We start from the raw sequence: 57,671 nt of genomic DNA, 5'->3' as shown, positions 1-57,671 counted from the left end.
CATGGACCGTTCACCATCGGCAAGGACGCCCGCGCGGCGGTGAAGGCCGCGGTCATGTGTGAGGAAGTGGCCCGGACCGTCCATATTTCCCGCCAGCTTGGTGAGCCCCTGCCGATCGACCCGGCCCAGATCGACTCCCTGTACGACCGCTACCAGAACGTCTACGGCCGCTAGGCCCACTACCCGGCCCGCCAGGCCGAACAACTGCCCGCCAGGCCACCCACCGCCGTCGCCCTTTTACTTCAGCTGGAGAAAACATGCCCAACGCCACCAACACATCCGCCAACACAACGTCGCTCGGCCAGTACGAGGTCTGGTTCCTCACCGGCAGCCAGCACCTCTACGGCGAAGATGTCCTGAAACAGGTGGCCGCGCAGTCCCAGGAGATTGCCGCCGCCCTCAACGAATCCTCGGATGTTCCGGTCAAGATCGTCTGGAAGCCCGTGCTCACCGACTCGGACGCCATCCGCCGCACCGCCCTGGAGGCGAACTCGGACGATTCCGTGATCGGTGTGACAGCCTGGATGCACACCTTCTCCCCGGCCAAGATGTGGATCCAGGGCCTGGACCTGCTCCGCAAGCCGCTGCTGCACCTGCACACCCAGGCCAACCGGGACCTGCCGTGGGCGGACATTGACTTCGATTTTATGAACCTGAACCAGGCCGCGCACGGCGACCGGGAGTTCGGCTACATCCAGTCGCGGCTCGGCATTCCGCGAAAGACAGTGGTGGGGCACGTGTCCAACCCCGAGGTCTCCCGTCAGGTGGGATCCTGGCAGCGCGCCTCGGCCGGCTGGGCTGCCGTCCGGAGCCTGAAGCTCACCCGCTTCGGTGACAACATGCGCAACGTCGCCGTCACCGAGGGCGACAAGACCGAGGCGGAGCTGCGCTTCGGCGTCTCGGTCAACACCTGGTCCGTCAATGAACTCGCCGATGCGGTGCACGGCGCTGCAGAGTCCGACGTCGACGCCCTGGTTGCAGAGTACGAGCGCCTCTACGAGGTGGTCCCCGAGCTCCAAAAGGGCGGTGCCCGCCACGAGTCGCTGCGCTACAGCGCCAGCATTGAGCTGGGACTGCGCAGCTTCCTGGAGGCCAACGGCTCCGCGGCCTTCACCACTTCCTTCGAGGACCTGGGCGAACTGCGGCAGCTGCCCGGCATGGCAGTCCAGCGGCTCATGGCCGACGGCTACGGCTTCGGCGCCGAGGGCGACTGGAAGACCGCCATCCTGGTCCGCGCCGCCAAGGTCATGGGTGCGGGACTGCCCGGCGGTGCCTCGCTGATGGAGGACTACACGTACCACCTGGAGCCGGGCGCCGAGAAGATCCTGGGCGCCCACATGCTCGAGGTCTGCCCCTCCCTGACCGCCAGGAAGCCGCGCGTCGAAATCCACCCGCTGGGCATCGGCGGCAAGGAAGACCCCGTGCGGATGGTCTTCGACACCGACGCCGGCCCGGGTGTTGTAGTTGCCTTGTCCGACATGCGCGACCGCTTCCGCCTGGTGGCCAACGCCGTCGACGTCGTTGACCTGGACGAGCCGCTGCCCAACCTGCCGGTGGCCCGTGCCCTGTGGGCCCCGAAGCCGGACTTCGCGACGTCCGCCGCGGCCTGGCTGACGGCCGGCGCGGCTCACCACACCGTCCTGAGCACCGCCGTCGGGATGGACGTGTTCGAGGATTTCGCCGAGATCGCCCAAACTGAACTGCTCACCATCGACGAGGGCACCACCATCCGGGGCTTCAAGAAGGAACTCGCCTGGAACGCCGCCTACTACAAGCTGGCCGGCGGCCTGTGACCGAATACGGGCTCCGGCATGGGGACTACACCGCGCTGATCACCGCGCGGGGAGCGGCCGTGCGGGTGCTGCGGCACCGGGGGCGGGACCTCGTGGTCCCGTTCCCTGCCAGCGGGCCCAACCCGGAGTTCCGCGGCGTCATCGTGGGGCCCTGGCCGAACCGGATCCCCGACGGGAAGTACACGTTCGACGGCATCGACTACCAGGTGCCGGTCAACGAGCCGGACAGGCAGTGCGCCCTGCACGGCTTCACGCCAGAGCTCGACTGGACGCTGGAGACCCGGACCGAATCTGCTCTCACGCTCTCCTGTAGCATCGGGCCGACGCCGGGCTACCCGTTCGCGTTGACCATCACCGCCCAGTACCGGCTGGACGGCGACGGCCTGCACACCACGGTGACCGCCGCCAACGTGGGGGAGCGGGCCGCACCGTACGGGGTGTGCCCGCACCCCTATCTGCTGGCGGGGCCGGCACCACTGGACGAATGGAGCCTGGAGATTCCCGCAGGCACGTTCCTTGAGGTGACGGCCGACAGGCTGCTGCCGCTCGCCACCCGCCCGGTCGCGGGGCACGACTACGACTTCCGCGCCGCCCGCCCCATCGGCCCCACGGCGATCGACCACGCCTTCACCGATATAGCGTTCGACGGCGAGGGGCAGGCGTGCGTGATGGTCCGGGACCCGGGCGGCACCGGCGTGGGGATGGCCTGGGACCGCAGCTGCACCTGGATTCAGCTCTACACCGGGGACACGGAACCGCCGCTGCCCACGCGGCTGGGGCTCGCCGTCGAACCGATGACCTGCCCGCCGGACGCGTTCAACAGCGGCACGGACCTGCTGCGGCTTGAACGCGGAGCCTCGCACCACGCGGATTGGCGCGTTTTTGCCACTTGACGTGTCCGCCGCGCGCGGGGGCGTGCTGCGGATCGGTCTAAGATAAACGCCGAATGTGCGTTGACTCACATGCACTGAGAAGCTATGTTTGACCCTGTTGTTAGCGATAACAATTTGCCGGCGTTGGTTAGCCGGCTCAACTCCGTTCCATCCAGACCTACGCATTCCTCCCGCTGTTACCCGCCCCGCAGGGGGCACAACGACGTGCAGGGCTGCGATCAGCAACTTCGCGGACCACGGGCCCGCGGAAGGAGAAAATTGTGAAGATCAGGAAACTCCTGGGCACCGTTGCGGTTGTCCTCGCTGTGACCGTCGGGGCCACCGGCTGCGGCAGCCGCGGTGGCACGGCAGCCGAGCCCGCTGCCTCCGGCGATGCTGCCGGCTCCCTGGTGGGAATCTCGATGCCGACGCAGACGTCGGAGCGGTGGATCGCGGACGGCAAGAACGTCTCCGACTCCGTTGCCAAGCTCGGCTACAAGGCCGATCTGCAGTACGCCAACGATGACATCCCCACGCAGGTGGCGCAGATCGAGAACATGCTCACCAAGGGCGCCAAAGCCCTGATCGTGGCGGCCATTGACGGCACCACGCTCACCGACGTCCTCGCCAAGGCGAAGGAACAGAACGTCAAGGTCATCGCCTACGACCGGCTCATCAACGGCACACCGAACGTGGACTTCTACACCACCTTCGATAACTACACCGTGGGCGTGCAGCAGGCCACGTCGCTGCTGACCGGCCTGGGCCTGGTTGATGCCGCCGGCAAGAAGGTGGACGGCAAGGGTCCCTTCAACGTGGAGCTCTTCGCCGGCAGCCCGGATGACAACAACGCCAACTTCTTCTGGACCGGTGCCATGGATACCCTCCAGCCGTACCTTGATGCCGGCACCCTGAAGGTCCCCAGCGGACAGACCAAGTTCGAGCAGGCAGCCATCCTGCGCTGGCAGGCCCCCGTGGCCCAGAAGCGCATGGAAGACATCCTCACGGCCGCTTACAGCTCCGGCACCAAGCTCAACGGCGTCCTCTCACCGTATGACGGCCTCTCCATCGGCATCATCTCCGCCCTGACCAGCACCGGCGGCTACGCCAAGGGAAGCCTGCCGATCGTCACCGGCCAGGATGCTGAAAAGGGTTCCGTCAAGTCCATCACCGCCGGCGAGCAGTACTCCACGATCTTCAAGGACACCCGCCAGCTGGGCGCCCAGGCCGTCAAGATGGTGGACGCCCTCCTGAAGGGCCAGGCGCCCGAGGTCAACGACACCAAGACCTACAACAACAAGGTCAAGGTGGTCCCGGCCTACCTGCTCAAGTCCGTGATCATCACGGCAGATAACTACAAAAAGGAACTCATCGACTCCGGCTACTACACCGAGGCCGACGTCAAGTAGCCCGTCGAAGGGCGGCGGCCCGCCGTCGGGTCCTGGCCGCCGCCCTTCCCGTAGACCCCCTGCAGCCGCAGGCGGTCCCAGGTACTACCAGTCAGTGAGAATTGGCGATGAACACACCCATTCTTCAAATGCGAGGAATCACCAAGACCTTCCCGGGCGTGAAGGCACTCCAGGACGTCACCCTGCAGGTAAACCGTGGCGAGGTCCACGCCATCTGCGGCGAGAACGGTGCCGGAAAATCCACCTTGATGAAGGTGCTGTCCGGTGTCTACCCCCACAGCTCCTTCGACGGCGACATCCTGTTCGAAAACGAAACCTGCAACTTCGCCAGCATCAGCGACAGCGAGAAGCGCGGCATCGTGATCATCCACCAGGAACTGGCCCTGAGCCCCTACCTGTCGATCGCGGAGAACATCTACCTCGGCAACGAGCAGGCCAACCGCGGCTGGGTGGACTGGCGCAAGACCAACCTGGAGGCCGCTAAACTCCTGGCCCGGGTGGGGCTGAGCGAAAACCCTGTCACCCCCGTGCAGCAGATCAGCGTGGGCAAGCAGCAGCTCGTGGAGATCGCCAAGGCGCTGTCGAAGGAGGTCAAGCTCCTCATCCTCGACGAACCCACGGCGGCCCTCAACGATGAGGACTCGGGCCACCTGCTGGACCTGATTCTGCACCTCAAAGGCCAGGGCGTCACATCCATCATCATCAGCCATAAGCTCAACGAGATCCGCAAGGTGGCTGACGCCGTCACCATCATCCGTGACGGCAAGACCATCGAAACCCTCCGCCTGGGCGACGGCGGGATCACGCAGGAACGCATCATCCGCGGAATGGTTGGCCGCGACCTTGAGAGCCTCTACCCGGACCGCACTCCCCGGATCGGCGAGGAAGTCCTGCGGATCGAGGACTGGTCCGTCCGGCACCCGCAGGACCACAGCAGGATGGTGGTCACCAACGCCAGCCTCAACGTCCGCAAGGGCGAAGTGGTTGGCCTTGCCGGGCTGATGGGCGCCGGCAGGACAGAGCTGGCCATGAGCGTGTTCGGCCGCAGCTACGGCACCGCAACGTCCGGCAAAGTCTTCAAGCACGGCATCGAAATCAACACCGGCACCGTTTCCGCCGCCATCAAGCATGGGATCGCCTACGCCACCGAGGACCGCAAACGCTATGGCCTGAACCTCATCGAGGACATCAAGCGGAACGTGTCCATGGCCGCCCTTCCCAAGCTGGTCAAGCGTGGCTGGGTGGACAAGAACCAGGAAACCGTCGTAGCCAACGGCTACCGGAAGAGCATGAACATCAAGGCGCCGTCGGTGGCGGCCATCACGGGCAAACTGTCCGGCGGCAACCAGCAGAAAGTGGTGCTGAGCAAGTGGATGTTCTCCGATCCGGACGTGCTGATCCTCGATGAACCCACGCGCGGGATCGACGTCGGCGCGAAGTTTGAAATCTACACGATCATCGCCAAGCTGGCCGCGGAAGGAAAGGCAGTCATCGTGATTTCCTCCGAACTGCCCGAGCTGCTGGGTATCTGCGACAGGATCTACACCCTGTCCGCCGGGCACATCACCGGCGAGGTTCCCATCGCCGAAGCATCGCAGGAAACCCTCATGCATTTCATGACCAAAGAGAAGGAATAGCGAACATGTCCGCCCTCCGAGAATCCCTGGGCTTCCTCACAAGCCGCCTCCGCCAGGTTGGCATCTTTGTCGCCCTGATCCTGATCGTCCTGCTGTTCCAGGTCCTGACTGACGGGATCCTGCTGGAGCCGCAGAACGTCACCAACCTGGTGGTCCAGAACAGCTACATCCTGATTCTGGCCATCGGCATGGTGATGGTCATCATCGCCGGCCACATCGACCTTTCGGTGGGATCAATTGCTGGTTTCATCGGCGCGGTGGCCGGTGTCATGATCGTGCACTGGGGCTGGGCCTGGTGGATTGCCATCCCCGCCTGTTTGCTGGTCGGCGCACTGGTTGGTGCGTGGCAGGGCTACTGGATTGCCTACGTTGGGATTCCCGCCTTCATCGTCACCCTCGCCGGGATGCTCATCTTCCGCGGCCTGACCCTGATCACCCTCAAGAACCAGCAGATCACGCCCTTCCCGGCCGAGCTGCGGGCCCTGGGCGGCGGCTTCCTGCCGGACATTTCCGGCGGCACGTCAGTGCTGGAGTGGCTCACGGTCATCCTGGGCGTGGGCGCCACCCTGGCCCTGGTGATCCAGGCGGTCAAGGAACGCCGGATCCGGAAGAAGTTCGATCTTGAGAATGAACCAATGACCTGGTTCGTCATCAAGACCGCGTTCATTGCCTTGCTGATGCTGATCATCACCTTCCTGCTTGCCAGCTACCGCGGCACCCCGATCGTCCTGATTGTGCTTGCGGTCCTGGTGATCGTCTACACGGCACTGATGAACAACAGCGTCTTTGGCCGGCACACCTACGCCATCGGTGGGAACCTGCACGCGGCGGAGCTGTCCGGCATCAAGACCAAAGCAGTCACGTTCCGCCTCTTTGTGAACATGGGCGTGCTGGCCGCACTCGCCGGCCTGGTGTTCACCGCCCGGCTCAACTCCGCGCAACCGGCCGGCGGCACCGGTTTCGAGCTCGACTCCATCGCCGCGGCGTTCATCGGCGGCGCGGCGGTCCAGGGCGGCGTCGGCACCGTGGCCGGAGCCATGATCGGCGGCCTGATCATGGGAGTCCTGAACAACGGCATGTCCATCCTGGGCCTCGGCACGGACTACCAACAGCTGATCAAGGGCTTGGTGCTGCTCCTCGCCGTCGGCTTCGACATCTTCAACAAGAACCGCAGCGGCAAGGGCGGCGGAGCGGCCATCGGCAAGCGCCTTAAGGTCAAACCCGCCCCCGGTGCAGCAGCGGACGCCGGCCCGGCCACAGATCAGGTTGCCGCCCCGGTGCCCGCGTCGAAGTAGCGCCCCCGTGCCATCAGCGAAGTAGCTTGCTGCAAAGCGGCCGACGGTTTAGCCAGCGTCGGCCGCTTCCGCGTGCACGTCGGCCAGGTTCTCCTCGGAGCGGTCCAGGTATGCCAGCAGGAGGTCTGCGGCACGGTCCAGTTCGCCTGCCTCCAGCGCCTCGCAGATCGCCTCGTTGTCCGGCAGGTAACGCTGGTAAAACAGCGCGTCGGCGGTGGCCTTGTGGAAAAACAGGCGCATCTCGGCCAGCACCTGGGCCATGATGGTGTTCAGCCGCGGGCTCCCGGCCAGGGCAACGATTGCACCGTGGAAATGCTGGTTGGCCGTGCCGCCGGCGTCATCGTCGCCGTCTGCCGCAGCGCGTTTGCCTTCCTCCACGGCTGCCCGGACCGCGGCCACAACCTCGGGGCTGCCGCCGCCGCGGAGCGAGCTTACTTCGATGGCACGCCGGACCGTATAGACGTCATGGATATCGCCAGCTCCGAGGCTCGCCACAAAGACACCCCGGTTGGGGTGCCGGACCACCAACCGTTCGCTCGCCAGCTCGGCAAATGCCTCCCGGACAGTGTTCCGCGAGACCCCGAGGTCCTCGGCGATGGTGGACTCGGTGAGGCGCGCCCCGGGAATCAGGGCCCCTTCTGCCAGCTGCAGGCGAAGTTCAGACGCTACCCGCTCCGCCACTGACGGTACGGCAACACGAAGGCGCCCAGCTGCGCTGCGGACGGTCGGATGTGAAGTGGCCATACCCGAGAATTTACACGATCGTCACATCGTTGAATCGAAGGATTGTTGAACAATCGCTGAATTTAGTGCATCCTAGTAGAACCACTCAATGAGACGGGGATCACAAATGACAACCATCGACCTGAACAGCGACGTCGGCGAGTCCTTCGGACGCTGGACCTTGGGCGATGACGCGGCGATGTTCGCCTCCGTCTCCAGCGCCAACGTGGCCTGCGGATTCCACGCCGGTGATCCCAGCGTCATCCGCCGCACCTGCCGCGACGCGGCCGCCGCCGGCGTCACCATCGGCGCCCACGTCGGGTACCGCGATCTCGCCGGCTTCGGCCGCCGTTTCCTGGACATCAGTCCGAGTGAACTGGCCGCCGACGTTGTGTACCAGATCGGCGCGCTGCAGGCTCTCGCAGCAGTCGAGGGAGCCCGGGTCCGGTACGTGAAGCCGCACGGCGGCCTGTACAACGCCATCGTGACGCACACTGCCCAGGCGCAGGCCGTCGTCGACGCCGTCAAGTCGGTGGACCCCAGCCTCCCGATCATGGGCCTGCCGGGCTCGGAAGTCCTGCGGCTCGCAGAAAAAGCCGGCCTGAGGGCGGTGAGCGAAGCCTTCGCGGACCGTGCCTATAACACCGACGGAACGCTCGTCTCCCGCTCAATTCCGGGCGCGGTCCTTCACGACACCGCCGAAGTGGCGGAGCATGTATTAAGGATGGCAACCGAGGGCTCTGTCAGGACCATTGACGGTTCCATCCTTAAAATCCGCGCGGAAAGCATCTGCGTGCATGGTGACTCACCCGGGGCCGTAGCCATGGCCACTGCAGTGAAGTCCGCTCTCGGCGACGCCGGTATCGGCATCAGCTCGTTCGCCTAGCCCGTACTGCCCAGCCCCCTTCCACGGCCGCACCGGCCCGCCGCACCCGGCCCCCGCACCACCCGAACCCCGCACCACCCTCACCCCCGGAGGAACCCATGACCAGCATGAACAAGGCAGCGAAGCCCGCAGCCAGGAAGCCGCCGCGCGGTGCCCTCAAGGCGTACGTCGCCAGCCTCACCGGCACCTCGCTCGAATACTACGACTTCGCCATCTACTCGGTGGCTTCGGCCCTGGTGTTCCCCAAGATCTTCTTCCCCTCCAACGATGAATTCGTGGGGCTCCTCCTCTCCTTCTCCGCCTTCGCGGTGGGCTACCTGGCCCGCCCGATCGGCGGCGTGATCTTCGGCCGCCTGGGCGACAAGGTGGGCCGCAAATACGTCCTGGTGTTCACCCTGGTGCTGATCGGCGTCGCAACCGTGCTCATCGGTGCGCTGCCGGACTACTCCGTCATCGGCGTCGCGGCCCCCGTCATCCTGGTGCTGCTGCGCCTGGCCCAGGGCATCGGCGTCGGCGGCGAATGGGGCGGTGCGGTGCTGCTGTCCAGCGAATTCGGCGATCCCAACAAGCGCGGCTTCTGGTCCTCCGCTGCTCAGATCGGTCCGCCCGCCGGAAACCTGATGGCCAACGGCGTCCTGGCCATCCTTGCCGCTACCCTCAGCACCGAAGCCTTCCTGTCTTGGGGATGGCGCGTGGCCTTCCTCGCCTCGGCAATCCTGGTGGTCTTTGGCCTGCTGATCCGCCTCAGGCTTGAGGAAACCCCGGTTTTCAAGGCCATCCAGGCGCACGGCGACCGTCCCAAGGCACCGATCAAGGAAGTCTTCACCACCGAACCCAGGGCCCTGATTTCCGCAGCCCTGTCCCGTCTCTGCCCCGACGTCCTTTACGCGCTGTTCACCGTTTTTGTGGCCGTCTACGCCACCAAGGAGCTGGGCATGACCACAGGCAACGTGCTGGCCGCCATCCTCATCGGCTCAGCGTTCCAGCTCTTCCTGATCCCGGCAGCCGGCGCCCTCACGGACCGCTTCAACCGGCGCTGGGTCTACGGCATTGCCGCGGCGGCAACCGCCCTCTACATTCCGCTGTTCTTCCTGATGATCGCGGGCAAATCCGTGGTGATGCTGACCATCGGCGTGGTGATCGGCCTGGCCCTGCACGCCTTTATGTACGGCCCGCAGGCCGCCTTCATCACCGAGCAGTTCCCGGCCCGCCTCCGCTATGCCGGCAGCTCGCTGGCCTACACCCTGGCCGGCGTTGTTGGCGGCGCCGTGGCCCCGCTGATCTTCACAGCCCTCTACGGTGCGGCGTCCGGCGGCTGGTACTTGATCGCCATTTACATCGCGCTGACGGCCGTCATTACCATCGTGGGCATGCGCCTGGGCCGCGATCCGCAGCCGGAAGCGGACCTCCGCCTGCTCCACGACAACGTCCAGGGCAGCCCCGCCTGAGCGGCGCGGCCTGATCCCCATGGAAACAGTCAGTAACCCCGCCACGGCTGCCCGGGTGCTCGCCGCCCGCGTTTTGTCCGTAAGGACGGTAGGTACGACGGCGGTGCTCGCCGAACTCTCCGGGCTCCACGATGTCCTGGCCCTGCAGGCCCTCCTGCTTGAGCAGCCGCTGCCCGGCCAGATTGACGTCCTGGCCGCCGCCGAAACGGTGATGGTCAGGGCCGATTCGCCCTCCTCCGCGCGCCGGATGGCTTCGCTGCTGCTGGCGCTGGACCTGACGGTCCAGTCGCATGCGGAGGGGAAGCTGGTCACCATCGATACCGTGTACGACGGCGAGGACCTCGCTGAGGTGGGGCGGCTCACCGGCCTGGGGACTGAGGGAGTGGTGGCCGCCCATACCGGGCAGGTCTGGACTGTTGCCTTCGGCGGCTTCGCCCCCGGCTTCGGCTACATGGTGGGGGAAAACCAGGTGCTGGAAGTCCCGCGCCGGAGCTCACCCCGGACCGCCGTCCCCGCCGGTTCCGTGGCGCTGGCCGGCAACTATGCGGCAGTGTATCCACGGAAGTCGCCGGGCGGCTGGCAGCTGATCGGCCGCACCGCCGCACACATGTGGGACCTCGGCCGGGAGCAGCCTGCCCTGGCCGCCCCCGGAGACCGGGTGCAGTTCCGGGCCGTGCGGGAGCTCGTGGAAGTTGCGGCGACCCAGTCCGAGACGGCTGGCTCCCAAGTGCGGGCTGCTGCCGATGCTGACAATAAGTCCGGCCTGCGGATCCTGTCGCCCGGCCTGCAGAGCCTGATCCAGGACCTGGGGCGGCCAGGCCACGCCGGGCTGGGTGTGTCCTCAGCCGGTGCACTGGACCGTGGCTCCCTGCGCCGCGCGAACCGGATTGTGGGCAACCAGCCGTCAGCCGCCGTCGTCGAATCAGTTGCCGGCGGGCTGCGTGTGCAGGCCGTGGGGGACCAGGTTCTGGCGGTGGCCGGGGCGCCGTCGGCACTGACTGTTGGGACGCCCTCGGACGTTCCCGACTCCGACGCGTCCGAAGACGAAGAAACTGACCAGTCCGAACAGGTGCGTGAGGTGCCCATGGCCACAGCGTTCGCATTGCTCGACGGCGAAATCCTGACCATCGGCGCGCCCGAGCGCGGCTTCCGCACGTACCTGGCCATCCGCGGCGGTGCGGCGGCCGAAGCGGTGCTGGGCAGCAGGTCCACAGACACCATGTCCGGAATCGGGCCTGCACCACTGGCCGCCGGGCAACTTCTGGCCGCGGGCGCGGCCACGTCCTCCAACGTGGTGGGCAATCCCGAGCTGCAGCCGGACTTCCCGGATGCCGGTGTGACGGTCCTGGACATTGTGCCCGGACCCCGCGGCGACTGGTTCGACGCCGCCGCACTGGAATCACTGTGCAGCCAGGACTGGGCGGTGACGCCACGCTCGAACCGGGTGGGTATGCGCCTGGACGGGGAGCCGCTGACCCGGAGCCGGGACGGGGAACTGGCCAGTGAGGGKACCATGGCCGGAGCGCTCCAGATCCCGCCGGAAGGCCAGCCCGTGCTGTTCCTTGCCGACCACCCCATCACCGGCGGCTACCCCGTGATCGGCGTGGTGGTGGACCACCAGCTGGACCTTGCCGCGCAGATCCCCATCGGCGGTTCCATCCGGTTCCGGTGGGCGCCCGGGTATGGGCTGCCCGCCGACTCTTCCGCCGACATTTCCCGGACAAAAGACGTCCAGACCAACGATTCCCAGACAAAGTGAGCAACTGATGCGCAAGGTCCTGATCGCCAACCGCGGAGAAATCGCCGTCCGCATCGCCCGCGCCTGCGAGGACGCCGGGCTCGAATCCGTGGCCGTCTACGCGGACGTGGATGCCGACGCACTGCACGTCTCCGCCGCCAGCGAGGCCTACAGCCTGGGCGGCAACGCGCCATCGGAAACGTACCTGGATATTGCCAACCTGTTGCGCGTGGCCGCGAAATCCGGGGCGGACGCGGTGCACCCCGGCTACGGCTTCCTGTCCGAGAACGCGGAGTTCGCCCAGGCCGTCCTCGACGCCGGCCTCACCTGGATCGGGCCGAGCCCGGAGGCCATCCGGCAGCTCGGCAACAAGATCACAGCCCGCGAAATCGCCGTCCGCGCCGGCGCCCCGCTGGTGGCCGGCAGCGAAGGCCCGGTGGCTTCGCCTGCCGAGGCGCGCGCGTTTGCCGAAGAGCACGGCCTGCCCATCGCCATCAAGGCGGCCTTCGGCGGAGGCGGGCGCGGGCTGAAGGTGGTCCGCGAGATGGACCAGATCGAGGAGTCCTTCGATTCGGCGGTCCGCGAAGCGGTGGTAGCTTTCGGCCGAGGCGAGTGCTTTGTGGAGCGGTACCTGGACCGGCCCCGGCACGTCGAGGCGCAGGTCCTGGCGGACCAGCACGGCAACGTGGTGGTGGTGGGAACGCGCGACTGCTCGCTGCAGCGCCGGCACCAGAAGCTGGTGGAGGAGGCGCCCGCCCCCTTCCTGACCGAAGAGCAGACCCGGCAGATTTACGACGCCGCCAAGGCAGTGTGCCGCGAGGCCTCCTACGCGGGGGCCGGGACGGTGGAATTCCTGGTGGCGGCCGACGGCACCGTCGCGTTCCTGGAGGTGAACACCCGCCTGCAGGTGGAGCATCCCATCACCGAGGAGACCACCGGTGTGGACCTGGTCCAGGAGCAGTTCCACATTGCCGCGGGCGAGCCGCTGCGCTTCACCGCTGATCCCAAACCGCGCGGCCATTCGTTCGAATTCCGGCTCAACGCGGAGGATGTGGGCCGCGGCTTCCTGCCCTCGCCCGGGACCATCGCCACGTTCAGCGGGCCCACCGGCCCGGGCATCCGGTTGGACTCCGGGGTCCGCTCCGGCTCCATCGTGGCGCCGCAGTTCGATTCCCTGTTGGCCAAGCTGATCGTGACCGGCGCCGACCGGCAGCAGGCTCTTCGCCGTGCCCGCCGGGCCCTCGCAGAAATGGAGATCACCGGCGTGGCCACCGTCCTGCCGTTCCACCGCGCCGTGGTTGAGGCACCGGACTTCACGTCCGAAACGGCTTTCGGGATCCACACGCGCTGGATTGAGACTGACTTCGCGGATTCCATCGCGGCGGATCCGGAGTTCGGCACGTCCGTTCCGGACGGTGCGCGGCGCACCATCACCGTTGACGTCGATGGCCGGCGCCTCGCCGTCGGGCTTCCCGCTTCCTTGTTGGATGGCTGGGCGCGCTCCGGTGCCGGCGTTGCGGCGGGCGTTCAGCTGGCAGGGGACTACGACGGCGGCGTTGCCGCCGGGTCCGCCGATCCCGGCGAGCTGCGGGCGGACATGGCGGGCACCGTAGTTAAGTGGCTGGTGGAGCCGGGTGCCGAGGTCTCCGCGGGGGACCCCGTCGTGGTGCTTGAGGCGATGAAGATGGAAACCCAGATTGCCGCTCACCGCGGCGGGACCATCACCGACATGCGGGCAGAGGCAGGCGGCGTTGTGGGCGCGGGAGCCGTGCTGGCGCTGATCGGCTAAAGCCGATGGGGGCAGCTCCGCCCATAGGAAGGTCCGGCCGGAAAACCTGATCCGGCCGGACTTCTGCTGGTTGTTTGAAGGAGTTAGCCAGTGTGGTTGGACAGGGCCACCAAGACGCCTGCCACCGCAAAGTACTTGTTGCTGCCGAGGTCGCGGACGGTCTTGATGCCCATTCCGGCGAGAATTTCGTCGTGCTTCTCTGTCAGGCCAGCCAGCGCGGACGGCGGGGCGTCAAGAATTTCTGTCAGGCTTTTGTTCTCGTAGTCCTTGTCGAGTTTCTTGCCAAGCTCAATTGAAACGGCCATGATCATCCTTTGCTCGAACGAACCTTACAGTCGACAACCCGTGGGCTACATTGCTGCGGATTGCTATGGTGCCCAGGGTGTCCTGGCGCCATAGTGGCTACGCTATATCAGGCGTAGGCGCGCGTGGAGTCTTTTGGAGCGATTTTTTGTGACTGGTCCGCTGCGGGCGGACCTGACCGGGCATTTAAGTGGCGTCGGGGAACCTTGTCGTGTTGCTTGAGGCGATGACGTACTACACCGGACCTCCATGCGGCTTCCGCTGAGTGGGAGCTTTGGTTGCCACCGCACCCCTCGACGGAACAGGGTTGCAGCATGACCAAGTTGCACGCAACGGCCAACCACTTTGGACAGGATGTCTCGGCGAGTATCGAGGCGGAGCCTGACGGTGTGATTGCCCTGGACCCCCATCTCGCTGCCCTGTGGGAATTCGCTGCCCCTTTGCTCCGTGTGCGGAACAATGATGCCCACACCCTCTACGCCTTCGGACTGGCCAGCGCTCTGCTGGCCGCGCATCCGGAAGCGGATGCCGGCGTCGCGCTTCCAGCGATCATGCTGCACGACATCGGCTGGTCCCAGGTGCCGCCGTCGGAGGTCCTGCAGGCGATCGCGCCCGGCGGCGGCAGGCCGGACCTCGTCCTGCTGCATGAGAAGGAGGGTGCCCGGCTGGCGGCTGAAATCCTCGCGGAATGCAACTACGACGTAGTGAAGATCCCCCCAATTCTGGGGATCATCGACGGCCATGACTCCCGCCGCGAGGCGCTCTCCATCGAGGACGCGATCGTCAAGGACGCGGACAAGACCTGGCGGCTCAGCCCGCACGGCATCGACACGGTGATGGACTGGTTCGGCCTGGACCGGGGGCAGGCGCTGCGGCTGTGCAGCCAACGTGTGCACGGCCATCTGTTCACCGACGAGGCAAAGGCCATGGCGCGGGCGCTGTCCGCCTTGGAATCCGTCACGGAGTGGCCGCAGCGCCAGCGGCTTCTCAGCGCGGGCGGGACGACAGCCTGACACCCATCTAGACTCGAATCCGGACACTGACAGGCGCGTCCGGAAACGAGGAGGTCACCATGGCCGGCGGCAGCCGTGAGCCGGGACGCACCGTGACGTCTAAGGTGCTCGCCATTTTGGAGGCTTTTGAGAGTTCGCGCGGCGCACTGAGCCTGACGGACATTGCCGAGAAATCCGGGTTGCCGCTCAGCACCACGCACCGCCTGGTGAACGAACTGGCGGACTGGGGCTTCCTTTCGCGCGAACCCAACGGGCGCTACCAGCTGGGCATCCGGCTGTGGGAACTCGCCCAGAACACCGGCCGCCAACTGCGCGACGCTGCCCAGCCGTACGTGCAGGACCTGTTCTCCCTAACCGGTGAGACCGCGCACCTGGCGGTCCGTGCCGGGCACGAAGTCCTCTACATTGACCGGGTTTACGGCTCCAAACGCGTTCCCCGGGCCTCCCGCGTAGGCGGCCGGCTGCCGATGCACGCCACCGCCGTCGGGAAAGTCATCCTCGCGTTCGAAGACGACTGGGTCCGCGACGCCTACCTGAACCGGGACCTCGAACGGCCCACCGCGCACACCCACATCGACCCCCGGAAGTTCGCCGAGGAGCTGGCCCAGATCCGGGCGCAGGGTTACGCCACCACCCTGGAGGAAGTGCGGCTGGGCTCGTGTTCCATCGCCGTCCCGGTGTTCCATACAGGCAGGATCGGCGCTGGCCTCGGGCTGGTGCTGCCGACGTCCCACGCCTCCACCATGACCCGGCACCTCCCCGTCCTCAAGGGCATCTCGGCCCAGATCGAGCGGGCCACCGCCCGGATTCCGCTGGAAACGCTGATCGGCGTGCACCGGAAGGGCAAGGACTGACAGTGGGTGCCGTTCCCGGAATGGCGGCCTGAAGCCATGCGCAGCTATTCCGGTCCGGCTCATTGCTGAATAGGGATGAACAGGACGGTGACGATTCCCAAACCGGCTAGGACGATCACGCTGGCCGCGACGGCGGCGACCGACGCAATGTCGGGCGTAATTGCTTCTTGGTTGATGCCCTCGATAGCGCGGTGAAATCTCCGCTTGCGGGTGACGTTGATGGCCAGGGCCGTAAAGGTGGAGGCCGCTACGAGGGTGCCGGCGAACCAGCCATGGTGCGGCATCCATCGCAGGAAGATGGCGGATGCGACCGTCAGGGACAGGGTGGTGCGTCCCCAGGCCAAGTCTGTGCGTTCCGGCTGGAGCCCGGGGTCGCCATGGATTGGCGTTTCAGACGGTGAAGGCATGGATTAGACGGGGCGGACGAGGACGAAGACCGTCATGATGGCGGCGACAAGGCCCCCGCCGGTTGCCAGGACCGGGGCAATCCACGGCAGTGGAAGCGGGGCATTGCGGCGCATGCATCGTTCGATATTCAGCCATCGAAAGAATGAGCCCCCGCCGATGAGGAGCGCAAGAACGAGGAGCAGGACGGCGACCGTTTTGCGCATTTCAGGGCCGAATAAATCGGCCATGAAGGCCTCCACGGCGACACCGCCGGCGAGTAAAGCCAAGGATGTCCGGATCCACGCAAGGAACGTACGTTCATTTGCCAGAGTGAACCTGGGGTCCGGTTCGGTGCCGCCGCCCAGGATCCGGCCGGACATGCCGGCTCTTCCACCGCCGCTGCGGGCGTCGAAATTTTCCATGGGTGGTTCCTTCGGTGTCCTTGTTTGTTCTTCAGCTCAGGCGGCTAGCGGAGGCCGGGTTTGCGCCTCCGCCAGCTGCCTTCCAGGAGTGTTGTCTCAGGCCTTAGTGACTTCCGCTAATGGAACTGCCTCGGCTCCGGCGGCAGGGGCGGCCGCCTCGAGTGAGAAGCCGGCGGCTACGTCAAGGCCGAGCCGGCGGCGGTCGCGCTGCTGGTTGACGAACACGAGGGCCAGGACGCTGAACGTCAGCATGAGACCTCCGGCCAGGGCGAACGCCGCACGGTAACCATCTGCCGGGGTGGCTGCGCCGCCGATCAGGAATCCGGACACCGCCGGTGCGAACACGCCGCCTGTGGTGAGGACGGCGTTGGCAATGGAAAGGTTCGCGCCGCGCTGGCCGATGGTGGTTAGTTCTGCCACCACCAGGTAAGTGATGGCGAAGAGTGCAGGCGCGGTGCCGAAGCCGAAGACCATGAGGGCGACTGACAGGATGGGGGAGGTTGTCATCGTTGCCCCTACAAGGCAGGCGCCGGCGAAGGTCCCGGCGGCGCCGAGTACCCAGCCGCGGGCTTTTCTGGTGGGAACGCCCTTCAGGTGCAGTCGCTGGGTCAGGGCGCTCAGGCCCACAGTGGCAATAGTGCCCCAGGCTGCGGGCAGGGCGATCATGGTGCCGGCCTGCTGACCGCTGAAGCCGAGGACGTTCTGGAAGTATGCCGGGCCCCAGGACATGGCCAGGGTGAAGGTCCAGTAGCCGAAGAAGGATGCCAGGACTGCGAAGATCCAACTCGGAGAAAGAATGGTGCGCCAGTAACGGACCTTGGCTTCGGCCACTACAGGTGTCTCTTCCGGGGCGACGCCGTCAAGTTCCTGTTCAGCCTTCCGGCTCGTGTAGGGGCCTTCTTTGCCCACGATGAACCAGAAGATGGACCAGACGAGTCCCACACTGGCCAGCACGGCGAAGGCGGTCTGCCACCCGAATTGTCCGATGACCCAAGCCAGCACCGGGGCGAACGCCACAATGCCCAACGTCACGCCCGAAGATGCCAGCGCCGCGGGGGTGGCGCCCTTCTTCTCGGGGAACCACTTGTAAATGCCGTGCATCAGAACGGGTGCCAGTGGGCCCTCGCCGGCGCCGAGCAGTAGACGGCTTGCCCAGAGCGCGGGCAGCGAGGCGAACAGCAGGATGGGAACCTGCGCCACGGACCACAGCAGGCACAGGACCAGCAGGATCCACTTGCTGGATACCTTGTTTGCGATAGGGGCGGCAACGATCTGGGCCACGCCGAAGGTCAGGAACATGGCGCTGCCCACCAGGCCAAACTGTTCGGGCGTGATGCCCAGCTGTTTCATCAGGGGGACGGCCGCGATGCCCAGGACTGCTTTGTCCGCCCAGCTGAGCATCATCAGGAAAAGCAGGCTGAACGTCATGAACCAGCCGTAGCGGTTGCGTTTGGCCCGGGACCAGGTCCGGGGATCGCGGGAGGTTGCGGAGCCCGGCGTCATGTGGCGAGTTTCAGACACGGTTTGCCCAATCGTTGAAGGGGAGTCTTTGCCGGTTTCGCCGGCGTTTCCTCGACTTTATGCTCGTGTGACGGGCCTTACATTTGAGCTTTCCGTTGGGTGGAAAGCCACTTTTCGGAGCGTCGCGCACCGGCGAGGCTAACGCCGTCGGCCCGTCCCAGGAACACCAGCAGAACCATTCCCAGAGTGCTCAGGCCGCACGTCAGCCACCACGTGGTGCCCCAGCCGCCGGTGGTGGTGGCCAGCAGGGCGAAGAGCATGGGCCCCAGAAAGTTTCCCACGTTGAAGATCTGCTGCGTCAGCCCCAGCACGGCGGCTACAGAACCGTCCGCGGGCGCTATGCGCACCGAGTAGCTCGTCACTGCGGCAGGGATGAGGCCCCCGACGGCGGAAAACAGCGCGATGAGGACAACCTGGACGATGATGCCATTCCCGATGCTCTCCCAGCCGACGGCGAACGTGGCCACGGATGCGGCGGCCATCGACAGGAAGGTCCAACAGATAATCTTCCGCTCGGACAGGCCGCGCTGGATCAGTGGTCCGGCGCTGAGGGCCCCGATCGCGTTCACCCCTCCGACCATGGCGCTGAGAATGCCCGGCCACGGACCGTCGAGCCCGGCTGACCGGTAAATTGACGGTAAGAACCCGAGGACCGCCATCCACTGCGCCGTGTAGCAGGCGAACACCACCCCAACGATCCAGGGCCTGCGCGTGGCGATGGTGCGGCCCACCCTGCGGAGTGCCGGGCGGAGCCCTGCCTCGGCGGGGGCCACGTCCTTGGGCACCCGGCGGAGCAGCAGCGGCACCGGGAGCAGCGTCAGGACAGCCATCACCAGCCACCATTCGCGCCAGCCCGCGGCCTGCAGGAACAGGGCACCTGCGGACAGGCCGAGCAGCGTGGCCGTTCCCTGAAACGTGGCCCAGCTGGCCAGTGCAACATTGAGACGCCGCGGCGAGGTCACCTTGCGGATCAGGGCAGGGGCGACCACAACGGCCAGCAGAAAGCCGATGCCCTCCAGTGTGCGGGCTGCCATTAGCCATCCGGTGCTCGGGGCGGCAGCACCCAGGGCGGAGGCGGCGCTGAGCAGCACGAGTCCGGAGATGAGTAGCCGGCGCAGGCCGGCCATCTCACCGCCCACTGCCGTGGCCAGGCCGCCGACCACGCTGGCCAGCTGGATGATCCCGAGCAGCAGCCCGGCCTGTACCAGTGAGGTGCCGAGATCCGCCTGGATGCCCGCCAGCGCGGCCGGAAGTTTCCAAATGTGCATGGCCGCCGCGATGCCCGCAATAAGGACGGCTGGCCAGGCCCCGTCCGCCGTCGCCTTTGTGTCATCCATTGCTGTAGTGTGCGACGGCAATGCCAAAACTGATCCTTGCTTCAGGTGAGGGGCGGTTCCTTTGGGTCGGTTTCGTCTTAGGCGGGGGCCAGGACGGGGCTGTCGATGCGGAAGCGCTGGCCGCTGACGGCTACGTGGACCGGGCCGTCGAAGGTTGAGGAGGCACGGCCGCTCCACCACTGCGGCTCGGCGCGCCCGGCAAGGTGGGAGAGGACCAGGCGGCCCACGCCAGCGGCGGCGGCAACCCGGCCGGCCCCTTCCGGTGCGGTGTGGGCGATCCGCTGGTGGTTCAGGAATTCCGGTGCGAAACCCTTGTCCGCATAGAAATCCAGATTGACGGCTTCATGCACCAGGACGTCCGCACCCTGGGCGAGCACCACCATGGCGTCGCATTCGGCCGTGTCACCGGAGAACACCACGGAGCCGGCGTCGGTCTCGAAGCGGAAAGCCAACGCGGGCCGGACGGGCGGGTGCTCCACCAGGATGCCGGTGACCTTGACCCTGTCATCCTCGTAGACGTCAAAGGGACGGGCCGCCTCCGCGGACCTGTGCGCGGGCGTGGCCAGATCGACGGTGCGCACGAGGGAGGCCAGGTTCGGGCGGGCCTCGTCATGCACCCGGATATCGATGTCGTAGGAGAAGGCCTGCAGGGAGTGGGACACCAACTCGCCGGTGCCCGAGAGGCCGCTGCCGCCGGCGCGGGTGGCATCCTTGCCCGGACCAACAATGGAGACGGGCCCGGTGAAGCCTTCCACCGGATTACCCCAGTTCCACAGCAGGAACCCGGGAAGTTCCACAACGTGGTCCGAGTGCAGGTGGGTGACAAAGCCCGCTACGAAGTCCTTGCCCCGTAGCCCGGCTTCATGGGCCGCGCGGGAGCAGCCCAGGCCAAAGTCCACCATGTAGAAGGCGTCCCCTACAACCAGCGCGCTGGAGATGCCGTTTTCCGGTCCGCGGATGGCCGGGCCGGCGGCGGTGCCAAGAGTAATCAGTTCGACGCTCACAGGAAGTCCTTCTGCAGAATTGTGGGGTCAGGAGTGGGGGCGGCCATTGATGACGCGGGTTTCCAGGTATTCCTCGAGTCCCCAGCGGCCTCGCTCGCGGCCGACGCCGGAAGCCTTCCAGCCGCCGAACGGCGCGTCCGGTTCCACCAGTGTGTGCTGGTTGACCCAGACGGTTCCGGCCTCAATGCGTGAGGCGATGGCGTAGGCCCGTTCCTGGTCGGGGCTCCACACGGAGGCACCCAGCCCGAATTCACCGGCGTTCAGCCCGGCGATGGTCTCGTCGAGGTTGTCGTAGGCCACGATGGGTAGGGCGGCGCCGAACTGTTCCTGTTCAACCAGGTCCATGCCCGGCTCGGCGTCGATCACCACGGTGGGGGAGAGGAAGTAGCCGGGCAGGTCGCAGCCGTGGGTGCCGCCGGTAAGGATGCGGGCGCCGGCGCCCACGGCGGAATCGACCAGGCCGCGGACGAGTTTGAGCTGGGACTCGTTGTGCATCGGGCCCATGGTGGTACCGTCAGCGATCCCGTGGCCCAGCACATGGCGGGCGGCCTCGGCGGCGATGGCCTCAGCCAGTTCAGCGCTGCGGCTGCGCGGGACGTACACACGCTTTACCGCCATGCAGACCTGGCCGGCGTTGCGGAAGGCGCTGCCCACAATACCGCGGGCGGTGACGGAGATGTCGGCGTCGTCCAGGACGATGGCAGGATCGTTTCCGCCGAGTTCCATGGTGACGCGCTTGACGGTGGAAGCAGCCTGCTGGGCGATGGAGATGCCCACCTCCGTGGAACCGGTGAAGGAGATCTTGCGGATGCCGGGCGAGGTGCTCAGGGCAACGTTTACTGTCCGCCGTGAACTGGTGCGGGCCTGCAGGACGCCGGCCGGGAGGACCTCGTTGAGCAGGTTAACCAGGGCGATGGTGGACAGGGGCGTGGACGGCGAGGGCTTGGCGATCACGGTGCAGCCAGCCACCAGGGCGGGGGCAAGCTTGACGCAGAGCAGGGAAATGGGGAAATTCCACGGGGTGATGGTGCCGACGATTCCCACGGGCCGGTACTGGACCTCCAGGCTGCGGTCGGCCCGCGGGGTGAGGTGCTGGGCCTCGTCCCAGTCGAGGTCCGCATAGTATTCGAAAAGGTTGGCTGCCACGGAGAACTCACCGGCGGCGTCCGCCTTGGGCTTTCCCTGTTCCCGGGAGAGCAGCGTGGCCAGCGCCTCAAGGTCGCGGCGGATCAGTGCGGCGCCTGCCCGGAGGGCGCTGCGGCGCACTTCCCGGTCCGCGGACCAGCCGGATGAGGCTTCGCGGGCCGCCGCAACCGCCAGCTCAACGTCCTCTGCTGTGTTTTCCGGAGCGTATCCAACTAGTTCGAGGGTGGCCGGGTCGTGGACCTCGTACTGGGCTGCCGTCATGGTTTGTCCTTTCGGCCGGGAGGGAATTCTCATCCCAGTGTCATGGCACCGGTCACATCCGTGTGCGGTCTTTCCATCCAACGGAAAGCGCGCGCCAGGGACTGGCGCCCGCTTGCCACTATTGAGTGAAGCACGTCACGCACTATCGAGGAGTCTGCATGTCCCAGGAGCAACTGCCCATCGTACTCACCGGGGTTTCCTCCGGAATCGGGGCCCGGACGGCCCGGATCCTCGCCAGCCGCGGGGTGCCGTTGATCGGCATTGACCGTAACGCGCCAACGGAGTTCAGCGGCACGTTTGTGCAGGCGGATCTTTCCAGCCAGGCGGGCATTACCGCCGCTGCTGAAGCCGTCGCGGCCGCAGCGCCAATCGGCATCGGGGGTCTGGCGAACATCGCCGGAGTCCCCGGCACCGCACCTTGGCGGACTGTGCTGGCCGTCAACGTCTTCGGGGTCCGCGGGCTGGTCCGGGCGCTTGCACCCCTGCTTGGCGAGGGTTCCGCGGTGGTGAATCTCGCCTCCAGCGTTGCCGTGAACTGGCGGGAGGCCAAGGCGAAGTGTTCCGCTTTCGCGCTCGCGGATGATGAGGCTGCCGCCCTGGAGTCCGTTGCCGGCGACGAGGAGATCACCGGCGAGTCCTACCTCTTCTCCAAGCAGTGCGTCCGGTTCCTCACCGAGCATCTGGCCGCCGAGCTGCTGCCGCAGCGGATCCGCGTCAACAGCGTCAGCCCGGGGCCCGTGGCGACCCCCATCCTCGAGGACTTCAAAAAAGACCATGGCCGCGACAAGGTGGAGGGCGCCGGCGCCCTGCTGGGCCGCTTCGGCGACCCGGACGACATCGCCCCTGTCATCGACTTCCTGCTCCGCCCCGAATCGGGTTGGGTGAACGGTTCGGATATCCGCGTGGATGGCGGCCTGGGTGCATACCGCGGCTCGGGGCTCGCCGCTGTGGCCGGCTGAACGCCGCCGTCACACGGCGGATGCATTAATGTACGACGCCGGTGCCTCGCCTTTCGCATAAGGGGGCGCCTGCGTCGGGCCTAAAATAGCAGGATGCAGCGCTGCGCCACGTACAGCGCTCTCCAGCACTCAGAAGGGTGACCCATGGCAAACGCTGCCCCGGCAGGCCGGACCACCCGACGCCCGGTTACGACGGCGGCCGCGCCCAAGCTTCCGGCCCCGCCCGGCGGTGCTGCCACCAACCCGGCGGCCAGCGTCACCTCACGCGCCCTCGCGTTGCTGGGCACCTTCGATGCCGAGCACTCGGTCCAAAGCCTCAGCGCCATGGCCCGGCGGGCAGGGCTGCCGGTGGCCACCGCGCACCGCCTGGCCGGTGAGCTGGTGGCGTGGGGCGGCCTGGAAAAGGTGAACGCCGAATATCGCGTCGGCCAGCGCATCTGGCGGCTGGGCCTGCTGGCCCCCGCGCAGCAGAATATCGCCGAGGTGGCGGCTCCCTTTATGCAGGACGTCCTTTTCGTCACCCACAACGTGGTGAACCTGTTCATTCTGGACGGGGAAGAGGTCCTGCTGGTGGAGCGCATGTCCGGCACCGGCGCGGGCCAGCCGTTCAGGCGCGTGGGCGCACGCCTGCCGCTGCACGCAAGTGCCGCGGGTAAAATCATGCTCGCCCACGGGGCCAAGGACCTGTTTTCCTCCGCTGTCCAGCGGCTGGAGCCGCACACGCCCCGCACCATCACGAACCCCGGACTGCTGGCCGCCGAGATTGAACGGGTCCGGGCCAATGGCTACGCCACCACGGAAGAAGAGGCTGGACCGGACAACTACGGCCTGGCGGTCCCGGTATTTCTGCCGAACAAGCAGGTCGTGGCCGCGCTGGGAATCGTCACCCGCGGCCGCCCGGCGCCGGTAGGCAGTGTGGTTCCCGTGCTCAACATCGCTGCGCGGGGAATTGCACGGCGGCTGGGTGTGGAGCACCTGCCGCAATAGTTCTGACGCTCCCGCCCGCGGCAGGCCAGTCTTTCCGTTGGATGGAAAGCAGCGCACCGCCTGTGGCGTGGAACACCTAACCTCAAGTAAGACCTCAAAGCGGCCAGATCTCCGGCCGAAGCCTGCTTTGCGGGCACGCCGTTCCAAAGGAAGTGAAGAGCCCCATGAGTGCATCTGCAGGAGCCACCATCGACGCCGTCGTCGACCAGGTGGACATCGCGGCGGACCAGGTGGTCTCCCTGGTGCTGAGGAGGGCCGACGGCCAGCCGTTCCAGCCCTGGCAGCCGGGCGCACACATCGATGTCCATGTCGGCGATGGCCTGGTTCGCCAGTACTCCCTGTGTTCCTCGCCGGATGAGCTGGACCACCTGCGGATTGGTGTGCTGCATGTGCCGGATTCCCGCGGCGGATCAAAGGCAGTGCACGCCCTGCTTTCCGGGACGCCACTGACCATCTCCGAGCCACGCAACAACTTCCCCATGCGTGAATCGCGGCGCTACCTCTTCATCGCGGGCGGCATCGGCATCACGCCGCTGATTCCGATGCTTGAGGCGGCCGAGGCTGGCGGCAAGGAATGGACCCTTATCTATGGCGGCCGGAGCCGGAACACCATGGCTTTTGCACAGCAACTGGAGGATCGGTACGGCCCGGACCGTGTCCGCATCATCGCGGAGGACGAGGTTGGCCGCCTGGACCTGGATCAGATCCTCGGCATGCCGCGGGCACACATGCTGGTCTACGCGTGCGGCCCCGGCGGGCTGCTCGGCGCGGTGGAGGAACGCTGCATGGGCTGGCCTCCGGGCGCCCTGCACACCGAACGTTTCGTGGCCTCCTCACTAGGTGCCGCCGCGGCCAACGCCCCGTTCGAGGTGGAGCTGGCCCGGACCGGGACCACCGTGACCGTGCCCAACGACAAGACCATCCTCGAAGCCGTGGAGGAAGTGGGCGTACGCGTCCTGTCCTCCTGCCGCGGCGGATTGTGCGGCACCTGCGAAACCCAGATCATTTCGGGTGAGCCGGAGCACCGCGACGCTGTGCTGTCGGAAGAGGACCGTGAAGCCGGCGAGGTGATGCTGGTGTGCGTTTCCCGCGCCGCTGCCGGTTGCCCGCGCCTCGTCCTGGATCTATAGCCACCACTTCCATCCCGCCAAGTTTTCGTTCCCAGGAGTGTTTCCCATGACCGCTACCACCCATGAAGCCAACGTATTGGGCGAGGATCCGTTCGACACGGCGAACCTCCTGGACCCGTACCCGTTCCTGGGACGGCTCCGCGATGCCGGCGCCGTCTCTTATTTGGAGAGCACCGGCAGTTACGCCGTAGCCGGGTATCAGGAGGTCTATGAGGTCCTGACGGATTTCGAAACCTACATCTCCTCCGGCGGGCTGGGCCCGCGGGACATCCGGAAGGATTCGGGCTGGCGTCCGCCCAGCATCCTGGAATCGGATCCGCCCATCCACACCGTGATGCGCCGGGCGCTGACCGGCGTGATCAATCCCAGTACAGTCCGCGCCCTCCGCGAGCCGTTCACGCCGCCCGCCGTGGAGCTGACGGAGCAGTTGGCGCAACGGGGGACCTTCGACGCCATCACGGACCTCGCCGAAAAGTACCCCCTGCGTGTCTTCCCGGACGCGGTGGGGATTCCCGACGTCGGCCGTGAACATTTGCTGCCCTACGGCAACATGGTGTTCAACGCGTTCGGCCCGGAAAACTACATCTTCAAGCAGGCTTTCGCCCAAGGCGATGAGCACGCTGCCGCGGTGATGCGGAACTGCCAGCGCGAAAACCTGGACGACGTCGGCTTTGGCGCCCAGATCTGGAAGCGCGTGGAGGACGGCCTGATCACCGAGCAACAGGCCACGCTGCTGGTCCGCGCCTTGCTGTCCGCGGGAGTGGACACCACGATCTTCGGCATCGGGAACACACTCTCGGTGCTGGCCCGATACCCGGAGGCCTGGGCCCAGCTGCGGGACAACCCGAAAATGGCGAAATTTGCCGTGGATGAGGCGCTGCGCCTGGAATCACCGTTCCAAAAGTTCCACCGGACCGTGGCCATGGACACCGTTCTGGGCGGGGTGCATCTGCCCGCCGGCGCCAAGGTCCTGGTGTTCCTCGGGGCCGCGAACCGTGACCCGCGCAAGTGGGGAGAGAACGCCGATGAGTTCGATCTCAACCGCAATGCGTCGGGCCACGTCGCGTTTGGCATGGGCCTGCACCAGTGCGTGGGGCAGCCCATCGCCCGGCTCGAAATGGAAATCGTGCTGCAGCAGCTGCTCCAGCGGGTAGCCACCATCGAGCCGGACGGTGCACCGGTGCCGATCCTGCACAACGTGCTCCGCGGGTTCGAGTCCCTGCCGGTCCGGATCACGGCCGCTTAGCTTCCTGTCGGCCGCGTGCGCTTTAGAGCGTCGACGTGTCGATCACGAAGCGGTAGCGGACATCCGAAGCGAGGACGCGCTCGTAGGCGTCGTTGATCTTCCCGGCGGGGATGACCTCGATCTCAGCGCCGAGGTTGTGCTCGGCGCAGAAGTCGAGCATTTCCTGGGTCTCGCGGATGCCGCCAATCATGGAACCGGCGAAGGAGCGGCGGCCGCCGATGAGGGCGAACGCGTTCACGGGGAGCGGCTCGGCCGGTGCGCCGACGTTGACCAGGGCGCCGTCGAGGGACAGCAGCTGCAGGTAGGAGCTGATGTCGATGGAGGCGCTGACGGTGTTGATGATCAGGTCGAAGCTGCCGGCAAGATCCGTGAAGGTGGTTTCGTCGCTGGTGGCGTAGTAGTGGTCCGCGCCCATCTTCAGGCCGTCTTCCTGCTTCTTCAGCGACTGCGAGAGGACGGTGACCTCGGCGCCCATCGCATGGGCGAGCTTGACGGCCATGTGGCCGAGTCCGCCGAGGCCGACGACGGCAACATTCTTCCCGGGACCCGCGCCCCAGTGCCGCAAGGGGGAATACGTGGTGATGCCCGCGCACAAAAGGGGAGCGGCGACGTCGAGCTCGATGCCCTCGGGGATGGTGAGCACGAAGTCTTCGGTGACGACGACGTGGGTGGAATAACCGCCCTGGGTGATGGTGCCGTTGCGGTCCACGGCGCCGTACGTGCCGGTGTTGCCCTTGAGGCAGTACTGCTCCTCACCCTTCTTGCAGTTGACGCATTCGCCGCAGGAGTTGACCATGCAGCCGACGCCGACACGATCGCCGACGGAATGCTTGGTGACGGCGCTGCCGACCTCGGTGACGATGCCGGCGATCTCGTGGCCGGGGACCAGCGGGTACTGCTGCGGGCCCCAGTCGCCGCGGACGGTGTGGATGTCCGAGTGGCAGATGCCGGCGAACTTGATCTCGATCAGAACATCGTGCGGGCCGACGTCGCGGCGCTCGATGGTGGTGGGGACGAGGTCTCCGTCGGCGGACGGGGCGGCGTAGGCGTTAGCGATAAGCAATATTTCTCCTATTTAACAGCGAACAGGCAGCTTTGGGATGGAGCTGCTGAGTTTCTGGGCCTTGCGGCGGGTGGCGCCATGCGGGCACTATTCCATCAAAGCGCATCGCGCAGATCTGAGGGAGTCTCTGCCTTGAGGGGTACTGGCAGGGCCTCCCTCGGAATTTTGCCGGCGTGCGGTGTGGACCCCTAGAGGCGCCGGGCAGGCGTCTGCGCGGTCTGCGCGAGGCTTTCCGTTGCGGCCCAGGAAGCGAGGAGCTTGAGGGCTTCCTCTGCAGGGCTGCCCGGGACGGCAGGGTAAACCGTCAGGGTGTGGCCGGGGTCCTCATCCAGTTCCAGGACCTGGTAGTCCAGTTCGAGGAGCCCCACCACCGGGTGCTGGAACAGCTTTGTGCCGGAGTAGTGCCGCCGGACGTTGTGCGCTGCCCATCGGGTGCGGAAGTCGTCGCTGCGCATCGAGAGTTCGCCAACGAGTTCGGCAATGCCTTTGTCGTGCGGATTGCGGCCTGCTTCGCGGCGGAGGATGGCCACGTTGGCGCTGGCCGCGCTGTTCCAGTCGGTATAGAAGTTATGCGAACGCGGGTCCAGGAAGATGAACCGCGAGTGGTTTGCCGGCCGTGCCGGACCGCGGTACATGTCCGAGTACAGGGCGTAACCCAAAGTGTTGGCGGCCACGATGTCCAGCCGGTTGTTTCCGATGAACGCCGGTGCGCCGGTGATGGCGTCCAGCAGGTGCTGCAGCACGGGGCGCACACCTTGTGCTGTGGCGTTTGCAGGACTGCGCTTGCGGCCTGAGGTGGTGGCCGTGCGTGCCAGGTCATAGAGGTGATCGTGCTCCGCCCGGTCCAGTTCGAGTGCGCGGGCGATTGCATCGAGGACGCTGTCCGAGACTCCGGCCAGGTTTCCGCGTTCCAGGCGCGTGTAGTACTCGACGCTTACGCCGGCCAGGCGGGCAACTTCTTCCCGCCGCAGTCCGGGCACGCGGCGCCGGCCGCCGTACGGTTCGAGGCCTGCCTGTTCCGGGGTGATGCGCGCGCGGCGGGAGGACAGGAACTGCCGTACCTCTGCTCGGTTATCCATACCGATCACGTTACGGCGAATCCGGGAACGGGTGGGAGGTTCTGTTGGGGCCTGCTTGTAGTCAGGCGCGGGACCTGCCACGAACGAAATGGAAGATCAGGACAACCACTGCGATAACCAAAAGTATGTGAATAAGCCCGCCGCCGATATTGGCGAGCAGGCCCACAAGCCAGAGGACTGCAATGATGATGGCTATCCAAAGCAACATGGAACTCTCCTTCGTTTCGCTTGGTCAGGGGCTGACCCGGCCTAAGCACCACTCGGTATCGCGTGGTGGGTATCACCATATTTCACAATTGGGCTACTGGAAATGGCAAAACACTAAGTAGGCTGCATAAATTTTTCGGGTGCCCGTATGCGGCTGAGGCAAGTTGGCCGCGATGAGCGGGAGGCTGATGAAGGCGACGCCAACCTGACGGCGTGTCCGTTGTCCCCATCCGATTCCGACCGGTCGGGGCAAGCAGCCTCTGAGCAGCCATTTCATTGCCGTCAACATGCGGGGGGCCGCTCCGAGCCCTGCAGCCCAACAAACAGTTCACTTCCATCCAGTGGAAGTAGGGCCTACCCAATCGCCGGTGATGTGGACCACACTGGAGCCTAAGAAGCCTGCCACCCCACCAAGTGCCCGGCGGAACCAAATCACCAGGAGTCAAGATGTCATCGTCGACAGAAACGGCCGGCCGCTGTCCCTTCGGCCACGGCGCGGAAGCCCCAGCCGGGCACCACGGCTACGAGCCCTTCCAGATGAAGAATCCCTTCACTGCCTACGCTGAGCTCCGGACCGAACAGCCCGTCATGTTCGACGAGCGTGTAGGGCTCTATGTTGTTTCCCGCTATGACGACATCAAGGCCGTCTTCGAGGACTGGGAAACCTTCTCTAGCGAAAACGCCCAGGCCCCGGTCCGGGAACGCGGGGCCGCCGCGAAGAAGATCATGGAGGACGGCGGTTTCACCGCCTACTCTGGCCTGTCCGCCCGCCGCCCGCCGGAGCACACCCGGATCCGCGCCGTGGTCCAGAAGGCCTTCACCCCCCGCCGCTACAAGGCGCTGGAGCCCTTCATCCGGCAAAACGTGGTGGCCCTCATCGAAACGATGCTGGCCCGCCCCGAACGCCGCGGCGACCTCGTCAAAGACCTCGCCTACGACGTCCCCACCATCACCATCCTGACCCTCATCGGCGCGGACGTCTCCCAGGTGGACACCTTCAAGCGGTGGTCCGATTCCCGGGCCGCCATGACCTGGGGTGACCTGAGTGACGAGGAACAGATCCCGCACGCCCACAACCTCGTGGAGTACTGGCAGGAATGCCTGCGTCTGGTCCGCGTTGCCCACGAACAGGGCGGCGACAACCTCACCGGAGACCTGGTCAAAGCGCAGCATGAAGGAGCAGAAATCTCGGACCATGAGATCGCGTCCGTCCTCTACAGCCTGCTCTTCGCCGGCCATGAAACCACCACCACGCTTATTTCCAACGCCCTGCGCGAACTGCTGGCACGTCCCGAGCAGTGGCAGCAGTTGGTGGCGGATCCAAAGAAGATCCCCGCCGCCATCGACGAGGTCCTCCGCTACGCCGGCTCCATCGTCGGCTGGCGCCGGAAGGCCCTGAAGGACACCGAAGTGGGCGGCGTTGCCATCGAGGAAGGCTCCCAGCTGCTGCTCCTGATGGGGTCGGCCAACCGCGACGAAAGCAAGTTCGAAGCCGGCGAGGACTTCGACATCACCCGCCCCAACGCCCGCGAGCACCTCTCCTTCGGCTTCGGAATCCACTACTGCCTGGGCAACATGCTCGCCAAGCTCCAGGCCAAAATCGCCCTCGAGGAAGTGGCCCGGCTCGCCCCGGAGCTCCAGCTGGAAGATCCGGAGGCCATCGCCTTCCGCGAAAACCTCTCCTTCCGTGTTCCCGAGACCGTTCCTGTCAGTTGGAAGGCCTAACCACCATGCAGAGCAATGAATACGTCCAGTTCTTCGATGGCGGCATCGAACCGACCCTTGAAAATCTCGGCGGCAAGGGCGCATCTCTGGTCACCATGACCTCCGCCGGCATGCCCGTCCCGCCCGGCTTTGTGGTCACCACGGCGCAGTTCGATGCATTTATGCACGAAGCCGGAATCACCGAGGAGATCCACCGGCTCCTGGCCGGCCTCGATCCCGAGGATACGGTCCAGGTGGACAAGGTGTCGGCAACCATCCGCGAGGACATCTGCTCCCGGCCGGTGCCGCAGGCCATGCGCGAACTCACCATCAGCGCTTTTGAGTCCTTGATGAACCGCTTCGACGCACCCGTCCCGGTCGCGGTAAGGTCCAGCGCCACGGCGGAGGACCTGCCGGATGCCTCCTTCGCCGGCCAGCAGGACACTTACCTTTGGCTTGAAGGCGTCAAGGCCGTGACCGAGCACATCCGTCAGTGCTGGGCATCGCTGTTCACCTCCCGGGCCATCATCTACCGGCTCAAGAACAGCATCCCCAACGAGGGCCTCTCCATGGCCGTCGTGGTCCAGAAGATGGTCAACGCCCGCGTCTCCGGCGTCGCCATCACCATGGACCCCACCAACGGCGACCGCTCCAAGATCACCGTTGACTCCTCCTACGGGGTAGGCGAGATGGTGGTGTCCGGCCAGGTCACGCCGGACAACATCAAGCTGGACAAGGTCACGCTCGCCGTCGTGAACGAACACCTCGGCGACAAGCACGCTGAACTCGTACCGGATAAGGGCGCCAAGCGCCTCGTGGAACGCGAGGTCGACGCCGAACGCCGCGGCCGCCGCAGCCTCACCGATGCGGAACTCACCGCCGTCGCCCAGATGGCCAAGCGGGCCGAGAAGCACTACAAGTGCCCGCAGGACATCGAATGGGCCCTCGACGCGGACCTGCCCGACGGTGAAAACCTGCTGCTTCTCCAGTCCCGCCCGGAGACCGTCCACTCCTCCAAACCCACCCAGACCGCCTCGCAGCCCGTTGTCTCCGGCGGCTACTTCAGCGGCTTTAGTGCCACCGTTCCCAAGCAGGCCGTTTAGCTCCCCGAAATCCCTGTCAGCCCGCTTTCCCAACCAAGGCTCACCGTTGAGCCCTTTTGAAAGGACCGCCATGTCCCTGAAGTCCTTCCCCAAACCCTCCGAGCTCACGGTCCCCGCCGGCGCCGAGGGCTGGGAAAAGATCTACCCGTATTATCTGGTCTTCCAGGACAAACTCAAGGAGCAGGAGGACGCCAAGTTCTGGTTCTGTGACAGCCAGCATTGGCCCACCGTTTTTAAGCCCTTTGAGACCATCGGCGGCGAGTTTGCGGTCAAGTGCCTGGGCCAGTACAACGCCCGGCACCTGATGATCCCCAACGCCAATGGCATCGAGTTCCGCATCCATCTGGGCTACCTCTACATGTCGCCCATCCCGGTGCCGGAGGATCAGATCGCCGCCCGCGTGCCGCTGTTCGAGCAGCGTGTGGGCCACTATTTCCAGAACTGGGAGCAGCTGCTGAAGGACTGGCACGTCAAGGTCAAGGGCACCATCGACGAGATGGAGACCATCTCCTTTCCCAAGCTCCCGGATATGGTCCCGATGGAGGACATCACGTCGGGCAAGGGCAAGGACGGGTCTGAGAAGCTGCTGGAAAGCTACGACCGCCTCATCCAGCTCGCCTACCAGAACTGGCAGTACCACTTCGAATTCCTGAACCTGGGCTACATCGCCTACCTGGACTTCTTCAACTTCTGCAAGCAGGTCTTCCCCAATGTTCCTGACCAGTCCATAGCCACCATGGTGCAGGGCGTGGACATGGAACTCTTCCGCCCGGACGACGAGCTCAAGGGGCTCGCCAAGCTGGCCGTCGAGCTTGGGCTGCAGGCCCACTTCGGGAACACGGACGACGTCGATGCCACCCTGGGTGCCATCGCTTCGGCTCCCGGCGGGGATCAGTGGATGGCACAGTACGAGGGTGCCAAGGACCCGTGGTTCAACTTCACCGTGGGCAACGGCTTCTACGGCCACGACAAGTACTGGAACGAACACCAGGAAATCCCGCTCGGCTACATCGCGGACTACATCCGCCGCGTGGACGAAGGCCAGGAAATCATGCGCCCCGTCGAGGCCCTCATCGCTGAACGCGACCGCATCATTGAGGAATACCGCGACCTGCTCGAAGGTGACAACCAGGCGCTCTTCGATGCCAAGCGCGGTCTCGCCGCCACCGCCTACCCGTACGTGGAGAACCACAACTTCTACATCGAGCACTGGACCATGGGCGTCTTCTGGCGCAAGATCCGCGAGCTGTCCCGCATGATGCAGGCCGAGGGCTTCTGGACCGAACCGGACGATCTGCTCTACCTGGGCCGCAACGAGGTCCGCGACGCACTCTTTGACCTGGTCACCGGCTGGGGCGTGGGTGCCAAGCCCATCGGCCCGGACTACTGGCCGGAGGAAATCGAGCGTCGCCGCGGCATCGTGGACGCGCTCAAGACCGCCCGCCCCGCCCCGGCCCTGAACACCCCGCCGGAAATCATCACCGAACCATTCACCCGGATGCTCTGGGGCATCACCACCGAGCAGGTCCAGCAGTGGCTGGGCGCCGGCGAAGAAGTGGAGGGCGGCGGACTGCGCGGGATGGCCGCATCCCCCGGCGTGGTGGAAGGCCTGGCCCGCGTGATCACCGATGCCGACCAGCTCTCCGAGATCCAGCAGGGCGAGATCCTGGTGGCTACCGTGACGGCACCGTCCTGGGGGCCGATCTTTGGCAAGATCAAGGCCACCGTCACGGACATCGGCGGCATGATGAGCCACGCGGCAATCGTCTGCCGCGAGTACGGACTGCCCGCCGTGACCGGAACCGGTTCGGCATCGACCACCATCAAGACCGGCCAGCGGCTGCGCGTTGACGGAACGAAAGGAACTGTCCAGATCCTCGACGCCGAGGAGGACCTAGTAGTGACCGGCCCCGGCGCCCACAGCCACAGCCATGTCTGAGCTCAATATGCCTAGTGAAGAATATGCGGCTGGAGGCATGGACGCGGTCACAAACCGGACCGTCCTGATCACCGGTGCCGCCGGCGGGCTGGGCCGGGCGTTCGCGCTCGGCTTCGCCGGCCGGGGGTACCGCGTGGCGGTGGCCGACATCAACATCGAGGGTGCGGAGCAAACGGCCAAACTGGTCCGCGAGCTCGGTGCCGAAGCCGCTGCGTTCGCGGCGGACGTGACCAGTGTGGACTCCACGGAGGACCTCGCAAAAAGCTGCGCGGACTTCGGAAACGGAAGCATCGACGTCGTAATTAACAACGCCGCGGTGTACGCAACGGTGACGCGCACCCCGTTCGAGGATATTGATCCGGCCGAATGGGACCTGGTGATGAACGTGAACCTCAAGGGCCCCTGGCTGATGACCCGCGCCGCGAGTCCGTACCTGCCGGAGGGCGGGCGCGTCATCAACCTCTCCAGTGCCACGATCTTCAGCGGCTCGGAGCAGTGGCTGCACTACGTCGCCTCCAAGGGCGGCGTAGTGGCCATGACCCGGGTCATGGCGAAGGAACTGGGCCGGCGGGGGATCACGGTCAACGCGATCGCCCCCGGCTTCACCCTCACCGAGGCCAGTTACGGACTGATGGAAAACGCCGAAAACTACGGCGTGGACCGCGGTGCCATCAAGCGGGCCAGCCAGCCGGAGGACATCGTGGGAGCCGCGCTCTTCCTCGCCGGACCCGACAGCTCGTACTACACGGGCCAGACCATGGTGGTGGACGGCGGCCGGCAGTTCATCTGACTGCCCGGCTGACCATCCACTCCACCTCAATCAACTTCAATTCAAAGGAGGACCCATGCCAACGGTTCACTTCACCGATGCAGAAGGCGCCGTCCGCGACGTCGAGGGCAACGTGGGCGACTCGGTCATGGAAACCGCGGTGCGCAACGGCGTTCCCGGCATCGTGGCAGAGTGCGGCGGCTCGCTGTCCTGCGCCACCTGCCACGTCTTTGTCCGGGAGGACTGCTTTTCGCAGCTTCCGCCGATGGAGGACATGGAGGACKAGATGCTCTACGGCACCGCAGTGGACCGCGAGGACAACTCCCGGCTGTCCTGCCAGCTGCGCCTGACGGACGGGAACGAACTGTTCGTCACCACCCCGGAAACCCAGGTGTAGCCGTGGGCACCCAAGCAGCGGAACAGCCGGTCAGCATCACCACAAGCGCCGCCACCGTCCCCACCCGGACCGGGCTTCTCATCATCGGCGCGAGCCAGTCGGGCGTCCAGCTCGCGGTGTCGCTCCGGGCCCTGGGCTTTGACGAGCACATCACGTTGCTGGGCGACGAGGACCACCGGCCGTACCAGCGGCCGGCGCTGTCCAAGGAGTTCCTGCAGGGCACAGTGGAGAGCGAATCGTTGATTTTCCGCTCCAACGACTACTGGGCCGAGCACAATGTGGAACTGGTCAAGGGCGAGTATATTGTCCGGATCGACAAGGAAGCGGACGGATCCGGGGTGGCGCACGCGTCCTCCGGCCGGGAGTTCCCCTTCAAGCGGCTGGCCCTGACTGTGGGTGCTCGCGCACGCAAGCTGGAGATCGACGGCGGGGACCTCGACGGCGTGCTGTACCTCCGCAATGCCGACGACGCCCTGGCGCTCAAGGCCCGGGTAGGCGACGCCACCGACGTGGTGGTGATCGGCGGCGGGTTCATCGGCCTCGAGGCCGCGTCCAGCCTGCAGAAAATGGGCAAAAACGTGACCGTTCTTGAGTTCGGGCCGCGGCTGGTTGGCCGTGCTGTGGGGGAGGAGACTGCCGAGTACTTCCTGCAGGCGCACCGCTCCCGCGGTTTGGACATCCGGCTCAACACGAGTGCTGCGCGGTTCGCCCCGGACACGGCCGCAGGCAAGGAACAGACGTCAGTCGCCGCCGTCGAGCTCCAGGACGGGACGGTGCTGCCGGCGCAGATCGTGCTGATCGGCATCGGCGTCATCCCCAATACCCAGCTGGCCGAACAGCTGGGCCTGGCCGTGGACAACGGAGTGGTGGTTGACAGGTTCGCGCTTGCCTCGGACGGCACCACCGTGGCCGTGGGGGACGTGGCCAACATGCCCAACCCCGTGCCCGGCTCGGAGCAGGGGGAACGGATCCGGTTGGAGAGCGTCAACAACGCCATCGAGCATGCCAAGGTGGCCGCGTACTCGCTCACGGGCCGGCGTGAGGAGTACGCCGGTATCCCGTGGTTCTGGTCGAACCAGGCCGACCTCAAGCTGCAGATCGCGGGCCTCTGCAACGGCTTCGATGCGACCGTGCTCCGGCGCGACGAGGAACGCGGGAAGTTCAGCGTCCTCTACTACCGCCAGGGCAGGATCATCGCTGCGGACTGCGTCAATGCCCCGCTGGATTTCATGGCCGTGAAGAACGCGCTGGCCAAGGACCAGAACATCCCGGCGGACGCCGCGGCGGACCCCGCCACGCAACTCAAGACCATCACCACGGACAGCTAACTGCACTCAGACAGTAAGTTGGCCCACCCGAAGGAGCATTATGAGCACCCCCAAGACTCCGGTCGCTGCGGGCCCCGATCACGCCGCGACCGCCACGGAAGCTGCCGATACGCTGGCCGACGCGTTCGCCGCCGAATACGGCGTGCGCCCCATCCCGGCACCCGGTCCGGTTGACACCACTCCCATCAGCACCACGCCTGCCGCCCTTGAGGAGCTGGACGCGTTGTGGAAGGCCGTGGTGCACGAAACACGCACACGCGGCAATGACATTCACCTGCCCATTTCCCTGGCCTACGCCGAACGCCTGTGCCGGGCCTACCCTGCTGCCGACGCTGAAATCGTGCGGGTAGCCACGCTGCTGCACGACACCGGATGGGCGCATGTTGACGAATCCCGCATCATCTCGGAGGGGTTTGCCGGGGATTGGCGCAAGGCTGCCATCCGCTACGAGCATGAACTGCAGGGCTGCCATGTGGCGCGCCGGGTGCTGCCCGGGCTGGGCTATTCGGCGGCCTTCGTCGAGCGGATCTGCGACATCATCGACGGCCACGACACACGCTTGGTGGCCCACTCCCTGGAGGACGCCCTGATGCGCGATGCCGACCGGCTGTGGCGGTTCGACCAGGCCGGGATTGCGCTGGCCTCCTCCTGGTTCGGCATGGACCCCGCCACCTACACCGACCGGCTGGCCATCGAAATTGTCCCGGAGCTCATCACCCAGGCCGCCGTGGACATGGCCACAGCCGACCTCAACCGATCCAACGCCCTGCTCAAGACGGCGGTGATCCGATGACTTCCGCCACCCATGACGCTCCGGCACTGGCCGCCCGCACGTCGCTTGCCCTGCCCCACACCCATGTGGACACCATCTTTGTAGACGGCGCCTGGCAGCCTTCCCGGGGCAGCGGCCGGAACCCGGTGACCGACCCCGCCACGGGCGAAGTCTGGGGCTCCGTACCAGACGGAACTCCGGAAGACGTGGACGCCGCCGTCGGCTCCGCCCGGCATGCGTTTCAGGGGGAGTGGCCCCGGTTGACCCCGTCCGAGCGCGCCGCTTACCTCCTGAAGATCGCTGTGGAAGTGGAGAAACGGGCCGAGGAGCTGTCCCTGACCAACTCGCGGGAAAACGGCTCACCCGTGGCCGAATCCGCCGGTGCCGCGGCCAACGCGGCCGGCATCTTCCGCTACTTCGCCACCCTCGCCGAGTACCTCGAACGGGAAGACGTCCGCCCGTTCCCACGCGGCGGCGGCGAGTCCGTGGTCCGGCGCGAGCCGCTGGGGGTGTGCGCACTGATCGCGCCGTGGAACTTCCCCATCAACCTGGTGATCATCAAGCTGGCACCTGCGCTGCTGGCAGGCTGCACCGTGGTGATCAAGCCGGCCTCGCCCACGCCGCTGTCCATCCGCGTGATCATCGACGCGATCGCGGCGGCAGGTGTCCCCGCCGGCGTCGTGAACCTGGTGACGGGTTCCGGCAGGCTGGGGGATGTGCTGGTCAAGCACCCGGACGTGGCCAAGGTAGCGTTCACGGGTTCGACGCCGGTGGGCCGGAAAATTGCCGCGGCCTGCGGTGAGCTGCTGCGTCCGGTCACGTTGGAGCTGGGCGGAAAGTCCAGCGCCATTGTGCTGCCCGACGCTGACCTGGACGCCATGTCCGAGGTCCTGATCAAGTCCTCCATGCGCAACACCGGGCAGACCTGCTACATCTCCACCCGGATCCTTGCCCCCGCGAGCCGTTATGACGAGGTGGTGGACATGGTCACGGCCACCATCGCCGCCGGGAAGCAGGGCGACCCGCTGCAGACTGACACGGTTTTCGGCCCCTGCGCCACGGAATCCCAGTACCGGACCGTGCTGGAGTACGTGGAGTCAGGCCTGGCTGAAGGTGCCCGGGCGACCACCGGCGGCCGTGCCGCGTCCTTGGGCGGGGGACTGGAGAACGGTTACTTCGTGGAGCCGACGGTGTTCGCCGACGTCACTCCGGACATGCGGATCTCCCGCGAGGAGATCTTCGGGCCGGTCATCACCATCCTGAAATATGACGACGCCGGCGGCAGCGTTGACGAGGCAGTGGCCCTTGCCAACAACACCGAGTTCGGCCTGGGCGGCCTGGTGTTCGGTGCGGATCCTGACGCCACCCTCGCCGTGGCGGACCGCATGGACACCGGCTCCGTGGGCCTGAACTTCTTCGCCTCCAACCACGCCGCACCCTTCGGCGGACGGCACGATTCCGGCCTCGGAACCGAGTACGGGATTGAGGGCCTGAACGCGTACCTGAGCTACAAGTCGATCCACCGGAAGGCGTAGTGGTGGTGCCCGGATACCGGACCCGGGCCGCCGTGGGGCAGAATGCGTTCATGACCAATGACGCTCTCCGCCCTGTCTACTTCCTCTCGGACAGCACGGGCATCACCGCCGAAACGCTCGGCAATACGCTGCTGACGCAGTTTCCGGCGAACAACTTTGACCGCATCACGGTCCCCTTCATCACTACGGTGGATCAGGCCAAGTCTGTGGTGGGCACCATCGACGGGCTGATCGGCACCGGTCCGCGGCCCATCGTTTTTTCCACCGCCGTCAGCAGCGAGATCCGGCAGACCCTCGCCACATGCCAGGGAATCGTTGTCGACCTCATCGGAACACACATGGGGCAGTTGGAGCAGGCCCTCGGCTCCCCGGCAAGTGCCGTACCCGGCAGGGCACATGGCCTGGGTAATGCGGAGCGGTACCAGTCCCGGATGGCCGCCGTCGAATACGCCATGGAACACGACGACGGGCAGAGTCTGCGGGCGCTGGAAAAGGCCCAGGTCATCCTGGTGGCACCTTCCCGCTGCGGAAAAACGCCCACCACGATGTACCTGGCGCTGCAGCACGGCATCTTCGCAGCGAACTTCCCGCTGGTGGATGAGGACTTCCAGCGCGAAGGCCTGCCCAAACCGCTTCGGCCTTTTGTTGAGAAGTGTTTCGGGCTGTCCTCCAACCCGCTTCGGCTGAGCCAGATCCGCACCGAACGGCGCCGCGGCTCATCCTATGCGTCGCTGCGGCAGTGCGGCTTTGAGCTGCGAAGTGCTGAGCAGCTGTACGTCTCGCACCGGATTCCGTACCTGAACTCGGCCTCGGTGTCGGTAGAGGAAATGGCCGCCACCATCCTGCAGCGCATGAACCTCAAGCACTAGGGAAAATTTTCACAAACTGAGTGTGGCAGACATCATGTTGGAAAGACGGCCTCGGACCTGTCACTGTAGACAGGATTCGCGCCCACCGACCGGTTACAGCCCGCGAGCGGGGCGGCACCACCGCATGCCATCATCTGCAAAGGAGCAGCAACKATGACTACAGACATCCTGTGGTTTTCAGAACTCGGCCTCAAGGACCTGGACCGGGTAGGCGGAAAAAACGCCTCCCTCGGCGAGATGGTGCAGAACCTCACGTCCGCCGGCGTCCAGATACCGGACGGCTTCGCCACCACCGCCGACGCTTACCGCAACTTCCTCGCAGACTCCGGGCTGGACCAGCGGATCGCGGACCGCATGCTCGGGCTGGACACCGATGACGTGACTGCCCTGGCCGCGGCCGGCCAGGAAATCCGGACGCTCATGCGCGAGACGCCCTTCCTGCCTGATTTTGAAGCCCAGATCCGCAACTCTTACCAGCAGCTGGTGGACAAGCACGGCGGCTCCGAAGACCTTTCCTGGGCCGTTCGTTCCAGCGCGACGGCGGAAGACCTGCCCGACGCATCCTTCGCCGGGCAGCAGGAAACCTTCCTGAACGTCCGCGGCATCGAGAACATCCTGCTCGCCATCAAGGACGTCTTCGCGTCCCTCTACAACGACCGCGCCATCGCCTACCGCGTGCACCACAAGTTCGAGCACGCCGATGTTGCGCTCTCGGCGGGAGTCCAGCGGATGGTGCGCTCCGACGTCGGGGCTTCCGGCGTGATGTTCACCATGGACACCGAATCCGGGTTCCAGGACGCCGTGTTCGTCACGTCCTCCTACGGTCTCGGTGAGGCTGTGGTCCAGGGCGCCGTGAACCCCGACGAGTTCTACGTGTATAAGCCGGCACTTCAGGCCGGCCGTCCCGCCATCCTCAAGCGCGGACTGGGCGAGAAGGCCCTCCAGATGACCTACACGGACAGCCGGGAGATCGGCCGCACCATCGACTTCGTGCCGGTTGAGGCTTCGCTGCGGAACCGCTTCAGCCTCACGGACGACGACGTCGAGCAGCTCGCCCGGCATGCCGTCGCCATCGAAAACCACTACGGCCGTCCCATGGACATCGAGTGGGGCAAGGACGGGATCGACGGCGGCCTGTATATCCTGCAGGCCCGCCCGGAAACCGTGCAGTCCCGCCGTCCCGCCGGCAGCCTGAGCCGTTTCCGCCTCAACGGGACCAGCCGCGTGCTCGCCGAAGGCCGCGCGATCGGCCAGCGCATCGGTGCCGGCAGCGTCCGCATCCTGACCTCGATCGACCAGATGGCTGCCTTCAAGACCGGCGACGTCCTGGTTGCCGACATGACCGATCCTGACTGGGAACCGATCATGAAGCGCGCCTCCGCCATCGTCACCAACCGCGGCGGCCGCACGTGCCACGCGGCCATCATCGCCCGCGAACTGGGGATTCCCGCCGTCGTCGGCACCGGGGACGCCACCCAGGCGCTCTCCGATGGCCTCGAGGTGACCGTTACCTGCGCCGACGGTGAAACCGGCCTGATCTACGAAGGGCTCCTGGACTTCACGGTCGAGGAAACCGAGGTCACCCAGCTGCCCGAGGCCCCGGTCAAGGTCATGATGAATGTGGGCACCCCGGAGCAGGCGTTCACCTTCGCGCAGCTGCCCAACCACGGCGTGGGCCTGGCGCGGCTGGAATTCATCATCAACCGCCAGATCGGCATCCACCCCAAGGCACTGCTGAACCTGGACGAGCAGCCGGCGGACGTGGCCGCGGAAATCCGCGAACGCATCGCGGCTTACGACAGCCCGCGCGACTACTACATCAAGCGCCTGGCTGAGGGTGTGGCTACCATTGCCGCGGCTTTCGCGCCGCACCCGGTGATTGTGCGCATGTCCGACTTCAAGTCCAACGAGTACGCCAACCTCATCGGCGGACCCGCTTACGAGCCGCACGAAGAGAACCCGATGCTGGGCTTCCGCGGCGCCTCACGGTACCTGGACCCGTCCTTCCGGGACTGCTTCGACCTCGAATGCGAAGCCCTGTTCTTCGTCCGCAACGAGATGGGCCTGACCAACGTCAAGCTGATGATCCCGTTCGTGCGGACCCTCGACGAGGCCCGCGGCGTCATCGAACTGCTCGCCGAGAACGGCCTGAAGCGCGGTGAGAACGGCCTCGAGGTCATCATGATGTGCGAGATCCCGTCCAACGCGCTGCTCGCCGATAACTTCCTGGAGTACTTCGACGGATTCTCCATCGGCTCCAACGACATGACCCAGCTGGCCCTGGGCCTGGACCGGGACTCGGCCACTGTGGCCGCCGGCTTCGATGAGCGGGATCCTGCCGTCAAGAAGCTCCTGAGCATGGCCATCAAGGCCTGCAAGGAGCGCGGCAAGTACGTCGGCATCTGCGGTCAGGGCCCCAGCGACCATGCGGACTTCGCCGAGTGGCTCGTCGGGGAAGGCATCGACTCCGTCTCCCTGAACCCTGACACCGTGGTGGACACCTGGCTCCGGCTCGCCGGCGGCGCGGTCGAGGTTGGTGCCGGCGCGGCAGCGAACTGACGCAACTGAACTGACGCAACATAGCTGAAAGGGCGTGGCCGGCGGATGTCGCCGGCCACGCCCTTTGCGCGTCTGAGCTGATTCAGCGGAACGCAGGAACCCCGGTGAGCTTGTTGCCCAGGATAAGGGTGTGAACTTCGTCGGTGCCCTCGTAGGTGCGGACGGATTCGAGGTTGTTCGCGTGCCGCAGCGGTGAGTAGTCCAGGGTGATGCCGTTGCCGCCGAGGATGGTGCGGGCCTCGCGGCAAATGGCGATGGCTTCGCGGCAGTTGTTAAGTTTGCCCACCGAGATCTGCTCGATCTGCAGGCGGCCGGCATCCTTGAGCCGGCCCAGGTGCAGGGCGAGCAGGAAGCCCTTGTTGATTTCCAGGGCCATATCCACGAGCTTCTGCTGGGTCAGCTGGTAGCCGGCGAGCGGCTTGTCGAACTGCATGCGCCCCTTGGAGTAGTCCAGGGCGGCCTCGAACGCGTCACGGGCCGCGCCCATGGCGCCCCAGATGATCCCGTAGCGTGCCTCGTTTAGGCAGGAGAACGGGCCCTTAAGTCCGACGACGTTCGGCAGCACCGCGCTTTCGGGCAGGCGCACGTCAGTCAGCTCAATATCGCACTGGATGGATGCCCGCATGGACAGCTTCGGTTCGATGGGGGTGGCGCTGAATCCCGGGGTGGACGTGGGCACCACGAAGCCGCGGATGCCGCCGTCGGTCTGGGCCCAAATGATGGCCACCTGGGCCACGGAGGCCAGACCGATCCAGCGTTTGGCGCCGTTGAGCACCCAGTCGCTGCCGTCGCGGCGGGCGAAGGTGGTCATGCTGCCCGGATCGGATCCTGCAGTGGGTTCGGTCAGGCCGAAGCAGCCGATCGCCTCACCCGCGGCCATCGCCGGCAGCCACTCCTGTTTCTGTTCTTCGGAGCCGTGTTTGTGGATGGCACTCATGGCCAGGGAGCCCTGTACCGAGACGAAGGTTCGCAGTCCGGAGTCACCGGCTTCGAGTTCGGCCCCTGCCAGGCCGTAGTCGACGGCGGAGCGGCCGGCGCAGCCGTAGCCTTTTAGGTGCATGCCGAGTAGGCCCAGCTTGGCCAGTTCCGGCACGAGCTCCAGGGGAAAGACGGCCCTTTCGTACCAGTCCGCGATGTTGGGCTTGATCTCACTGTCCACGAAGGCCCGCACGGTGTCCCGGAGGGCAATCTCGTCAGCGGTGAGCAGGGAATCAAAGTCAATGAGGTCGCTGACATCAGGCATGGGTGGGCCTTTCAGGTGGTGCGGAACCGTGCCGGCAAACGCTGCAGGTGAGGCGGCCATGACACGGCTCGGCGGCCTGCCCCGCCCGTGAGTTTACGGGAGTTCAGCCTGTTAGCTGCGTCCCGCACTCACACCGTCCGCTCCACCGCCGCCAGGATTGCCTGGCTAAGCTCAGCCGGCTTGGTGAACTGGGGCCAGTGCCCGGTGGGGAGATCCACGTAGTCGACGTCGCGGATGCGGGCCAGTTCCGCGGTGAAGGGATGGCCGGCGTCGATCCATTCAATGATGAGCGACGACGGGAACTGGCACGCAATGACGGTTGCGGGCACGTTGTACCGGCGGATGTCGTGCAGGCGCTGCTTGCCGTAGGCCACGCCCTTAGGCTCGGGGATGGCGCGCGCCCGGAACTTGGTCCGCAGTTCGTCCGTGAGGTCCACCAGGTCGGCGTCCTCGAAGCCGTCCCACGGCGGCAGCGGGACGTCGTCGCCCTCGGCCGGTAGTTCATTGTTGATGACGCCGCCCTCACCGAGTGGTCCGCTGTCCACATAGATGTTCCTGGTAACCCGGTCCGGCCGCGCGTCCGCTACCCCATGGATGACGGCGCCGCCACCTGAGTGGCCCACCAGGACCACCATTCCGTCGATGCCGTCCACAACGTTCACGACGGCGGCGATGTGATCCTTCAGGGTGATGCCGCCCCGCCGTGCGTCCACAGATTCAAGGCCGGGCAGCGTCAGGGGATGGGTCGTGTGCCCCGCCGCTTCCAGGGCAGGCGTCACCTCCTCCCACGATGAGGCGTCCAACCAGAAACCAGGTACGAGGATGATGTCCATGACGGAACCCTACTCCGGGGTACCGACACCGGGTAGGGCTGCCGTGGGTCATGGTTTGAGTCACCACGTGCGGTGGTGGTCCTTATTATCGTGCCGGTGTCCGTTGTGATCCCAGTAGCCGTCTCGGTCATGCCGGCAACCGTCGTGGCCCGTCCAGGAGCCATTGTGGTCATTGTCAGCGCGCCAATTACCGTTGTCATCCCGCCAGCCCGAGTCGTCGCCGTTGTCGTGCCATCGGTCCTCGGTGTCAAACCAGCCGTTCCTGGTGTCGTGCTTGTTGTGGTCCCGTACGTCGTGCCTGTTATGGTTCGAAGCCTGGTTCCAGGAACTGGTGGAGGCGTTCACCGMGGCGCTGGCGGGAAGGGCGCTGGCACCCAGTCCCAGAGCAGCGGTCGCGGCCGCCGATCCGATGATGCGCATTGCTTTGTTCATGAGCGTAATCCTTTGCAGTAGTCCACATTCCTCCGTCCCTGAAGCCAGCGTTGGCGGGGCACCCCAAGGAATCGGGGACGCTTTCGGAAAAGGCTGAGCTTCTTTCGGAAAAGGCTGAGCTTAACGTTGGGAAAGCCACCGGAAGATGATGTGTGCAATCACTTGATTGATGGCGTCACGCCGGGATTTCCTGGCGGGCGGCGGGGTCCGGGATCTACAGGACCCGAGCTCACTCCGGAAACTGTTGCCCGGAGTACCAAACCAGTTCACGCCCGCCGGCCCGTCCGAAGTAGGGACCAAAGCCCCTACTTCGCCTGGCGCTATCGCGGTATACATCTTGGCTGCATGTGGATGAGCCCGGCCCACTCCCTTGCTTTCACTCTCGCGCCGATAATTAAGATATGTCGGCGAGATCGGTTCGACCTCGATTTGGGCCTGTGCATCATGGCGAACAGGGGCCGTTTAACCGCACCGAACCGAAATTGACCGCAATCATGAAAGGAACCGACGATGAGACTCACCCACATCCCTCTCCGCCTGACCACTGGCGCGTTTATCTTCAACGCAGGGTGGGGCAAGCGCGACCTTGACAGGGACAGGGCCGCCGGGCTCCAGACCATGGCGGCCACGGTAATCCCGCCCGTGAGCAGAATCGACGCGGCGAAGTTCGGGAAGATGCTCAGCTACGCGGAAATGACCCTGGGCGCAGCGCTCCTTATGCCTTTCGTGCCCAGCCGCATGGCCGGCATTGGCCTCGGAATCTTCTCCGGGTCGCTGGTCACCCTCTACCTGAAGACGCCGGGCATGACCCTGGAGGACGGAATCCGGCCCAGCCCGCAGGGAACAGCACTGGCAAAGGACGTCTGGATGCTCGGCATCGCGATCGCGCTGATCCTGGACCGCAAGCCTCAGGCAAAGGCAACCGAACGAATCACCGCCGTCAAATAGGCCGGCAATCTCCGGACAACCCGGTTGCCCGGCAAACCCGCGATGTTGCATCCGGCCCTACGCGTGCGCGCCGTCCGGCACCACCGGCGCAGCCAACCCGCCGTCACGCATCACCGCCACCGCGTCGGTCAGCGGGACAAATTCCGTATCGTGCGTGACCATCACGGTGGCCACCTGGAATTCATCGGTGACGCGGCGGAGCAGCCCGACGATCGAGGCGCTCCGCTCATGGTCAAGCGCCGCCGTCGGCTCGTCTACCAGCAGCACCGTGGGGTCACCCATCAGCGCCCGCGCTATGTTGACCCGCTGCCGCTGCCCGCCGGACAGCTGGTGCGGCCGCTTCTCCGCGGATGGTCCCATACCCACAAGGCCCAGCAGATCAAGGGCCCGTGAACGCGCTGCCTTCAGCGGCTTGCCGCGCAGGTGGTGTCCGATCATCAACTGCTCGACGGCGGTGAGTGACGCCAGGAGGTTGGGCTGCTGGAAGATGATCCCCACCTTCTCCCGGCGCAGCGCGGTCAGTTCCGCGTCCTTGAGGCCCGCCGTCGTGATCCCGTCGATCACCACGTGCCCGCTGGTGGGGCGGACCAGAGTGGCGGCCACCGCCAGGAGGCTGGACTTGCCCGAACCCGACGGACCCACCAGCGAGACCATCCTCCCGGCCGCCACACCCAGGCTGACACTGTCCAGGGCCTTGAGAATTCCGCCCCCGTCCGGGTACTCGAGGGTGACGTTGTCGAGCGCCAGGGGGAGGGTGGTGCGGCTAGCTGAACCGGGGACAGGTGTAACAGACAAAGAAGAGACAGACATAACGAAGGACCTTTCGAGAGGAAATAGGGGTTTTCAGTTGCCGCCGAGCGCGATCAGCGGGTCAACCGTGGTGACCCGCCGGACCGCCAGCGCGGCGCCGGCGAGCCCGAGGGCAACGATTCCCAGCACGGGCAGCAGCGTGGTGGCGGGAGTGACGAGGAACGGTGCGGCCTGGGCCGCTGCAAATCCGCCCAGGACGCCGGCCGCCCCGCCCAGACCCGCCCCGGCCAGCAAAACGATGGCGGCCTGCGTGATGGCATCCCGCAGCACATAACCACCGGACGCGCCCATTGCCTTGAGGACGGCTATGTCCCGGGTGCGCTGGACGGTCCACACGGTCAGGAACGCCACGATCACGAGCGCCGAAATTCCGTAAAGGAACGCCTGCATCAGCATCAGGGAGCCGTTCTCGCTCTTGAACGAACCGAGCGCCTGGAACGAACCCGTACGGCTCACGCTCACGGTGCCCGCCATCGAGTTAGCCGTCGCCTCGTCCACCGCCGCCCCGTCCTGGTGGGTGACCGCGATAACGGTGGCCACCGGCGGATTACCCGCAGCACTGCCACCCGCAGCACTGCCACCCGCAGCACTGCCACCCGCAGCACTGCCGCTAACCGGTGAAATATGCGCCACCTCAGCCCAGGTCGGCAGCGCCGTCCACACCACTCCGGTGTGCGAATACCACTGGTCATCCACGACGCCGGTGACGGTCAATTCGGTGCCACCCACCGTGGCGGTGTCGCCGACGTCGAGCGACAGGTCCGCGGCAACGGTGGAGCCGATCACGAGCGCCCCGGTCCGGACCGGGGCGGGTGCCAGCTCGCCGCCGGCAGCGACGCCGAATACCGCCACGTTGGTGGTCCCGCCGTCGCCGGCCTGGAGGCGCGACTGGCTGATGCCCAAGGCCTCGGCCCGGGCCACGCCGGGGACGTGTTGCCAGCTGTCCACCTGGGCGGCGGTCACCTCGCTCTCGGTAAAGGACGCCGTCGGCTCATTACTGCCCGGGGCGCCGAAAACGATGCTGTCCACCGGCCGGGACGCGGCGCCGGAACCGCTCCCGGGCCCGGCCCCCAGCTTCCCTATCGCGGAGGTGGACTGATCGCCCAGGCCGGCGGTCAGCCCGGACAGCAGCACCAGGAGCAGCGTCACCAGGGCCACCACGCCGCCCATCAGGGCGAACCGGCCCTTGGCGAACCGGATGTCACGAATAGCGAGAAACACGTTGAACTTCCTTCAATCGAGGGGTGAATTTCCTTCTCAATCCACCCTCCCGCGCACCGGCGCCGGCCACATCCGGCAGGTGGTTGATCCCGAAGGGACAAAAGGTTGAGCGGCCGGTCAAACTTTTGATTGATCCGCCCGCGGACTGCGCCGCCTAAGCTGAAGGAATGCCTGCTGCGGACCCACAGACCACCCCGTCGGGGGCCACCGTCCTGCGGTTCCTGCGCGTGACGCTCCATGTCGGGTTTGCCGTGCTGCTGCTCGTCGCCATCCTGCGGCTGCACCTGGTGGACGGACCGGCCGACGCCGGCACTCCCGCTGGAGCGCGGCGCTACGTTTGGTCCGCGCTCGCCGTCGCCCTGGCCGGGACCTACCTTGCCGGCACCCTGCTGGAAAAGCGGTACGCATCCGGCCGCTCCACGTTCAATCCGCACCCCTACGCGCTGCTGTGGCTGGGCATGGTCACGGCACTGTGGGGCGTCCTGCTCGCCGGCAGCGCGGAGTTTTCCTGGGTCGCCTTTCCGTTGTTCTTCCTGCACCTGCATGTGCTGCCCCGCCGCATCGCGCTCGTCACGATTGCTGTCATGACGGCGGCGGTGGTGGCCTCGCAGTGGGTGGCGGCCGGACTGCCGTCGCCCAGTCTGCCGATGGTGCTGGGCCCGGTTCTGGGTGCCGGGTTCGCCGTCGTCACAGGGCTCGCGTATCGAGCGCTTTACCTCGAGGGGGAGGCGCAGCGGCTGGCCGCGGACGAACTCAGGCGGACCCGGGCCGAGCTGGCGAGGACCCAGCACGAGGCCGGTGTCGCCACCGAGCGCGAACGCCTGGCCCGGGAAATCCACGACACCCTCGCGCAGGGCCTCTCCAGCATCGTCCTCGTGGCGCGCGCTGCAGAGAAGTCCCTGGCCAGCGGCGATCTTGCCACCGCCGCCGAACGTTTCGCGCTGGTCCAACAGACGGCATCGGAAAACCTCTCCGAGGCCCGCAGCTTTGTCCGCGGCCTCACGGCTCCCCGGCTCCAGGAGTCGTCACTGTCTGAAACCCTTAAAAGGCTCTGCGGCGAGACCGAAACGCTGGCGGCCGCACGCGGCGAGGGGCTCCGCTGCCGGTTCGAGTTGGTGGGGGACGCCACGGAACTGGCACCGCAGTACAGCGTCACGCTGCTCCGGGCCGCCCAGGCCAGCCTCGCCAACGTCCGCCTGCACGCGAAGGCGCGTACCGCCGTGGTCACCTTGGCGTTCCTCGGGGATGAGGTCACCCTGGACGTGTACGACGACGGCACGGGCTTTGAGCCCGAAGGGTCGGGTCCCGGCGTGGCTGGCCGCGCGGACGGGAGCGGCTTCGGCCTGCGCTCGCTGGCCGCCCGGGTGGCGGAACTGAACGGTTCACTGGAGGTCGAATCGGCACCGGGGGAAGGGACCGTCGTCGCGGTCCGGCTGCCGCTCACCGGAGAGGCGCTCACTAGGGAGGCGCCCGCTGAGCAAGCGCTCGCCGGAGAAGCGCCCCCTGGCGGGGCGCTGCCCGGCGTGGTGCCCGGTTCGGCGGGGGAGCCGCGCTGATGGGAACCTTGCACATTCTCCTGGTGGACGACCACCCCGTGGTCCGTGCCGGGCTGCGCGCCATGCTCACCGAATTCGAGGACTTCAGTGTGGCTGCCGAAGCTGCTGACGGGGACGCCGCGCTGCGTGAACTCGCCCGGCTCCGGGCACTGGGGGAGCGCGTGGATGTGGTGCTGATGGATTTGCAGATGGGCGCCGGGATGGACGGGGTCACTGCCACGGCGGCGATCCGGAAACTGGATTCCGCGCCGCCGGTCCTGATCCTCACCACGTACGACACCGAGGCGGACATCCTGGCCGCGGTGGAGGCTGGCGCCAGCGGCTACATGCTCAAGGACGCACCGCCCGGTCAGATCAGGCAGGCTGTGCTCTCCGCTGCCGCCGGCCAGACAGCGTTGGCGCCGAAGGTCGCGGCGTTGCTGATGTCGCGGATCAGCAGCCCGGAAACCGCCCTGACGCCGCGCGAGGTCCAGCTGTTGGAACTGCTGGCGACGGGCTTGACGAACAGGGCCATCGCCCGGCAGTTGTTCATTTCCGAGGCCACGGTCAAGACCCACCTTGTGCACATCTTCGGCAAGCTCGGCGTCGACAACCGTACGTCGGCCATCGCCGTGGCCGCGCAGCGCCGGATCATCCGCGGGCCCGGGCAGTAGCGGGCTGCCGGGGTTCGCTTGCCGCGCCGGCAGGATCAGACGTTGTTGGCGTCCCGCAGTTCGGCCATGGCTTCCGCGACCAGCTGTGCCCGTTCTGCGCCCAGGATGTCCACGAAGTTGGAATGGACCAGTCCGGCCACGAAGCAGGCCAGCTCGTTGGCCGTTTCTGTGCCCAGGGTGCTGAGTTCAAGGTAGACCACCCGGCGGTCCGCGGCGCAGGGGCTGCGCTGGACCAGTGCCCGTTTTGCCAGCCTGTCGGCGATTTTCGTGAACCCGCCGTTGCTGAATGCGACTTCCCTGGCCAGTTTTGCCATCGGCATCCGGGCGCCGGGAGTACGGACCAGCCGTAAGAGTGTCTCGGCCTCGGCAGGTTCCAGGGAGTACGCAGCAGAGACTTCCGCGTGGACCAACTTGTTGGTGTTTTGGAAGCCCTCGATGACCAGTCCCCACTGCGAGATCACATCAAGGTCCCCGGGGGTCGGGGTGTGTTTCTGCGTGGCCGGCATGGAATCCCTTTCCACGCCCATAATACGCTCCACCTAAATGTCCTTCCCGTGACTCTTTCGAGCGTCAGGACGGCCGATAGGGCCTCCCTTTTAACAACGAAAACCGGTGCTTTCTTAACAACGAAAACCGGTGCTTTCGGCGGGCGCTTGGCCCGCCGGAAGCACCGGCGCTCGGGTGTGCGTGGGTTACGCGTTGACAGATGCCTCGGCGCGGACGGCTTCGAGGGCCTTGGTCCACGGGATGAGCTGGTCGAGGACCGGTGCGAGCGACTCGGCCTGCAGTTCGGTGGGCTTGAAGACGGAGAAGTTCTCGAAGTCGGTGAACAGGGAGAACATGCCGGTCTTCTGGACGTGGGCGATCTGCAGTTCGGACAGGATGCCGCGCAGGTGCTCAACGGCGCGGACGCCGAAGGCGGAGCCGTAGGAGACGATGCCGGCTGCCTTGTTCGCGAACTCGGCGTTCAGGTAGGACAGGGCGTTGGCCAGGGCGGGGGCCACGGAGTGGTTGTACTCGGGGGTGATGAAGACGTAGCCGTCGAACTCGGCGATCTTGGCGGCCCAGGCGATGGTGTGGGCGTTCTGGTAGTTCTGGTAGGCCGCGGGGTAAGCCTCATCCAGCAGTGGCAGGTTGTAGTCCGCGATGTCGACGAGCTCGAACTCGGCGTCGGTGCGCTGCTGAGCCTGCGCGAGAACCCACTCGGCCACGCCGGTGTTGTTGCGGCCGGGACGGGTGCTGCCGGTGACGATTGCGATCTTAGTCATGAACTTCTCCTCGATGGATCACTGAGCGGAAAGCTTCTCCGCAATGCTTCAAGATACAACTATATCTTTGAAAACTATTTCTGTAAATACTATTTCCGGTTGTGCTCGTCACCCGCGCATGAGCGGAGAAGGCCGGGCAGGACGAATTGTCCGACGGCGGTGCGATACTGAGGGTTGCATCACAGCGGACGTTTGGGGGAGCTTCGGGAATGGTCCTTGATACGACAACACTCAGGATCGCCTTCGGCGTGATGGCCGTGATGTTGGAGCTGCTGTTCTACTTCTTCGCCTACCGCCCTACCCGCGCACCGTACTGCGGCTTGTGGTGCGTGGCCCTGGCCTTCTTCCTTGCCGGAGCCCTTGCTTTCCTGCTCGATGGGACGCCCCATCAACAGTGGGCGAATCCTCTGGGAAATGTTCTCTTGGTTTCCGGGGCGGTGAGCGTCTGGACGAGTGCATGTTCACTGCGGCGCGCGCTTCCCCGGCCATGGGTGTTGGCTGCCGCGCCCGCCGCGACCCTGGTGGCTTCGGGTGCCGACAGCCCGGCCACGAATACCTGGGCAGGCGGTTCCGTATTCCTCGCTTCGATGGCGCTGATGTTTGGCTTGGCCACAAGGGAGATGTGGCCGACGTTCCCTGGTTACACCCGTGTCCGCATCCCGATGACAGCATCAGTGGGGCTGGTCACCGTTTTCTACGCGGGCCGCCTCGTGGCATTTCTCACGGATAGGCCGGGCGGATCAATCTTCGAATTGGTCTTTGGTTCCGCGATTACCACGATGCTGACCATGGTGCTGCTGGTGGTGGTGTCGTTCAGCATGTCTTCGCTCAGCACCGAGCAGCAGACCCGCGCCCTGCGGATGGTGGCCACGCGTGACGACCTCACCGGGCTGCTCAACCGTAAAGCATTCCTGGATCTCGCGGCGGGGCTGCTGAAGGACCGCGGCGTCACGCAGGGGACCGGCGCCCTGATCCTCGCCGATCTGGACCATTTCAAGGACGTCAATGACACGCACGGCCATGCCGCCGGCGATCTCGCCCTGCAGGCTTTCGCCGGCGCGTGCCAGGACACCGTCAGATCCACAGACCTCGTGGGCAGGTACGGCGGGGAAGAATTCGTCCTCCTGATTCCTGGCGGGTCAGCCGTCCGCGCCGAACACATCGCAGACGAAATCAGCCGCAGCCTCGCCCAGGTCCCCACCGCCGACGGACTCGAGATGCCCACCGTCAGCTACGGCGTTGCACTGTACGACGCCGGGACCGCCGATGTGGAAGACCTCATCGCCGCCGCGGACGAGGCCCTCTATACCGCCAAATCCCTCGGCCGTAACCGCACCGTCCACAGCGACCGCCGCCGCTGAACCGGCCCAAGCTCTTATACTCGGGTCAGGCGCGAGGATAAGGACACATTGACGTGGGCGAACGCATCGGAATCATCGGCGGGGGCATTGTGGGCATCGCCCTGGCGCGGGCCCTCCTGCAGCGCGGACTCGGAGAGGTCACGGTCTTCGAAAAGGAGCACCGGCTGGCCGCACACCAGACCGGCCACAACTCAGGTGTTGTGCACGCCGGCCTCTACTACGCCGCAGGATCACTCAAAGCCCGGCTGTGCGTTTCCGGCCGCGCAGCACTCAGGGATTATTGCCAGGAGAAGAACCTTCCCTACCGGGAAGTTGGCAAGCTGGTGGTAGCCGTAGATGAATCGGAGCTGCCGGCGCTGGCCGAAATCGAGAAGCGGTCCAGGGCCAACGGCGTCCCTGACTTCGACCGCATCGACGATGCTGCACGGCTGCAGGACATCGAACCGCACGCGGCAGGCGTGGCGGCGGTCCACTCCCCGCACACCGCCGTCGTCGATTTTGCGGCAATTACCGAAGCGATGGCGCAGGACGTAAGGACGGCCGGCGGCACCATCCTGCTCGGGCAAGAGGTAGTGGGGATCACTGTGGACGGGGGCAAAGTGCACGTCCGGACGGCTGTGTCCGAGCACGTCTTCGACCGGCTCATAGCGTGCGCCGGTTTGCAGTCCGACGTCGTTGCGCGCCTGGTGGGTGCCGATCCCGCACCGAAAATCCTGCCCTTCCGGGGTGAGTACTGGTCGCTGAACCCCAAGCGGAACAGCCTGGTGAACGGAATGATCTATCCCGTCCCGGACCCGCGTTTCCCCTTCCTCGGTGTGCACTTCACCCGCGGTGTGTACGACGACGTCCACGTGGGGCCGAACGCTGTTCCCGCGCTCGCGCGCGAGGGCTATGGCTGGTTGTCGGTCTCCGCGAAGGACACCTGGGAATCGTTGCGATGGCCCGGAGCGGGCACGTTGGCGAAGAAGCACTGGCGGATGGGTGTGGACGAGATCAGCGCCTCGCTGGTCAAGGCCATCTACTTCCGCAAAGCCCGGCGCTTCATCCCTGAGCTCGAGATGTCCGACCTGACGGCCAAGACGGCCACAGGTGTGCGGGCTCAGGCCTGGGGCCGGGACGGTGCGCTGCTGGACGACTTTGCGGTGGAACAGCTGGGCCCGGTGACGCTGCTGCGGAACGCGCCCTCGCCGGCCGCCACATCCTGCATGGCAATCGCAGAGCACCTCGTGGAGAACTACCTGCAGGTGCGTGCCTGAGCCCGCGTCAGTTCAGCTTCCCCGCCAGCCGCTCGCGCATCTGGACGCTGGCGGAGTTCAGCCCGATCAGCTCCACTTCGCGCCCGTGCCGGCGGTACTTTTCCGTAACGGCGTCCAGCACGGCGATGGTTGACGCGTCCCAGAGGTGCGAGGCGTGCAGGTCCACCACTACCCGGGCGATGTCCGGCCCGGCATCGACGGCGTACTCAAACTGGGTGTAGAGGTCATTGGAGGAGGCGAAGAACAGCTCACCGTCGACGGTGTAGGTGGCCACGTTTTCGCCGTTGAGTTCGACGACGGTCCGCTCCACCGTGGCGAAATGCGCCACCCGCCGGGCGAACAGAGCCATGGCCGCCAGTACGCCGGCGCCGACGCCGATGGCCAGGTTGTGCGTCACAGAAACCACCGCGACGGTAATCAGCATGACGGCGGTCTCGGACCTGGGCATCCGGCGCAGGGTCCGCAGGGCGATGGAGTGCCAGTCGAAGGTGATCGCCGAAACAAAGATCATCACGGCCACCAATGCGGCCATGGGGATCATGCCCACCACGTCGCCGAGCGTCACCACCAGGACCAGCAGGAAGACTCCGGCCAGGAAAGTGGATACCCGGCTGCGCGCGCCGGAACCCTTGACATTGATCATGGTCTGGCCGATCACCGCGCAGCCGCCCATGCCACCGAAGAAGCCCGTGACGATGTTCGCCACGCCCTGGCCCCAGGACTCGCGGGTCTTGTTGGAACGGGTGTCCGTGATGTCGTCCACCAGCTTGGCCGTCATCAGCGATTCCAGCAGCCCCACCAAGGCCATCGAGAGTGAGAACGGCGCAATCACCTGGAACGTCTCCCACGTCAGGGGGACGTTGGGGATGAACAGGGACGGCAGGCTCTCCGGCAACTGGCCCTTGTCCTGCACCGTGGGGACGTGCACCCCGGCGAGGACGGCAAACAGGGTGAGCACCACGATGGCCACCAAAGGCGACGGTACCGCCGTCGTAATTCTGGGCAGCCCCACCACAATGACCAAGCCCACCGCCACGAGGGGATACACCATCCACGGGACGCCGATCAGCTCGGGGAGCTGGGCCATGAACACCAGAATCGCCAGCGCGTTCACGAAGCCCACCATGACCGAGCGCGGGATGAAGCGCATCAGCCGGGTCACGCCCAGGACGGCCAGCAGGATCTGGAAGACGCCCGCCAGGATCACGGCCGCGATGAGGTGGTCCAGGCCGTGGCTGCGCATCAGCGGTGCGATCACCAGGGCCACGGCACCGGTGGCGGCAGAAATCATGGCCGGCCGGCCGCCGACAAACGAGATGGTGACGGCCATGATGAAGGACGCGAACAGGCCGATCCGCGGGTCCACGCCGGCGATCACCGAGAAAGCAATCGCCTCCGGAATCAGGGCCAGCGCCACCACCAGTCCGGCCAGCGCCTCGGTTTTAAGCCGCCGCGGCGAACGTAATGTGGCGCGGACCGATTGGAGCTGCTGAGGCGTGCTGGTCCGGGCGTCCGGGACGCTTCGTACGGCCATTGCGGGGTCCAATCGTGCTGGTGAACCGCACTTTGGCGGCTTCTGCCTTCGGGGAATGTGGAGGCGCGGGCCGCTTCGTCGGGAAATGAGGGTGCGCGTCCGCTCCCACCAGTCTGGGGTACGCCGCCTCCCAACTGCTAAAATGGCGTGGTTGTAGACCGGCCTATAGCTGGTCCGGCCAGCGCCGTAACGTAAGTAGGGGACCCACAGGACATGACGGCAGGCGGTTCGCACCTCAGCACCTCGGAGACTTTCCCGGGCCCGTCGAAAAGGACGCCGGCCGGGACGGAGCTTCCGAAGTCCGCTGCGCCCGCCGTCGCACCGCCGGCCAAGCGCCGCGCCTACATCGCCACCTGGCAGGGGTTCCTCGGCGCGCTGATGATSTTCGTSGGCTCMATCGGARCSGGCTGGATCGCCAACGGCTCRCCCATGATCCGCCAGCCAGTGGTCATCGCGCTGCGGACCGAGGGCTGGGGCGTCACTCTTTCCACGGTCCTCCTCACGGTGGGCGCCATGCTGCTGATGCGCTCCTGGCTCCGGCTTGGCCAACGGCTGGGGGACTGGGGGGAGCATTCCCTGCGGTCGGTGGTGATCGCCATCTCCGCGTGGTCCTTCCCCCTCCTGCTCGCCGTCCCCATCTTCTCCCGCGACGTCTACGCCTACACTGGCCAGGGGCGGCTGGTCATGGAGGGTCAGAACCCCTACGAAGTGGGCATCTCCACGCTCAGTAACTGGTTCTCGCTTGGCGCGGACCCCGCCTGGGCCGAGAACAGGACGCCTTATGGTCCCTACTTCCTGTGGCTCGCCCGTGGTGTGGTCGGGTTGACCGGGGCCCAGCCTGACGCCTCCGTCTTTCTGTTCAGGCTGCTCGCCGGCGTGGGCGTGGTCCTCTGCGTCATCTACGTGCCTAAACTCGCGGAACTGCATGGCATCAACGGCGCCAGGGCGCTGTGGATCGCGGTGGCCAACCCCCTCTTCCTGATCAGCTTCGTGGCCAGCGCCCACAACGACGCACTCATGGTGGGCCTCGCCGTCGCCGGTGTCTATTTCGCTGCGACGAAGCATTACCTCACTGGCATATTACTTGTTACGGCATCCATAGGGATCAAACCGATCACCGTCCTGCTGCTCCCGTTCATCGGAGTCATGTGGGCTGGGCCGGCCGCGTCGTGGACGCGGAGGTTCCTGATGTGGGGTGCGACGGCGGGAATCAGCTTTGGTGCGCTGGCGCTCAGCGGGATCCCGTACAACCTTGGCCTCGGTTGGGTTTGGGCGATCATGGACCCGACGCCCGGGTACACCGGCTACTCGCCGTCGGGGTTCCTGGGGCAGCAGGTGGAGTTCCTCGGCAACGTGCTGGGGCTGCCGGGCGGGACGTTCGCGGACCTGCTGCGGACAGGCATGAAGTGGACGGCGATCGGCCTGGTCCTGCTGCTGATGTTCCGCGGCGACTACCCGCGGGCGGTGCGGCGGCTGGCCCTGGCGTTCACCGCCGTCGTGATGCTTTCGCCCATCATCCAGCCCTGGTACATCCTCTGGTTCCTGCCGTTCCTGGCGGTGACGGGCATCCGGAACGACTGGCAGATCCGGTGCCTCTACGTGGGCGTGACGTTCTTCGTGGTGTTCGGCGCGCAGGACCAGCTCTCGGTCTGGTCCTTCGTGGAGTTGCCGATTAATGCGTCCTCGCTGGCGTTTGTGACGGCGCTGCTGTTCACGTTCTACCTGCTGGTCCTGGACATCCACACGCGGAAGCTGCTGATCGAGGGCAAGCCCATGGACTGGGCCCGGCGGGGATTGGGCTGGGTGCGGGAGCAGTGGGCGGCGAGGCGCTGACCTGCCGGATGGGGATGACCTGCTCCGTCGGGACCTCAAAAAGGGAACCCTCGGCCTGAGGAATCTCGTATATGGCAGGTAGAATTCCCTGGCATGAGGACACTCGCCGACGACCTTGAAGCCCCTGGTGACGTCCACACTCGTATTGTGGTCGCGGCCTACGGCTTGTTCTCGCGCCGCGGGATCCGTGATGTTGGGGTCGACGAGCTCATCCGCGCGTCAGGCGTTGCCAAGGCAACGTTCTATCGGCACTTCCCGTCGAAGGATGATCTGGTGCTGGCCTTTTTGAAGCGCCGCGACGAGCTATGGATGATGGGGTCCGTCGTCCCGGAAGCCAGGCGCAGGGCGGAGAACCCCGAGGATCAGCTGCTGGCCATCTTCGATGTTTACGACGAGTGGTTCCACGACGACGATTTCGAGGCATGTTCATTCGTGAAAGTGCTGCTGGAAATGGGGGCAACCCATCCTCTGGGTAAGGCGAGCATCGAATACCTGGCCAGGATCCGCCAGCAGGTTCGACTCCTGGCTGATGAAGCCAACCTTGAGGACTCAGAAGCATTCGCCCTCTCCTGGCACATCCTCATGAAGGGCTCAATTATTGCCGCTGCCGAAGGCGACAAGCTGGCCGCCCGCCGGGCCAGGCGGATGGCCGCCGGACTGATTGCAGATCACCGGCCCAAAAGCTCCCAGCAGGGTTAGATCGGGGACCCCCTACGCCGCTTCGGTCCGTGGGTCTCTGTGGAGTTGACGGCCGTGCTGTCCGTCTTTCCGGAGCCGTGCGATGTAGGAGCAGAACAGGGCGTCCCGGGACCGTTTCATGGACCAAAAAACCAAAATTAATCTTTGTCTTGAACCATTGACTTGAACAGCTGTTCATGTCAAAGTTTGTGGGACGAACAAGCGTGATTGGCGTCACACCGGCGGGGCTCAATGTAGAGCTCAACTGGGAATGGTTTCAGGTAGCCAGGCGATCCCTCGGGAGCCCCAATGGGGTTCCAACCTGAACGCAGTCGCAATCCTTTATGCATCAAAGATTGACCAGCTCTGACAAAGAAGACCAGTTCTGACCTATCTTTCCCACACTATTTACAGGAGACATCATGGAAACCACTCTGGTAGGAACACTGAGCAAGGCCGGCTCCATCCACAAAGTGGAAAACGGCTTTATCGGGCTGCCGTCTATGGACGAGCCGGGTACGGTCGCTGCGATCGGCGATTCACTCCACAACCCCGAGGGTT

At 65.8% G+C, this 57,671-nt stretch carries 52 protein-coding genes (1 of these 52 running past the window's edge); 33 read left to right on the top strand and 19 right to left on the bottom strand.

Translation table 11 applies throughout. The features are described 5' to 3' along the window. The 6 genes from AC1DIM_RS15480 to mmsB all read left to right on the top strand — a co-directional run. On the top strand, window positions 1-174 hold the final stretch of the coding sequence (locus tag AC1DIM_RS15480; RefSeq protein WP_477711388.1) for an L-ribulose-5-phosphate 4-epimerase. Its footprint begins 534 nt before the window's first position; 174 of the gene's 708 nt are visible here — the last part of the coding sequence; its start codon lies beyond the left edge, outside the window; its stop codon occupies window positions 172-174. An 83-nt stretch (window positions 175-257) separates the two neighbouring features. Further along, entirely contained in the window at window positions 258-1,793 is a 1,536-nt protein-coding gene (gene araA / locus AC1DIM_RS15475) for an L-arabinose isomerase (protein ID WP_477711387.1), read from the top strand. Beyond that, entirely contained in the window at window positions 1,790-2,686 is an 897-nt protein-coding gene (locus tag AC1DIM_RS15470) for an aldose 1-epimerase family protein (protein WP_477711386.1), read from the top strand. Before araA ends, AC1DIM_RS15470 begins: the two co-directional genes overlap by 4 nt. Before the next feature lie 260 nt (window positions 2,687-2,946). Then, window positions 2,947-4,074, top strand: a complete 1,128-nt coding sequence (gene chvE, locus AC1DIM_RS15465; protein ID WP_477711385.1) for a multiple monosaccharide ABC transporter substrate-binding protein — start codon at window positions 2,947-2,949, stop codon at window positions 4,072-4,074. A 107-nt stretch (window positions 4,075-4,181) separates the two neighbouring features. Further along, complete coding sequence (gene mmsA, locus AC1DIM_RS15460; RefSeq protein ID WP_477711384.1) at window positions 4,182-5,711, top strand: multiple monosaccharide ABC transporter ATP-binding protein; 1,530 nt, start codon at window positions 4,182-4,184, stop codon at window positions 5,709-5,711. 5 nt (window positions 5,712-5,716) lie between these two features. Then, window positions 5,717-7,006, top strand: a complete 1,290-nt coding sequence (mmsB, locus tag AC1DIM_RS15455) for a multiple monosaccharide ABC transporter permease (protein WP_477711383.1) — start codon at window positions 5,717-5,719, stop codon at window positions 7,004-7,006. Window positions 7,007-7,054: 48 nt separating this feature from the next. On the opposite strand, the gene AC1DIM_RS15450 is transcribed toward mmsB, so the two are convergent. Beyond that, window positions 7,055-7,750 carry a GntR family transcriptional regulator gene (locus AC1DIM_RS15450; protein WP_477711382.1) on the bottom strand — a complete coding sequence of 232 codons (696 nt, stop codon included), beginning with the start codon at window positions 7,748-7,750 and terminating at the stop codon, window positions 7,055-7,057. A 106-nt stretch (window positions 7,751-7,856) separates the two neighbouring features. Between AC1DIM_RS15450 and AC1DIM_RS15445 the strand changes: the two genes are divergently transcribed. The 4 genes from AC1DIM_RS15445 (at window position 7,857) to AC1DIM_RS15430 (ending at window position 13,590) form a co-directional block, all read left to right on the top strand. Next, entirely contained in the window at window positions 7,857-8,615 is a 759-nt protein-coding gene (locus AC1DIM_RS15445) for a LamB/YcsF family protein (RefSeq protein WP_477711381.1), read from the top strand. 98 nt (window positions 8,616-8,713) lie between these two features. Then, window positions 8,714-10,063, top strand: a complete 1,350-nt coding sequence (locus tag AC1DIM_RS15440; protein ID WP_477711380.1) for an MFS transporter — start codon at window positions 8,714-8,716, stop codon at window positions 10,061-10,063. 19 nt (window positions 10,064-10,082) lie between these two features. Then, window positions 10,083-11,822, top strand: a complete 1,740-nt coding sequence (locus AC1DIM_RS15435; RefSeq protein ID WP_477711379.1) for a 5-oxoprolinase subunit B/C family protein — start codon at window positions 10,083-10,085, stop codon at window positions 11,820-11,822. A 7-nt stretch (window positions 11,823-11,829) separates the two neighbouring features. Then, window positions 11,830-13,590, top strand: a complete 1,761-nt coding sequence (locus AC1DIM_RS15430; protein WP_477711378.1) for an acetyl/propionyl/methylcrotonyl-CoA carboxylase subunit alpha — start codon at window positions 11,830-11,832, stop codon at window positions 13,588-13,590. 83 nt (window positions 13,591-13,673) lie between these two features. Here the strand turns inward: AC1DIM_RS15430 and AC1DIM_RS15425 are convergent, their stop codons facing one another. Continuing rightward, entirely contained in the window at window positions 13,674-13,895 is a 222-nt protein-coding gene (locus AC1DIM_RS15425; RefSeq protein ID WP_477711377.1) for a hypothetical protein, read from the bottom strand. Window positions 13,896-14,207: 312 nt separating this feature from the next. On the opposite strand from AC1DIM_RS15425, the gene AC1DIM_RS15420 reads away from it, so the two are divergent. Further along, complete coding sequence (locus tag AC1DIM_RS15420; protein ID WP_477711376.1) at window positions 14,208-14,906, top strand: HD domain-containing protein; 699 nt, start codon at window positions 14,208-14,210, stop codon at window positions 14,904-14,906. 59 nt (window positions 14,907-14,965) lie between these two features. Beyond that, window positions 14,966-15,760 carry an IclR family transcriptional regulator gene (locus AC1DIM_RS15415; protein ID WP_477711375.1) on the top strand — a complete coding sequence of 265 codons (795 nt, stop codon included), beginning with the start codon at window positions 14,966-14,968 and terminating at the stop codon, window positions 15,758-15,760. 59 nt (window positions 15,761-15,819) lie between these two features. On the opposite strand, the gene AC1DIM_RS15410 is transcribed toward AC1DIM_RS15415, so the two are convergent. From AC1DIM_RS15410 to AC1DIM_RS15385, 6 genes are all read right to left on the bottom strand, one after another. Then, window positions 15,820-16,167: a DUF202 domain-containing protein gene (locus tag AC1DIM_RS15410; RefSeq protein WP_477711374.1), complete on the bottom strand. Its 348-nt coding sequence runs from the start codon at window positions 16,165-16,167 to the stop codon at window positions 15,820-15,822. A gap of 3 nt (window positions 16,168-16,170) precedes the next feature. Next, window positions 16,171-16,569: a YidH family protein gene (locus AC1DIM_RS15405; protein ID WP_477711373.1), complete on the bottom strand. Its 399-nt coding sequence runs from the start codon at window positions 16,567-16,569 to the stop codon at window positions 16,171-16,173. A gap of 96 nt (window positions 16,570-16,665) precedes the next feature. Further along, window positions 16,666-18,072 carry an MFS transporter gene (locus AC1DIM_RS15400; RefSeq protein ID WP_477711372.1) on the bottom strand — a complete coding sequence of 469 codons (1,407 nt, stop codon included), beginning with the start codon at window positions 18,070-18,072 and terminating at the stop codon, window positions 16,666-16,668. A gap of 95 nt (window positions 18,073-18,167) precedes the next feature. Continuing rightward, a complete protein-coding gene (locus tag AC1DIM_RS15395; protein WP_477711371.1) occupies window positions 18,168-19,427 on the bottom strand; it encodes an MFS transporter in 1,260 nt (419 codons plus the stop codon). A 77-nt stretch (window positions 19,428-19,504) separates the two neighbouring features. Beyond that, a complete protein-coding gene (locus AC1DIM_RS15390; protein ID WP_477711370.1) occupies window positions 19,505-20,431 on the bottom strand; it encodes an MBL fold metallo-hydrolase in 927 nt (308 codons plus the stop codon). A 27-nt stretch (window positions 20,432-20,458) separates the two neighbouring features. Beyond that, entirely contained in the window at window positions 20,459-21,838 is a 1,380-nt protein-coding gene (locus AC1DIM_RS15385) for an aldehyde dehydrogenase family protein (protein ID WP_477711369.1), read from the bottom strand. A 158-nt stretch (window positions 21,839-21,996) separates the two neighbouring features. Between AC1DIM_RS15385 and AC1DIM_RS15380 the strand changes: the two genes are divergently transcribed. The 4 genes from AC1DIM_RS15380 (at window position 21,997) to AC1DIM_RS15365 (ending at window position 26,160) form a co-directional block, all read left to right on the top strand. Then, complete coding sequence (locus tag AC1DIM_RS15380; protein WP_477711368.1) at window positions 21,997-22,797, top strand: SDR family oxidoreductase; 801 nt, start codon at window positions 21,997-21,999, stop codon at window positions 22,795-22,797. A gap of 144 nt (window positions 22,798-22,941) precedes the next feature. Then, complete coding sequence (locus AC1DIM_RS15375) at window positions 22,942-23,784, top strand: IclR family transcriptional regulator (protein ID WP_477711367.1); 843 nt, start codon at window positions 22,942-22,944, stop codon at window positions 23,782-23,784. 164 nt (window positions 23,785-23,948) lie between these two features. Further along, the gene (locus AC1DIM_RS15370; protein WP_477711366.1) at window positions 23,949-24,914 is read left to right on the top strand and encodes a PDR/VanB family oxidoreductase; all 966 of its coding nucleotides are present in this window, start codon (window positions 23,949-23,951) and stop codon (window positions 24,912-24,914) included. Window positions 24,915-24,960: 46 nt separating this feature from the next. After that, entirely contained in the window at window positions 24,961-26,160 is a 1,200-nt protein-coding gene (locus AC1DIM_RS15365) for a cytochrome P450 (protein ID WP_477711365.1), read from the top strand. A 22-nt stretch (window positions 26,161-26,182) separates the two neighbouring features. Here the strand turns inward: AC1DIM_RS15365 and AC1DIM_RS15360 are convergent, their stop codons facing one another. The 3 genes from AC1DIM_RS15360 to AC1DIM_RS15350 all read right to left on the bottom strand — a co-directional run bounded on the left by AC1DIM_RS15360 (window position 26,183) and on the right by AC1DIM_RS15350 (window position 28,510). Then, the gene (locus tag AC1DIM_RS15360; protein ID WP_477711364.1) at window positions 26,183-27,223 is read right to left on the bottom strand and encodes an NAD(P)-dependent alcohol dehydrogenase; all 1,041 of its coding nucleotides are present in this window, start codon (window positions 27,221-27,223) and stop codon (window positions 26,183-26,185) included. Between the two features lie 188 nt (window positions 27,224-27,411). Then, the gene (locus tag AC1DIM_RS15355; protein ID WP_477711363.1) at window positions 27,412-28,302 is read right to left on the bottom strand and encodes a helix-turn-helix transcriptional regulator; all 891 of its coding nucleotides are present in this window, start codon (window positions 28,300-28,302) and stop codon (window positions 27,412-27,414) included. Window positions 28,303-28,363: 61 nt separating this feature from the next. Beyond that, window positions 28,364-28,510, bottom strand: a complete 147-nt coding sequence (locus tag AC1DIM_RS15350) for a lmo0937 family membrane protein (protein WP_477711362.1) — start codon at window positions 28,508-28,510, stop codon at window positions 28,364-28,366. Window positions 28,511-28,956: 446 nt separating this feature from the next. Between AC1DIM_RS15350 and AC1DIM_RS15345 the strand changes: the two genes are divergently transcribed. From AC1DIM_RS15345 to ppsA, 10 genes are all read left to right on the top strand, one after another. Beyond that, on the top strand, window positions 28,957-30,234 hold the full coding sequence (locus AC1DIM_RS15345) for a cytochrome P450 (protein ID WP_477711361.1): 1,278 nt from the start codon (window positions 28,957-28,959) through the stop codon (window positions 30,232-30,234). Between the two features lie 5 nt (window positions 30,235-30,239). Further along, complete coding sequence (locus AC1DIM_RS15340) at window positions 30,240-31,316, top strand: PEP/pyruvate-binding domain-containing protein (RefSeq protein ID WP_477711360.1); 1,077 nt, start codon at window positions 30,240-30,242, stop codon at window positions 31,314-31,316. Between the two features lie 70 nt (window positions 31,317-31,386). Then, window positions 31,387-33,255 (top strand): PEP-utilizing enzyme, encoded by a 1,869-nt coding sequence (locus AC1DIM_RS15335; protein ID WP_477711359.1) that lies wholly within the window; start codon window positions 31,387-31,389, stop codon window positions 33,253-33,255. Window positions 33,256-33,292: 37 nt separating this feature from the next. Beyond that, window positions 33,293-34,045: an SDR family NAD(P)-dependent oxidoreductase gene (locus AC1DIM_RS15330; protein ID WP_477711358.1), complete on the top strand. Its 753-nt coding sequence runs from the start codon at window positions 33,293-33,295 to the stop codon at window positions 34,043-34,045. 55 nt (window positions 34,046-34,100) lie between these two features. Beyond that, a complete protein-coding gene (locus tag AC1DIM_RS15325; RefSeq protein WP_477711357.1) occupies window positions 34,101-34,421 on the top strand; it encodes a 2Fe-2S iron-sulfur cluster-binding protein in 321 nt (106 codons plus the stop codon). A gap of 2 nt (window positions 34,422-34,423) precedes the next feature. Next, the gene (locus tag AC1DIM_RS15320; protein ID WP_477711356.1) at window positions 34,424-35,749 is read left to right on the top strand and encodes an NAD(P)/FAD-dependent oxidoreductase; all 1,326 of its coding nucleotides are present in this window, start codon (window positions 34,424-34,426) and stop codon (window positions 35,747-35,749) included. A gap of 40 nt (window positions 35,750-35,789) precedes the next feature. Further along, entirely contained in the window at window positions 35,790-36,542 is a 753-nt protein-coding gene (locus AC1DIM_RS15315; RefSeq protein WP_477711355.1) for an HD domain-containing protein, read from the top strand. Then, on the top strand, window positions 36,539-38,056 hold the full coding sequence (locus AC1DIM_RS15310) for an aldehyde dehydrogenase family protein (protein ID WP_477711354.1): 1,518 nt from the start codon (window positions 36,539-36,541) through the stop codon (window positions 38,054-38,056). Before AC1DIM_RS15315 ends, AC1DIM_RS15310 begins: the two co-directional genes overlap by 4 nt. Before the next feature lie 50 nt (window positions 38,057-38,106). Next, complete coding sequence (locus AC1DIM_RS15305; RefSeq protein WP_477711353.1) at window positions 38,107-38,925, top strand: pyruvate, water dikinase regulatory protein; 819 nt, start codon at window positions 38,107-38,109, stop codon at window positions 38,923-38,925. Between the two features lie 153 nt (window positions 38,926-39,078). Next, complete coding sequence (gene ppsA, locus AC1DIM_RS15300; RefSeq protein ID WP_477711352.1) at window positions 39,079-41,484, top strand: phosphoenolpyruvate synthase; 2,406 nt, start codon at window positions 39,079-39,081, stop codon at window positions 41,482-41,484. An 82-nt stretch (window positions 41,485-41,566) separates the two neighbouring features. Here the strand turns inward: ppsA and AC1DIM_RS15295 are convergent, their stop codons facing one another. The 3 genes from AC1DIM_RS15295 to AC1DIM_RS15285 all read right to left on the bottom strand — a co-directional run bounded on the left by AC1DIM_RS15295 (window position 41,567) and on the right by AC1DIM_RS15285 (window position 43,992). After that, entirely contained in the window at window positions 41,567-42,727 is a 1,161-nt protein-coding gene (locus tag AC1DIM_RS15295; RefSeq protein ID WP_477711351.1) for an acyl-CoA dehydrogenase family protein, read from the bottom strand. Between the two features lie 128 nt (window positions 42,728-42,855). Next, window positions 42,856-43,560, bottom strand: a complete 705-nt coding sequence (locus AC1DIM_RS15290; RefSeq protein ID WP_477711350.1) for an alpha/beta fold hydrolase — start codon at window positions 43,558-43,560, stop codon at window positions 42,856-42,858. A gap of 60 nt (window positions 43,561-43,620) precedes the next feature. Next, a complete protein-coding gene (locus tag AC1DIM_RS15285) occupies window positions 43,621-43,992 on the bottom strand; it encodes a hypothetical protein (protein WP_477711349.1) in 372 nt (123 codons plus the stop codon). A 510-nt stretch (window positions 43,993-44,502) separates the two neighbouring features. On the opposite strand from AC1DIM_RS15285, the gene AC1DIM_RS15280 reads away from it, so the two are divergent. Beyond that, window positions 44,503-44,940, top strand: a complete 438-nt coding sequence (locus AC1DIM_RS15280) for a hypothetical protein (RefSeq protein ID WP_477711348.1) — start codon at window positions 44,503-44,505, stop codon at window positions 44,938-44,940. Window positions 44,941-44,997: 57 nt separating this feature from the next. On the opposite strand, the gene AC1DIM_RS15275 is transcribed toward AC1DIM_RS15280, so the two are convergent. Together AC1DIM_RS15275 and AC1DIM_RS15270 are read right to left on the bottom strand one after the other, a co-directional pair. Beyond that, window positions 44,998-45,750 (bottom strand): ABC transporter ATP-binding protein, encoded by a 753-nt coding sequence (locus tag AC1DIM_RS15275; RefSeq protein WP_477711347.1) that lies wholly within the window; start codon window positions 45,748-45,750, stop codon window positions 44,998-45,000. 33 nt (window positions 45,751-45,783) lie between these two features. Further along, the gene (locus AC1DIM_RS15270; RefSeq protein WP_477711346.1) at window positions 45,784-46,971 is read right to left on the bottom strand and encodes an ABC transporter permease; all 1,188 of its coding nucleotides are present in this window, start codon (window positions 46,969-46,971) and stop codon (window positions 45,784-45,786) included. Between the two features lie 167 nt (window positions 46,972-47,138). On the opposite strand from AC1DIM_RS15270, the gene AC1DIM_RS15265 reads away from it, so the two are divergent. Then, window positions 47,139-48,527, top strand: a complete 1,389-nt coding sequence (locus tag AC1DIM_RS15265) for a sensor histidine kinase (protein ID WP_477711345.1) — start codon at window positions 47,139-47,141, stop codon at window positions 48,525-48,527. Beyond that, on the top strand, window positions 48,527-49,180 hold the full coding sequence (locus tag AC1DIM_RS15260) for a response regulator (protein ID WP_477711344.1): 654 nt from the start codon (window positions 48,527-48,529) through the stop codon (window positions 49,178-49,180). Before AC1DIM_RS15265 ends, AC1DIM_RS15260 begins: the two co-directional genes overlap by 1 nt. A gap of 35 nt (window positions 49,181-49,215) precedes the next feature. Here the strand turns inward: AC1DIM_RS15260 and AC1DIM_RS15255 are convergent, their stop codons facing one another. Together AC1DIM_RS15255 and AC1DIM_RS15250 are read right to left on the bottom strand one after the other, a co-directional pair. Then, window positions 49,216-49,719 (bottom strand): MarR family winged helix-turn-helix transcriptional regulator, encoded by a 504-nt coding sequence (locus AC1DIM_RS15255; RefSeq protein ID WP_477711343.1) that lies wholly within the window; start codon window positions 49,717-49,719, stop codon window positions 49,216-49,218. Between the two features lie 153 nt (window positions 49,720-49,872). Further along, window positions 49,873-50,448 (bottom strand): NADPH-dependent FMN reductase, encoded by a 576-nt coding sequence (locus AC1DIM_RS15250; protein ID WP_477711342.1) that lies wholly within the window; start codon window positions 50,446-50,448, stop codon window positions 49,873-49,875. 209 nt (window positions 50,449-50,657) lie between these two features. Here AC1DIM_RS15250 and AC1DIM_RS15245 point away from each other — a divergent pair, with 209 nt between their 5' ends. Beyond that, a complete protein-coding gene (locus AC1DIM_RS15245) occupies window positions 50,658-51,809 on the top strand; it encodes a GGDEF domain-containing protein (RefSeq protein ID WP_477711341.1) in 1,152 nt (383 codons plus the stop codon). Window positions 51,810-51,862: 53 nt separating this feature from the next. Beyond that, a complete protein-coding gene (gene lhgO / locus AC1DIM_RS15240; protein ID WP_477711340.1) occupies window positions 51,863-53,065 on the top strand; it encodes an L-2-hydroxyglutarate oxidase in 1,203 nt (400 codons plus the stop codon). A 7-nt stretch (window positions 53,066-53,072) separates the two neighbouring features. Here lhgO and AC1DIM_RS15235 read toward each other — a convergent pair whose 3' ends face one another. Then, window positions 53,073-54,599: a SulP family inorganic anion transporter gene (locus AC1DIM_RS15235; protein WP_477711339.1), complete on the bottom strand. Its 1,527-nt coding sequence runs from the start codon at window positions 54,597-54,599 to the stop codon at window positions 53,073-53,075. A gap of 213 nt (window positions 54,600-54,812) precedes the next feature. On the opposite strand from AC1DIM_RS15235, the gene mptB reads away from it, so the two are divergent. Continuing rightward, complete coding sequence (mptB, locus tag AC1DIM_RS15230; RefSeq protein ID WP_477711338.1) at window positions 54,813-56,432, top strand: polyprenol phosphomannose-dependent alpha 1,6 mannosyltransferase MptB; 1,620 nt, start codon at window positions 54,813-54,815, stop codon at window positions 56,430-56,432. Window positions 56,433-56,525: 93 nt separating this feature from the next. Further along, window positions 56,526-57,131 (top strand): TetR/AcrR family transcriptional regulator, encoded by a 606-nt coding sequence (locus tag AC1DIM_RS15225; protein ID WP_477711337.1) that lies wholly within the window; start codon window positions 56,526-56,528, stop codon window positions 57,129-57,131. Window positions 57,132-57,671: the final 540 nt, after the last annotated feature.

The organism is Pseudarthrobacter sp. 01T43 (assembly GCF_056398665.1).
This window is presented reverse-complemented; position numbering and strand designations above follow the sequence as displayed.

Coding starts and splice junctions, on each gene's coding strand:
- AC1DIM_RS15245 (WP_477711341.1), top strand. CDS start 50,658: ATGGTCCTTGATACGACAACACTCAGGATCGCCTTCGGCGTGATGGCC.
- AC1DIM_RS15365 (WP_477711365.1), top strand. CDS start 24,961: ATGACCGCTACCACCCATGAAGCCAACGTATTGGGCGAGGATCCGTTC.
- AC1DIM_RS15280 (WP_477711348.1), top strand. CDS start 44,503: ATGAGACTCACCCACATCCCTCTCCGCCTGACCACTGGCGCGTTTATC.
- AC1DIM_RS15440 (WP_477711380.1), top strand. CDS start 8,714: ATGACCAGCATGAACAAGGCAGCGAAGCCCGCAGCCAGGAAGCCGCCG.
- AC1DIM_RS15295 (WP_477711351.1), bottom strand. CDS start 42,727: ATGCCTGATGTCAGCGACCTCATTGACTTTGATTCCCTGCTCACCGCT.
- AC1DIM_RS15430 (WP_477711378.1), top strand. CDS start 11,830: ATGCGCAAGGTCCTGATCGCCAACCGCGGAGAAATCGCCGTCCGCATC.
- AC1DIM_RS15450 (WP_477711382.1), bottom strand. CDS start 7,750: ATGGCCACTTCACATCCGACCGTCCGCAGCGCAGCTGGGCGCCTTCGT.
- AC1DIM_RS15265 (WP_477711345.1), top strand. CDS start 47,139: ATGCCTGCTGCGGACCCACAGACCACCCCGTCGGGGGCCACCGTCCTG.
- AC1DIM_RS15405 (WP_477711373.1), bottom strand. CDS start 16,569: ATGGAAAATTTCGACGCCCGCAGCGGCGGTGGAAGAGCCGGCATGTCC.
- ppsA (WP_477711352.1), top strand. CDS start 39,079: ATGACTACAGACATCCTGTGGTTTTCAGAACTCGGCCTCAAGGACCTG.
- AC1DIM_RS15290 (WP_477711350.1), bottom strand. CDS start 43,560: ATGGACATCATCCTCGTACCTGGTTTCTGGTTGGACGCCTCATCGTGG.
- AC1DIM_RS15275 (WP_477711347.1), bottom strand. CDS start 45,750: ATGTCTGTCTCTTCTTTGTCTGTTACACCTGTCCCCGGTTCAGCTAGC.
- mmsA (WP_477711384.1), top strand. CDS start 4,182: ATGAACACACCCATTCTTCAAATGCGAGGAATCACCAAGACCTTCCCG.
- AC1DIM_RS15260 (WP_477711344.1), top strand. CDS start 48,527: ATGGGAACCTTGCACATTCTCCTGGTGGACGACCACCCCGTGGTCCGT.
- AC1DIM_RS15355 (WP_477711363.1), bottom strand. CDS start 28,302: ATGGATAACCGAGCAGAGGTACGGCAGTTCCTGTCCTCCCGCCGCGCG.
- AC1DIM_RS15335 (WP_477711359.1), top strand. CDS start 31,387: ATGTCCCTGAAGTCCTTCCCCAAACCCTCCGAGCTCACGGTCCCCGCC.
- AC1DIM_RS15445 (WP_477711381.1), top strand. CDS start 7,857: ATGACAACCATCGACCTGAACAGCGACGTCGGCGAGTCCTTCGGACGC.
- AC1DIM_RS15395 (WP_477711371.1), bottom strand. CDS start 19,427: ATGGATGACACAAAGGCGACGGCGGACGGGGCCTGGCCAGCCGTCCTT.
- mmsB (WP_477711383.1), top strand. CDS start 5,717: ATGTCCGCCCTCCGAGAATCCCTGGGCTTCCTCACAAGCCGCCTCCGC.
- AC1DIM_RS15375 (WP_477711367.1), top strand. CDS start 22,942: ATGGCAAACGCTGCCCCGGCAGGCCGGACCACCCGACGCCCGGTTACG.
- AC1DIM_RS15370 (WP_477711366.1), top strand. CDS start 23,949: ATGAGTGCATCTGCAGGAGCCACCATCGACGCCGTCGTCGACCAGGTG.
- AC1DIM_RS15305 (WP_477711353.1), top strand. CDS start 38,107: ATGACCAATGACGCTCTCCGCCCTGTCTACTTCCTCTCGGACAGCACG.
- AC1DIM_RS15410 (WP_477711374.1), bottom strand. CDS start 16,167: ATGCCTTCACCGTCTGAAACGCCAATCCATGGCGACCCCGGGCTCCAG.
- AC1DIM_RS15350 (WP_477711362.1), bottom strand. CDS start 28,510: ATGTTGCTTTGGATAGCCATCATCATTGCAGTCCTCTGGCTTGTGGGC.
- araA (WP_477711387.1), top strand. CDS start 258: ATGCCCAACGCCACCAACACATCCGCCAACACAACGTCGCTCGGCCAG.
- AC1DIM_RS15235 (WP_477711339.1), bottom strand. CDS start 54,599: ATGGCCGTACGAAGCGTCCCGGACGCCCGGACCAGCACGCCTCAGCAG.
- AC1DIM_RS15385 (WP_477711369.1), bottom strand. CDS start 21,838: ATGACGGCAGCCCAGTACGAGGTCCACGACCCGGCCACCCTCGAACTA.
- AC1DIM_RS15330 (WP_477711358.1), top strand. CDS start 33,293: ATGGACGCGGTCACAAACCGGACCGTCCTGATCACCGGTGCCGCCGGC.
- AC1DIM_RS15400 (WP_477711372.1), bottom strand. CDS start 18,072: ATGACGCCGGGCTCCGCAACCTCCCGCGATCCCCGGACCTGGTCCCGG.
- AC1DIM_RS15225 (WP_477711337.1), top strand. CDS start 56,526: ATGAGGACACTCGCCGACGACCTTGAAGCCCCTGGTGACGTCCACACT.
- AC1DIM_RS15250 (WP_477711342.1), bottom strand. CDS start 50,448: ATGACTAAGATCGCAATCGTCACCGGCAGCACCCGTCCCGGCCGCAAC.
- AC1DIM_RS15415 (WP_477711375.1), top strand. CDS start 14,966: ATGGCCGGCGGCAGCCGTGAGCCGGGACGCACCGTGACGTCTAAGGTG.
- AC1DIM_RS15345 (WP_477711361.1), top strand. CDS start 28,957: ATGTCATCGTCGACAGAAACGGCCGGCCGCTGTCCCTTCGGCCACGGC.
- AC1DIM_RS15380 (WP_477711368.1), top strand. CDS start 21,997: ATGTCCCAGGAGCAACTGCCCATCGTACTCACCGGGGTTTCCTCCGGA.
- AC1DIM_RS15340 (WP_477711360.1), top strand. CDS start 30,240: ATGCAGAGCAATGAATACGTCCAGTTCTTCGATGGCGGCATCGAACCG.
- AC1DIM_RS15315 (WP_477711355.1), top strand. CDS start 35,790: ATGAGCACCCCCAAGACTCCGGTCGCTGCGGGCCCCGATCACGCCGCG.
- AC1DIM_RS15310 (WP_477711354.1), top strand. CDS start 36,539: ATGACTTCCGCCACCCATGACGCTCCGGCACTGGCCGCCCGCACGTCG.
- AC1DIM_RS15425 (WP_477711377.1), bottom strand. CDS start 13,895: ATGGCCGTTTCAATTGAGCTTGGCAAGAAACTCGACAAGGACTACGAG.
- AC1DIM_RS15420 (WP_477711376.1), top strand. CDS start 14,208: ATGACCAAGTTGCACGCAACGGCCAACCACTTTGGACAGGATGTCTCG.